Origin of the sequence: Criblamydia sequanensis CRIB-18 (assembly GCF_000750955.1) — a bacterium.
Taxonomy (GTDB): domain Bacteria; phylum Chlamydiota; class Chlamydiia; order Chlamydiales; family Criblamydiaceae; genus Criblamydia; species Criblamydia sequanensis.
The window spans coordinates 1-57,671 of the sequence record NZ_CCEJ010000009.1 but is presented as its reverse complement, the minus strand read 5'-3'; the positions used below and the strand labels follow the sequence as shown (position 1 = coordinate 57,671).

Below are 57,671 nucleotides of genomic sequence, written 5' to 3'. Positions count from 1 at the left end.
AGTCTTTAAGCTGTTTATAGTATTCCAATCCATTCCAGCTGTTTTGTATTTTAGAAGAAGTGCTAAAGGGACTAATGGCAAGGTTTGTTGCATAACGCATGGCCATGGAGTTGAATCTAGATTTTAAAGAAGTCCAATGCTTAGTGAGGGCTTCTTTTATACGAGCCGTGTCCTCAAAATCTGAAGATGCGATCATTTCCCCAAGCAATTTGAAAAAAGCATCCGCTTTTCTGTATAAGCTTTTCCCGCTAAAGGATAGGACAGGGGAGAGATCATTAAAGTCATCTGCTTGAGTATTTAAAGATAGGTTTACAGAAATGCCGCCTGTATTGGCCTGAATTTCTTTTAGGGTCTCCGTATAAGATTTTCCCTTAAACCCAAGTTGAGGAATTAAATAGGCTAAAACTTTCAAGGGAAAAAGTTCCTCTTCAGTCAATTTTGGAAGGGGATAAATCACATCCGCATATACAATATGATTGGTAAAGCAAGAATGGGTGTAAAGAGGCGCTTTAAAACTCTTATCTTCCTGAAGCAAGAAGTCCTGCATCTTTTTAGGGACATCTTTTAAAGTTAATTTGGGCAGGCAATCGACATTTTTGCTCTCTTCTGAATCTTGCAATTTCTTTAATTTGATGCTGTTTTGCAAGATGGCCTTAACCTCTTTAGGTTGAAGCTTAGCTTTGATGAGTTCTAATTTTTTTTCTTCTTCAGTTTTCTCTTTATCGGCAAGTTCCTTGTCAGGAGTCATGCAGATTTCCACATGATGGGGGTTCTTAATTAAGTATTTTTCTAAAAGATCTTCAAAAAATCTCGGGTTTTCATCGTAAGATTTTCTTAGGGCGTCAATCATGCTATGGATTTGAAGGGAGGTTTCAGGGTTTGCTCCATGCTGTTTGACAAGCGAGCAGCGCATGAAAAGAGATAAACCAAAGGGGTATTGATCGCCTGTAATTTCGCTTCTATGAAACTCAAGCTGATGGAAGGCATTTTCAATAAGCTCTTTATCGATGCCTTCTTTACTGATTTTTTTCAGGGTATCAAAAACAAGCTTTCGGATTTTGGTGAGGTTTTTAGCTTCGCAGCCTTGAAGAGTTAACACGATGGGGGCTTCTGAGATATCGCTATCCATGTAAATAGAGGCTTGAGCAATTAAACCCGATTTTAAAAGCGCCATTTTTAAAGGGGAGGCATCATTATCCATTATCATGAGAAGAAGAAGCGCGATGGCAAGTAATTTTTCCTGGTTTTCGATCGATTCTGTGACCCATCCCATGGAAATGTAGGTTTGTTTTTCATCACTTTCTTCTTTTGCTAAAGGAAAGGAAGTTTTCAAATACTTTGGTTTTTTAAAACGAGTTTGTTTCTTAAGCGGGGGTAGAGGCGCTAATCTTTTAGTTTTATCTAAGACCCGCTCTTTTAAAAATTTTAAATGTTCCTCAAGCGGCAAGTTGCCATAAAAGAAAAATAAAGATCGGCTCGGGTGGTAGAATTTTTTATGAAAGGCCACAAGCTCTTTATGGGAAAGAGATGGAATAACTGCTGGATCTCCACCCGAGTTTATGCCATAAGTCAGCTCATCAAAAAGAGCTGCCATCATAGATTCATGAAGCCTTGCTGCAGGCGATGCTAAAACGCCTTTCATTTCATTAAAGACGATCCCTTTATATTCGAGAGGTGAATTGGGGTTTTCCGGCTCTTTAAATTCTAATCGGATGCCTTCTTGCAGAAAACTTAAGTTTTTAATTTCCGGATAAAAAACGGCGTCAAGATAGACATCGAATAGATTATAGAAATCTTTTTTTACTTGCGTGGCAGCCGGGTAACAAGTGAAATCAGACCCTGTGAAGGCGTTCATGAAGGTGTTTAAGCTTCTTCTTGTCATCGAGAAAAACGGGTCTTTGATCGGGTATTTTTTAGAGCCGCATAAGACGGTGTGTTCTAAAATATGAGCCACCCCGTTTGAAGTATCCGGTATCGTTTTAAAAGAGATGCAAAAGAGGTTTTCCGGATCCTCTGTCTTTAGATGAATGATTTCAGCGCCCGTCGGTTCATGGGTCAGTTCAATAAGCTCTAGCTGAAGCTCGTCAATAGGCATTGATTTTGTGACAAGAAAGTCCAAGAAACGATCATTTTTTTTCCAATTTTTTTTTGGCATGCTTTACCTTGACTTAAGTATGAAATTTTCTTAAAGCTTCAAAGTATAGCAAAGGTGTGTTAAATTTTTCTCTTACTTTCTTCTTTAGGGATAAAGTAAAATCTAAACAGGCGCATCTTTTCTTTTTCTTGTTTCTCTTGGGGCTTGTTCTTCTAATGTGTTTTCAACAAATTCCAATTTTTGGAGTTTTCCATTCATATCTCCTAAAAAAATAGAATTCCCGGCGATTTCTATCACAGTGATTTTAGAACCCGTTGACACATCTTTTATCACTCGGACAATTGCCCCGGTTTTTAGATCAAAGATTTTTAAATTGTTGCCTACTGCCATGTAAAGAGAGCGGTTATGGATTTTGAAGACGGGGTTTTTTTGGATATCTTCAGAGTTTTTTTCAAGAACAACAAATTCTTCTCGAGGGCGTAAGGAGTTTTTGAAAGCAGCAAGGTTTAAGCTGCTTAAAGCTGTTTCCTGGTGTAGAACATAAATTTTTCCATTTTCGACATGAAGAAAATTGATAGGAGAGGCGCAAGGAAGCTCGATAAAGTCTTTAATTTTTAAGGCAGTTCTATCCCAAATTTGAAGATTTTGTCTTGTGCGGACATAAATATAATTATTTTTTGATAAAATGCTGCGCACTTCTTCTTTAAAGGCACTGATTCGAATACCCGTGATGGGTCTGCCTGAAGCTTCATTGGAAATCTTAAGGTTTGTGTCATATTTGGTTGTAGTTAATAACTCCCCGTGGTTTACAGCAAGGAATATGTCTTGAACCGGTCTTTGAAAACAGCTTTGCTCTTGGGATACCTTAAAAGATTGAATTTTTTTTAGGTCTTTTTCTTGATAAATCCTTATATAGCCGTTTGAGAATGTCATATATACTTTATCGTTGCAGACAAGAAGAGAAGATAGAGGTTCTGCAAGCTTCGCGCAGCAAACTTTTTCCCTTAGTTGATCCGAGAAAATATAAAGACAACCTTTCGTTGCAAAATAGAGTTTATCAGTTGAAAAAGAAGCTTGAAAAGAGGATCCATTCTCATAAGGCAGTTTGATAAACTGAGAGATGCAAGTAAAGTTGCTAGAGCGAATTTGTTTTTCTAAATCCGTATATGGTTTTTCATTCAAAATCGACTCAAGATCGAAGGAATTCCTTAAAGAGGCAAGATTAAAGCCCCAATTCGGCTCTAGGCCAAAAAGGTCTCCTGTTCCACCGGTTGAAAAAGGGCTCTTGAATTGTTCTAATACATAATTATCCCAAATGCGAGATAACGAGGGGTCTGTTGATAATTCTTGCCATTTCCTGCAAGTTTTTGCAGCGTTTGTCAAAGACTTGCCATCAAGAAAAGAGAGAACGTGGAGAAGGGTTTCAGGTCCAAGAATAGCAATCGGAGTCTCTTTTATAGAGGGAATCTCTCCATGATAGGTAACTCTAGACAAATACTCACGGGACTTAAACTGTGCAAAGGAAGCCATTAATTAACCTTACAATTTTTTTTAAATCAATAAGATTAATTAATGATTGTTTTTATTACAATTAATAATTGGATAAATAATTTTGTTTAATAGTTAGATTAAGGCTAATCCATATGTATATTTTTTTCAATGATACCAACTTGTCTTCTTAGCAGTTCATCTTCGGCAAGTTTTTTTTCAATCGTTTTTCTTGCGTGTAAGAGAGTCGAGTGAGTTTTTCCGAAAGAGACGCCCAGCATTTGCAAGGAATCATTGATAAGTTTACAAGCCAAATACATGGCGACTTGTCGAGGGAGGGCGACTTCTTTTGTTCGAACCGTTCCCTTTAAATCGCTTATTTTAACTTCAAAGACGGCGGCAACAGATTTTAAAATTTGTTCGACAGAAATTCTTTTGTGGGGGTTATGCTGGAACATTTCTTTTAAAGCTTGCTCCACAATTTCTTCTGTCAAACTGAGGTTCAGAAGCCTGCTTGTTGCGCTTAAGCGATTGACGGCCCCTTCTAATTGGCGCACGTTATTGAAGATGTGCTCTGCTATGTAAAAGGCAAGCTTGCTTGGAAGGTCAAGTCCTTTAAGTTTAGCTTTATATTGTAAAATCGCAACTCTTGTCTCAAGTTCCGGAATGCCCATATGAGCGACAAGGCCCCATTCCATCCGGGCAATCATTCTCTCTGATAATTTTAACTGGGCAGGCGGCTTATCGCTTGTGATGACAATTTGCTTTTTCTGATTGATTAAAGCTTCAAAAGTATTACAAAACTCTTCTTCAAAGTTCAGGCGGTTTTGCAAAAATTGAATATCGTCCACAAGCAAAACATCCACATCCTGGCGATAAAAGCGCTTCATGCGGTCTACTGATTTGTTTCTTAAAGAATCGACAAGGTCATTAATAAATTGTTCTGTCGTGATGCATTGAACTTTTAGTTTTTTATGTTTCTCTCTTGCAAAATGCCCTATGCTGTGGAGGATGTGGGTTTTGCCAAGGCCAACGCCGCCATGAATAAAAAGCGGATTATAGGAATGCCCCGGCTGCTTTGCAATCCCCATGGCTGCTGATTTTACAAATTGATTGGTTGGGCCTTCAATAAAATTATCAAAACGATAATTGGGGTTAAGCTCAACTTCAAAAGGGCTCGGTTGGCTTGTAAATAAGCTTTCCTGCAGTTCAACTTTAACATTTTTTTCTTGAGATTTAGAGAGGGGGGCAATTGAGAATCGAATGAGCGGTTCCCCGTCGCTACCGACAGGAACAAAAGAGCAGAGGTCCTTCTTAAAATTAGAGAGCAAGTATTCCTTAACAAACACGTTTGGAACTTCTAAATGCAGCCACTCATCGCTTGTTTCAATGACTTGAATGGGAGCAAGCCAATTTCCAAAAGCGGTAGGTGAAAGACGTTTTTTGACAAATTCCAAGAATTCGATCCAAGCTTGGCGTGTGTCGGTGGCTAACATGTGATATGTCCTTGTCTAGTTATGTGTCATGTGAAGGTCTAAATAGTCTTATAAAAAAAGTTCTTCAAGGCTTGGGTCATTAATTTTAAGTAAGGCTCGATAATTTACGTTTAAGTTACTTAAAGTTAGTGATATAAAAGCAATTTAGTGTTGGGTATTGACTTATAAACAATCTTTCCACAACATGTTTTAGATCTTTTATGACGGAAAATCTATCATGAGCTTTGAAATGGCTGCAAGGTAATTGTCTATAATTTGTTCAGTGATTGTCGATAACTGCCTGAAAGTAAGAAGCAAAAAAGATTCTCTTTCTTTGTTTAACTCTTTCTTTTAACTTTCTTATCTTTAAGAGATTTATTTATAGACTTTTACTTTTAAAAGCACGCTTTTTAGCTTCCTAACACCCCCAAATTAAAGCGCTTAGAATGACGTTTTTTTTTCAAAATTCTTCATTTGATGAACTGTGGAAATTGTTCATATTAAAATTTTAAACAAGTGTGAAGTTTTTTTTGAAAAAAGAAACTTATGAACAAGAGGTATTATTTATTTAAGCTTCTTATGAAAAAAGTTTTAGCTTTGGAAAAGGTCTTATCTATATGTAGCTTGCCTGTGATAAAAATTGCAGCGGTTTAAAAGGATCCGATCCTTGTACAATTTTTACAAAGGAAGGGTTCATAAAAGTTGAGGTAATCGTGCAGCGAAGCGTTAGAGCATCAAGATCAATTTCTAGATTGGGATCGGCAAGCAAGAGGGTTGAATCAAAAGTTTGATCGAAAAGCTCGTTACGAAGTGCCTTGCAAATTTCAAGTCTTGCACCTGCCACTTTTTGATCGAATTCAGTAATAATGCAAAGGGAAGGAAGGACTTCTTCAAATAGGGAAAGACAGCCAAAATAGCCTAAACAATCCTCTCTATACCTTTCTTTGGTTAAATCTTCATGAGAAGTTGTGCCGAAACCAAGCAGTAATAGATCCGTTCCTTTAAGGTAGTCAGCTAGGTGCGGTGTCCATGGCGAGCTTGAAACATAAGAGAGCACTCGAGTTTCATCCCCTAAAGACAGTTCAAATTTGATGCCAAGATTAATGCCTTCATAGGAATTATAAGAAGAGGGTGAGTTTGCGATTTGAAAGTAATGCAGTTTTATGCCCTCATGCAAAGAAATAGTTTCAACGTCCGGTGTGTCTAAATAAAGCTCAAGGCAATGAAGCGTGCTTTTTTCCTGTCGATATTGAGGCTTTAAAATTTGGATCATTTCCTGGAAGGCTGAACGGTTAAAGTAAAAGTGAATAGGATGGGCTCTTCCAAGAACACGATTTAATTGCGTGTTAAGTTCATAGAGGCGTGTTACTGCGGGGTATAAATCTCGTTTTGAATGAGTAATAATGACTGAATCAATGTCAAGGATAGTAAGGTTGCGCTTTTCAAGTAATTCCAAGAAGGAGTGCCCCGGATTTATAGCTATACCTTTACCGTTAAAGCGAAAGAAAAATCCGCATTTGAATTCATCAATATTGGCAAGCTGGCTTGGCAGCGGTAAATCTTTTGAATCATTCGTCCAGACATTGAATGTAAATAATTTTCGGTCAGCAATTTCGCTTCTATTTTCTGCTTTTTTGACATAGTCTTCCAAAAGTTCGCGATATCGATTAGCAAAAGCATCAAGCTTCATTTCAATATCCAAGTTTTGGAAAAAAGGTTTTTCAATGGTATAGGGAACAGGAAAGTCTGTGGCAGGCTTATTAAGTCCTTGGAAGGAGGTTTCTTTAATAAAAGCCAGATTGTTTTTTTCGCAAAGGGGTGCGGCCTTTTCCTCATTATGGTCATTTTGAAAGAGTTCTTCATGCAGACAACCCTGCGAGATGGATAAAAGTTCATTAAAGTCTTCTTCGGTGAGAACGGAGGATCCATACTTGCAAATTTCAGGATTAGGCATGATGCCTTTTTCTAATTTAGCAAGTTTTTCACGAACTTGCAAAGCTTCCTTAGAGCTATCTTCTTTGCTATAAAGAGCATTTAAAATTTTAAGGGTGAAGTAGTCTTCCGGAAGCAAAGTATTGGCTTTATTGGCATAGGTCAAAGCCTTATGCTGTTCTTGAATTTCTTTTGAGAGATAGGCTGAAGCGCGAAAACAAAAGAATTGATAATGAGGAATGTCTTTTGCTTCCAGATATTTTTCAAGAGCTTGTCTATATTTTTTTGAATAAAAGTCATGTTCACCTTGAAAAAAAGCTTTTAGAGACGGCTCCTCTCCAAATTTTTCCATTTCGCGGTCGACTAGTTCAAGTAGAAATTCCGGGTTGGAATTCATCGCTAGTGCCTGCGCTTTTTTCATGTAATCCAATAAAACTTCTGACTTCATAGAGCCTCAAAATGCCTTTTTCTATCTAACAACTTAACGGAAATAAGGGTTTTTCTCACCTTTTTTCCTTCAACTTAAATCTTTTAATTTTTTTTTGTTAGCTTTTCAGGTTTTAGCTATCTATATTCTTTTTTTTATTTTTACCAAATGACAAAATGTCATTTTGTTGAAATGAAAAAAATTAAAAATATGATATGACCATAAGGTTTATTGCATAAACTGTTAATTTTTTTAAGCTAACTCTTAGGTTGAAGATGGACCCTCTTACTTTCCCGTACGCAAAACAATCAATTAATGAAAATGATGCCGAAGCTGTAAGGCAAGCCTTGTTTTCGCCTTATATTACCAGGGGTAAGGACGTTGAAGAGTTTGAAAGATCAGTGGCCGATTATTGCGGAGCGAGATATGCAGTGGCTTTCAATAGCGGAACGACAGCCCTTGCAGCATCAGGATTTGCAATCGATGTGAATCGTCATGATCGTCTCATCACAACCCCGAATACTTTTGTTGGTACGTTAGCTGTCGGCTGGCATGAGGGAGCGGAGCCTATCTTTGTTGATATTGAAAGAGAAACTGCCAATATGGATCTTGCTTTGCTTGAAAAGATGGAACCTTTTCAATCAACAAGGGGCCGATCCATTTATTTACCCGTTCACTTTGGAGGCATACCGATTGACCTTGGAAGGCTTAACCGTATGATCAGCGACCCTGAAGCTCTCATTATCGAAGATGCCGCCCATGCCCTTGGCTCCTACTATCCCGATGGCACAAAAGTCGGTTCTTGCTATGATAGTGCCATGACTTGCTTTAGTTTTCACCCGGCTAAGCAAATTACAAGCGGGGAAGGTGGAATGGTTCTTACAAATGACGAAACTCTTTTTAATAGGTTAAAGCTATATAGGAATAATGGCATCGACAGAAGTTCCCCTAAATCAGAGACTTATCCTTGGTATTATGAGGTGAAAGCGATAACAGGCAATTTTCATATGAACGAGCTTCAAGCAAGCCTTGGCTTAAGTCAGTTTAAAAGGATAGACAGTATTGCAGCTCATAGAAGAGAGCTTATGAAAAGATACTTTGATAAATTAAAAAATGAAAAAGGTATTCGTCTTGTCAAAACTCAAGATCTAGAAAAGATTTCTTTTCACCTAGCCCTTCTGCAAATTGATTTTGAGTTCTTTAAAAAGACAAGAGAAGAGGTGATGAATAAACTTAAAGAAAAAGGCATCGGGACTCAAGTTCACTACATCCCAATTTACAAACACCCCTTTTTCGCTGAAAGAAAAACCGATTTGTCCTCTTATTTCCCCGAAACGGAAACTTACTATAAGCAATGCCTCTCCTTCCCCTTATATACAGATCTCAAACTTGAAGAAGTAGATTTGATAGTTGAAGCTTTGCTAGGAATTTTAAACAACCCCTGAGGCTAGGGGTATTCCAGGATAAGTCACCTTTTTTTAAAATACTTGCCCACAGTTTTTTTCAAGAACCTCCATAAAATCAAAAATAGAAAAAAATCAAAACTTTCCCTCAATACATTGTTGGCTCATTTATATGTAAGAAGCCATTTGTCGCTTACAAGTTATATTTTTTATCAAGGGCTTTGTTTTACAATTCACCACATGAGCCAGTGAGATCAATGAGAAAGTACGAGATAGCGAGGATTAGGTTGCTTTCCTTAAGTTTTGTGGCTTTCGACCCTCCGATTTTGCGTAAAAAAAATTTAGAGCAACACCGCTGCAACACAATCAACGATTATTCTAGGTGGATCTGCAACAGACTGAAAAACGTATTAAAAATGACACACTAACAGAAAAATTATCGGCTCAGCTATTCAGGTGCTTCGAGAGCTTGGTACAGGGTTGTTGGAGTCTGCTTATGAGGTTTGTTTATGTCATGAGCTTTCATTAAGTGGTCTAAAAATCGAACGGAAAAAAATTATTCCTAAGATATACTGGGCTCCGTAATTTAAAGATGAGACTCTTTAGCATATTTTGGTAATTAATCTTGCTCAATTGATAGGGGTGTTTGAATAATGATATGGTTCCAGGTTATTATTGATGACCCTTTATTTTTGACTTATGAGAGTTTTCTCCAAATTATCAAATGTTTAAAGACCGTAGTTAATTTTGAATTTGTAATTGTGGATGGAATAGAAGGCTCCGGCAGAAATTATTCAATACACTCTTTACAAGAATTAAAGATAAACCCTTAAAAATAGATGAATTATTAAAATTTTTTGAAAATATCAAACAAATTGATTGGGGAGATTTTTATTTTTTTCAAAATTACCCTTTAGATTGGAATAATCCAAAAGGAGAGATGTATCCTTACGTAATAAGCCAGTCAAATACGACTTTAAGAGCGGTGGATAACCAATATTTTTACGTATATACCCCTTATAATCAGCTAGTCGATGCCCTTAAGGCTAATTATACGATTGAAGAAATAAGAAAGGGGACTCTCGATCAGCTAGATTATCCTGAGTAAAGCTAAATTACTTTAACTTCCATAACCGCTTGTAAAGAATCAGAAGAAAATTGATGGTAACTTGTGAATTTAGCTAAATATCAATCCTATTTTCATGATAACCGTGCCCCTTTTTTTGTAGCCATCTTAAATAGAGGTTACAGTTATCGAAGTGTTTAAATCGCAATCCATTTATGTCAGCAAAAAATGACAATCATAAACACGATTAAATAGGGATAAATCTTTCAAATTCCTTGGAGATGTAGTGATAGGTTTGCTCAGGCAAAACCGATTCAGAGAATTTAAGCATCAAAGAAAAGATGTTTAAAAATAAGGAAAACTTAGCTTCGAGTCTTCTTAGCGCTTCACGAAAATCTTTGTTTTGCCAAGCACCCGGCTGATAGAATCCTTTAAGAGTCGATAGGGTTACAAGATACTCATTTGAGCGATTCATAAAAATTTCTAATTCCACTTTTAATAATTTTTTCTCTTTAAGCGATAAAGCACTCTCCGACTCTAAAAAATGATTTAAATAAATCTCCGGCCTAGCAGAATAAAAAAATTGTGTGAAGTTATTAGGGTCGGGCAAATCACTCAGCCAGCGGCTAAAAGTAGCTTTCAAAAAAGAAGGCATCATATTATCAGGCTCGATTGCTAAAGTTTCAGGAAGAATGGAAAGAAACAGCTTTGCTTGAAAATGATCGTCGAGCGTTTGAAGAGGGTTTTTTAAAAATTCGATAAAATCTTTTTCATTTTTTTTGTGTTTGAACCAAGGAAATGAAGATAAAAGCAATGCATAGTGAGAAGACAAAATCTTAATCTCACGTTCGCTTAAAAGAGTTGCCGTTTCGTTTGGGATTGAGGGGGTATTTCTTATATCGACTAAAGGGGGTGGTTCGGGTTCGGGCTCTTTTTTCCATTCAAAGACCCTTCCAAAAAGCTGACCCCAAGACCCATAGGGGGTTGAAATTTCTGAAGTTTTCGGCGGAGAGTCATTTCCTAGTGCTTCCATAAAAAGAACCGTAAGGGAAAACTAAATATCAATCACCTTTCATAAGCTAATATCAGAGCTCTTGCAACATTAGATATAGATAGGTCTTTTTCATTTTTTAGAATATGGGCCAGTTTCAAACCCTCGTCCCTTTTTCCAAGCATAAAGAGGGCTTTCGTCAAGTTAAGAAGCGTTGGGCCATGATCGGCTTCTATCTTTAGGGCTTGGTCTAAAGCTCGAATGGCTTCTTTTGCGTGGCCAAGCTGCAGATGGAGAGCGCCGAGGGTTTGTGAATTATAAGGGTTATCCGGTTCTAGGACTACTAATGCCTCAAAAAAAGGAAGGGCAATGTCATACTTCCCTTGTTTAATATAGGCGTAAGCGGCATTTTGAATATCTTCAATTTGCTCTTCATTCCACTTAAGCTTTTCAAGCCAATTAATGCGACTCATCATTATCCTTGAAGAAATTGCCCGATACGACCTGTAATAAACCTTAACATTGAATTAAGCTTATCGACCTCTTTTAAACAAGCTTGAATTGCGTGTTTCTCTCTTTTTTCTTCAGAATTGCTTACAGGAATATTTTCAATAAGCTCTTCTAGTTCTTCCTGTTCATCGAACGTTCCAAGCGAGGGGGCAATACGCCAGAAAGCAAAAGAGGACCTTCTTGCGTTACGGAATTTTTTTGGGGGGAAGAAATAAGCCCAAGGGTTTATGAAAGGAACGACCCCAAGCAACAGATCTATTTCAGTAAGAAGGGGTTGGAAGGTTGGAACTACAGTATGCGTTGTGACTGCTGCCGCTTGGTCTAGTCGATATTGACGATTAATATCCTCGACAAGTTTGGTACGGAGAGCGTAAAGATTGTAAACGTTTAAGTCATAATTATCTATGGTTGTAGCCATGAGTTTTCACCTAGTTCCTATAGTCTAGTTATATTTTAACATCCTTGACAATTTGATGTAAAAATAATGTTATTTTTCTAACTGAAAGAACTTAAATAGTATTTATCTTAATAAAATCTTTATTTTAATAGTATAATCATCTAAACTTCCCTAAAAAAACGTCTTAATCCTTTCAATTGATAAAATTATGAATCCTAGTGAACACATCCCCGTTTTAAAAGAACTTATCTTAAAAGCCTTTGAAGATTTGGAAATTTCTTCTTTTATTGACGCGACTTTAGGGGCCGGGGGACATGCCTCTCTTTTACTTAACCGACATCCTGAAATTAAAAAGTACTATGGGCTGGACCAAGACCCGGAAGCCATCGCTCTCGCATCCGCCCATCTTTCTAAGTGGCAGGATAAAGTTGAAATCCTGAAAGGAAACTTTGAAATTTCACTTTTTGAACTTGAAAAAACTCATAAGGGTCAAATTGACGGTATTTTAATGGATCTTGGCGTGTCTTCTATGCAGCTTGACCGCAGGGAAAAAGGTTTTAGTTTTAGATTTGAAGGCCCGCTAGACATGAGGATGAATCCCGAAGAGTCTTTGACAGCTTTTGAAATTGTAAATACCTATGATGTAAAGGAGCTAACCCGCATCTTTAAGATTTACGGGGAAGAGCCAAAAGCCTTTCAAGCCGCTAAAGCCATTTGTAAAGCAAGAAATGAAAAACCGATTGCCACAACAAAAGACCTTGCCGACTTGATTGAAAAAGCCCTTGGAAAAAATTATAAGAAATTGCATTTGCATCCGGCGACCCTCATTTTCCAAGCTTTAAGGCTTGTCGTAAACCGCGAACTAGAAGTCCTTGAAAAGGCTTTGCCTTTAGCTTTAAGTCTTTTAAAGCCTAAGGGAAGACTCGCCGTCATATCCTTTCATAGCCTAGAAGATAGAATAGTGAAGCAGTTTTTTCAACAAGAAGCTTTAGATAAAGAAAGAACTTCCGGGCTATCCGGTCTTTTTATCGATAAAGATCCAACTATAAAAATTCTTTCAAGAAAACCCCTTATTGCAGATGATGAGGAAATCAAATTGAACCCGAGGAGCCGAAGCGCAAAACTTCGGGTGATAGAGAAAATCTAGCGGGTAGAAAAAATTCGAAGCGGTATGCGGCAAGTTATCCTTTCTTTAAAATTCCTCATATGGGTTACTATAAGCTGCTTTTTTGCTTATAGACTCATTGATCAAAATAATCATGTCACTGCCATCCGAAAAGAAATTCCAAAAAAATTGAGCTACTTAAACAAACTAAAAGAAAGCAATAGCGAGCTGCAATATGTTATTGAGCAGCAAGAAAATCCAATCAGGCTAATGGAACTTTCTCGTGAAAAACAATTTAAACATTTAAAATTTCCAAAAAGAGGAGAAGTTGTTTTCCTGAATAAAAAGAAAACTTCTTAAAAGTCTTAAGTTTGGAAATGGCAAAAAAAAATAATCGCTTAACCGGATCTCTTCGCAAAAGAGTTGTTTTTTTAGCTTCGGCAATCTTTGTTTTGCTCTCCCTTCTCATCTTGCAGTTTTATAGGCTTCAAATCATTCAGGGCGAATTTTGGACAAAAAAAGCCGATCTGCAGCATTATTTTTTCGTAAACGAACCTTTTCGAAGAGGCCGCTTTTTTTCCTGTTTTCACGAGTATAAAAAAGGGATAAAGGATTCTTTGCAGCTTGTTGTGGACATCCAAAAACAGCATCTTTATGCGGATCCGGTATCTATCCCTCAAGATCATAAAAAGGAACTTGCTAAAATCTTAGCAGATAAGCTTAAGCTTAAAAAACAGAAGTTAGAGCAAGAGCTTCATCTAAAGTCCAGAAGCCGTCTTCTGATGATGTGGATGTCTGAAGAAGAAAAGCAAGATTTTCTTGTATGGTGGAGATCTTTTGCCAAGGCTCGAAAAATTCCTCTCAACGCTCTATTTTTTGTTAATGACTATCAAAGATCCTACCCTTATGGAAAGCTTCTTGGACAAGTTCTCCACACTATACAACCAAGAAAGGATGAAAAATCAAAGCAAGCCATACCAACTGGCGGGCTTGAGCTTTATTTTGATGAACTCTTAAGGGGAAAAGCCGGAAAACGAAAAATGATGCGCTCTCCTAAACACTCTTTTGAGATGGGAGAGGTGATTGAAGAGCCTATTCATGGCGCTGATATTTATTTGACCATCGATCCTTGCTTGCAAGCTATCTGTGAAGAAGAAATTGAGGCGGGCGTAAAAAAAGCCGGGGCTAAATCCGGCTGGGCCGTTATGATGAACCCAGAAAACGGGGAAATTTTAGCGATGGCTCAATACCCTTTTTTTGAGCCTAGCAAGATTCAGGATTATTTTTCTGATGCGAGCAAACAAGACATCGCAAAAGTAAAATCTGTTACAGACGCCAATGAACCCGGGTCTGTGATGAAGCCTATCACTTGCGCTATAGCTTTAATGGCAAATGAAGAACTGAGAAGGAGAAAAGAGCCTCCTATATTTGACCCAAAAGAGAAAGTAGCTGTTGAAAATGGAGATTTTCCGGGAAGAGTTAAGCCCATCAAGGATACTAAGCCTATGAAATGGCTGAATATGGAAATGGCTCTTCAAAAGTCTTCAAATATTTACATGGGCAGAATTATTGAAAGAGTTATTCAAAGACTTGGCGATAAGTGGTATCGGAAAGTTCTTCAAGAATGTTTCGGTTTTGGAAAAAAGACCGGTATAGAGCTGCCCGGTGAAAGTCCCGGAAGGTTGCCAAGCATTGGGAAATTGCATCCTAACGGCAAGCTTGAGTGGTCTTTACCAACTCCTTTTTCTTTAGCTATAGGGCATAATGTGCAAGCCAATTCTATTCAGCTGCTACAAGCCCTATCGATGATTGCAAACGGCGGTTATAAAATAGAGCCGACGCTTGTAAGAAAAGCTATTAGAACCGATGCTAGCGGCAGGACTGAAATCCTAATAAACGGAAGAAAAAGCGATAAACCTAAGACAAGGGTGCTTCCTAAATCGTTAACCGAAACTGTGGTCCAAGGTCTAAAATATGTCACGAAACCGGGAGGCGGAGGTTTTAGAGCCGATATCGCAGGTTTTACAGAAGCTGGAAAAACAGCCACAGCTAATAAAATTGTTAATGGGCAGTACTCAAAAGAAAAATTTTGCTCAAGTTTTATTGGATTTACACCCGCTGTTAACCCTGTTTTTTCGCTTTTAATCACAATCGATGAACCCTCTACCGCTTATGTGCCGGGAGTTGGCCATCTCTATTACGGAGGAATTTCTGCCGCCCCTATTTTTAGAGCGATAGGAGAGAGAGCCTTGGAATATCTTGGAATTCAACCGGACGACCCCCATGATCTTCTTAAAAACTCAGAAAATTTTGATAAAGACAAGTTGGATTGGATGAAAGAAGTGAAACGGTTGCAAGAAATAATGCAAAAATGGAATAACTAACGAGAACGAAAATTAAACGCATTAATTAAAATAATAATTTAAAAACTAGGTAGTAAAACGTGAAGCTTAAAAAGCTGATTCAAGACCTTCCGGAAATTACTTTAAAGGGGCCTAAAGAAATTGAAATAACAGGGATCTCCGCAAATTCAAAATTAGTGGCTCCCGGCAATTTATATATTGCCAAAAAAGGTAAAACACATGACGGCGGAGAATTTATCCAAGAAGCCTTGCAAGCCGGAGCTAATGCCATTTTATCCGATTTATATGATCCCGGAATAAAAGATGTCCCTCAGCTTGTTGTTAAAGATATAAACAGCGTAGAAGCAAAACTGTTAAAAACTTTCTACCACCATCCCTCTCATGAACTTTTGATGATCGGGGTAACCGGCACAAGCGGTAAAACGACCGTTTCCTATATGTTAAAACATGTTTTAGAGCATTTCATAGGGCCTGCCGGAATAATCGGCACCATTGAATATCAATTCGGGGATGTTAGGCATACAGCGACCCACTCAACGCCCGATATTGAAAGAAACTATAAAATGCTTAGGGAAATGGCCGATATGAAAATGTCTCTTTGCATTATGGAAGTGACCTCGCACGCCTTATCCCAAGGCAGAGTTGAGGGAATAGATTTTGATGCCGCCCTTTTTACTAACTTAACTCCGGAACATTTAGACTATCACTTGAATATGGAAGCTTATGCAGATTCCAAATGCAAGCTTTTTAAAAGCCTCGATAAAAAAGCCGCTCCTAAAAAAAATGGCAAATCCAAAATTGCCATCATAAATAAAGACAGTCCTTATTTTACAAAAATGTGCGAAGCAAGTTCAGTTCCGATTTTAAGCTACGGATTAAAAGAGGCTGATATCACAGCCGAAAACATTGATTTGGGGTCTTCCAAAACTCATTTTTTTGTAAGGTATAAAGACTTTCTAGAGCCCTGCACGCTTCCTTTTGCAGGTCTTCATAATGTTTACAATGCCCTATCTGTAATAGCGCTTGCCTTAAGTTTTGGATTTCCCTTAAAAGAAATTGTCGAAAGATTAAGAGGAACCCCCCCGGTTCCCGGAAGGCTTGAAAAAGTAAAAAATAAATCCGGCGTTCATGTTTACATCGATTATGCCCATAAACCGGATGCCCTCGAAAATATTTTGCGTTCATTAAAAATGATGCCTCATTCTAAACTCATCACGGTATTTGGATGCGGAGGGGATAGGGATCGTTTAAAAAGATCTGTGATGGGCAGCATAAGTGAAAGCTTTTCAGATTTTACAATTGTTACTTCTGACAATCCAAGAACAGAAAAACCGGAAGACATTATTTCTGAAATTGTGAAAGGTTTTAAAAGCTCTTCTTCTTATCAAATTGTGATGGATAGAAAAGAAGCTATTTTTACTTCTTTAAAGATGGCATCAAAAAATGATATTGTTTTAATAGCCGGCAAAGGGCATGAAGCGTACCAGGTGTTTTCCCATCAGACTGTTCCTTTTGATGATCGACTTGTCGTTAATGAATTTTTTGCTATGCACGAATCTTAAAGATGATTGACGGACAACAATGGTTTCCATGACATTTAGATTTCTTTTATTTTATATTCTCCCATGCTTTATTTTTTCCTGTTCTAAAGCGACTTATGTAGCCAACGAGGAACCTCTTTCCCGTCCATGCGTTCGTCCGACAGAAGAAATCGCTATGGTTACAGCGGTTAAGTCTTTAAGAACAAGACTTGCCTCGCCCCTAATTGTCATTGATGCAGGGCATGGCGGAAAGGATAATGGGACCGAATCAAAAAAAGGGCCTAAATTTTATGAGAAACATCTCACTTTAACGACCGCTGAATTTCTTGAAGCTTATCTTAAAAAAATGGGTTTTAGAACAGCGATGACAAGAAAAGACGACCTGTACCTTGAACTTAAAGAAAGAGCTGAGTTTGCAAATGCAAGAAAGCCGGCTCTTTTTGTAAGCGTCCATTATAATTCAGCCCCTAACAGGCAAGCTGAAGGGGTGGAAGTTTACTACTATAACGACAGTGATGATAAGAAAAGAAGCCAGAGCTCCAAAGACCTTGCAAAAGCCATCTTAGATGCCGTCTTAGTTGAGACCAAGGCGAAATCAAGGGGAATTAAAGAAGGGAATTTTGCTGTCATTCGCGAGACGACAATGCCAGCCATTATTATCGAAGGGGGATTTATGACAAACGAAGGGGAAATGAGCCGAATCCGAGATAAGAATTATATGAGCGGTTTAGCTAAAGGGATTGCTCAAGGAATAAATGAATATCTCTATAAATCAAAATGATTGTCCACGGCGCGACTTGAACGCGCGACCTGTTGCTTAGGAGGCAACCGCTCTATCCACTGAGCTACGTGAACTTAAAGACATTTAAGTTTACTCATTTCTTTTCTTTCGCTCAAGCGGATTTTATTTGATAAAAAGATGTCTAAAAAGTTAGTTCAGTGATTGAAAAGAGAGTAAAAATCTTTTTGTTTGTCTGCCAAATTTTTTTTTATTTTTTTTAAAGACTCTTTGTCGGTTTCTTTTATTTCGATAAACGCGCTATAAAGCGGTTCTAATTCCTTAACGAGAGCGGCTTTAAACGCAGCTAGTTTTTCTCTCTTTTTTTTGATGGTACTTTTAAGCTCAGCTTCTTTGTAAATAAGGGAATCTTTATCTTCAAGCTCATCCGGTAAAAGTTCTGTTTCAAAATCTTTTCTTTCTTTGTTCCATTTGTTGAGAGCGTTATCTTTATTTTGTGTTTGAGCTATCTTCAATTTCCTTTTTTCGATTTTTTGAATCAAACGCAATTTGTAATTTATAGAATTAAGCTCCTCTTGCAAAAAAGAAGCTTCTTTTTGGATCTTTTGATACGTATGAAAAGCTTCTTCAAGCTCCGGGTTTTGTTCAAATTTTTCTTTTAAACCCTTTTCAAAAGCCGATTTCCTCAAGGTTTCTTTTCTTTCAAAATCCGGATCAAACAAGCTTTGTTCATGGATTTCAAATAAGGCCTTATACTTTTCCCGAAGCTCTTTTTTTACTTTTTTTAATGACTGAAAATCCTCACCTTGATCCTTGAGACTGTCTAACTCTTCCCCAAATCGCTTTTCCACATCTCTTTTAATTTCATCAATATTTAATTTATGAGTCTCAATAACCTTTAGCGACTCTTCTAAAAGGCTCAGTTCCTGTTTTGCTTCTTCAATCGAGCTAAGCCTTCTTTGAAAATCATTTAAGGTAACTTTTAGCATTTTGGTCTTTTCAATCAGCTTGATGTTTAAAGGCGTTTTTCTAAGCTTTTCTTCGAGCGTTTCAAGCATTTTTTTTTCGTTGCATAATAGTTTTTTAAGACCCTGCTCTTGAAGGCAAAGAGATTTTAATTCCTCAACTCGTTTTGAATTATTTTTTATTTTTAAAAGCTCTTTCTGAAGGGATTTATAAAGCTCTATTTGAGTGAGAATCTCAGGAAACTCTTTTATTTTTTTAAGCAAGGGCGCTTCCGCTTCTTTTTTAAACGCATCATACTCTGATTCAATAGCATTTGAAATAAGAGTTTCAAGCAATTCCTTTGAAAAATTGCCATTAATGGTTCCAAAATCCTTAACCGCATAAAAGAAATTTCTAGAGAGGATAATAATATGAATGAGAGTATTTTGAAAAAAGGCCGGTAATTTATTTAAAACAAACGTTTTTTCAAATTGACGTTTCAAAACCTTTCGACTTTCACTTGGGGTATTATTCCTTGCAAATTCCGAGACTAGGAGTAATTGATCATAGGAGAGATTTGGGTTTTTTAGGATAAAATCGTGAATCTCTTTTGCAGAGGACATAAGGCTCTTGTCGTGGGTAGTCTCCAAGATATTATTTTTTAGGTCTACAACAAGTCGTTTTTTATTTTCGGAAGTTGAGGATGATTTAGGGTAAGGTTTAAAAAAGGAGGGAGGTTTTTTAAAGGCTTCGAACTCACCGCCGCTCATAAAAGCTTACTCTTTTTTAAGTTAAATCTAATTCATTATAACACAAAAAAATATTTATATAAATTAATTTATTTTTATAAAAAAAACGTTAGTTTTTAATAAAAAAGTTTACTAAATAACAATAAAACTTCTTCTGCAATATCTCTTCATTTTTTGCAAAAAATAAGCTATGCTCAGGTTTAAAAAGAAATAGGGAAAAATATGAGTCAAGAAGATGCGGATATTGGCGTTATTTGCCTTGCCATTATGGGTCAAAACTTAGTCCTCAACATGGATGAAAAAGGCTACAAGGTGGCGGTCTTTAATAGGACTGTCTCTAAAGTGGATGATTTCATAGGAGGTACAGCTCAAGGGACAAAAGTCATTGGCACCCATTCTTTAAAAGAATTTGTTTCAAAATTAAAAAAGCCAAGACGCATTCTCATGATGGTAAAAGCCGGGAAGGCGGTCGATGAGTTGATTGAAGAATTACTCCCCTTTTTGGATAAAGGAGATATCTTAATCGATGGAGGCAATAGCTTATTTACAGATACAGTCAGGAGGACCCAGGAACTTGATAAAAAAGGGATTCTTTATATAGGTACAGGAATATCCGGCGGGGAAGAGGGAGCAAGGCATGGCCCTTCCATTATGCCGGGGGGCAATCCTAAAGCTTGGCCTAGTGTAAAGCCGATATTTCAAGATATTGCGGCAAAAGTTAACGGAAATGAACCTTGTTGCGATTGGGTAGGTGATGAAGGAGCCGGCCACTACGTAAAGATGGTGCATAACGGCATTGAATATGGCGACATCCAGCTTATTTCCGAGGCCTACTCCCTTTTGAAGAAGGGTTTAAATCTCTCTTCTGAAGAGCTCCATGAGATTTTCAGCCGATGGAATAAAGAGGAACTAGACAGCTATCTTATTGAAATCACAAGCCATGTCTTTAAAACTAACGATACGGATGGAAAGCCATTAGTGGATAAAATCCTGGATGTAGCAGGTCAAAAAGGAACCGGAAAATGGACTGTCATTAATGCTCTCGAACTTGGAGTTCCCTTAACTCTTATCGGAGAAGCTGTTTTTGCAAGATTTCTCTCCTCTTTAAAAGAAGAGAGAGTGGAAGCTTCTAAAAAGTTAAATGGACCAAGAGGTAAACCTTACTTAAAAGATAAACAACAGTTTATTGAGGCCATTAAATACGCTCTTTATGCTTCAAAAATCGTAAGTTATGCCCAAGGGTTTTCTTTAATGCGGGAAGCAGCTAACGCGTATCACTGGAAACTTAACTACGGGGCGGTAGCTTTAATGTGGCGAGGCGGCTGCATTATTAGAAGTGTGTTTCTAGGTAACATCAAAGAGGCTTTTACCAAAAATAAAGACTTGCAAAACCTTCTTATGGACGATTTTTTTAGAAAGGAAATGGATAGGTCCCAGGAATCTTTAAGACAAGTAGTTTCAGAAGCCGCTCTCCTTGGAATTCCGATTCCTTGCTTTAGTTCAGCGCTTTCCTACTATGACGGGTATCGAAGCGAAAACCTTCCGGCAAATCTTATTCAAGCCCTGCGTGATTATTTTGGCGGTCACACTTATGAGAGAATCGACAAGCCAAGGGGGGAGTTTTTTCATACAGATTGGGCAGGCACAGGTGGAATAGTAAGTTCTGGATCTTATAACGTTTAAGATTAATCTACGTTAATTTCCAAATAGCCGAAGGGATTTAATATAAGCCTGCCAAGGAATGTCCCTAAAATTCGCTCTTTTAGGGTCTTTCTTTTAGGTTCGTCCATCTTATTGGGGACGGTGAGTTTTTTAATAGCAAGGGCATGCACCTCGTCTTTTTTAGCTTGAAGGACAAGCTTAGTCAAAGCCGTTTTTATCTCCGGTTCTTCAAATAATTCTTTTAAATGATTGTTGATTTTCATATTAAAATAAGATTTTCCCAAGTTAAAAAACAATTATATTTAAAGATATAATTAATATCAAATAAAATTTCTATAAAGTAATTAAAAGGAAAATAGATTATATTTCTTGTTCTTTTTATTTTTTTATTAATACATAGACATAATTTATACATAAGACGAGGTTTTGTATGGTTCATCGCGTGAGTTCTTTAGATTATAATTGGGTCCAAGAAAGCCAAAGAATAGAGAAGGAATCGGGAAAGGAAAGCTTGGTCGTAAGCGTCTTTAATTCCATGATCTCAGAATTTAAAAAAACTGAAAGAGCGATAGCTTTATACCGGGAAAATGCGCTGAACCAAAAAAAAGAATTTAAGTGTTGTCAATTGAATGCTTTTTTTAATTTATGCGTCACCCATCTAAACACTGAAAAAAATGAGGAAAACCTCGAGGATCTTGCAGACTCTCACCATAGAATGATCTTTGCTTTGGGTGAGGCGAAAGAAAACTGGCAAGTCAATAAAATCTTTAACTTTTCAAAAATTGTTTTTTTTGAAGCTTTAAAGGAGTTTGATTTTGAGGATCTTGACGAACTTGAAACTAATTGCGATCCAAGTCTTTACGAGTTTAAGCGTGTGATCCAAGAAGTCAAGGAAGAGAAAATTAGGGAAATAAAAAGACTTGATGGCAGTCATGAAGAAGAGTCTTTACTAGAGAACATCACGCAATGCTTTAAAAGTCTTTTTACCTTTTGTATCTAAACTTAAGTTTCTTTAAGCCTTGTTCTTCTTGAATCCTTAAACTCTTGAATCTTTAAAACGACCTCATCTGAGGTTAAATCGGAGGTGTCTATGACAAAGGCGTCCTCCGCTTGCTTTAAAGGAGAGATTTCGCGCGTTGAGTCATAGTGGTCCCGGCTATTGATTTCCTCAAGAACCTTTTCTAGAGTCAGATCTTTATATTCGCTTGGATATTTGTTTATTATTTCTTCATAGCGTCTTCTTGCGCGTACTTCAGGTCTTCCTGTTAAGAAAACTTTGATATCTGCTTTTGGAAATACAACCGTTCCCATATCCCTTCCCTCAAACACGGCATTAACCCCTTCGGATAACTCATGTTGAAGCGAAACAAGTTTTTCTCTGACGTCTTTATTTGCGGAAACTTGAGAGACGAATTGAGTTACTTTTTCGCCTCTGATTTTATCGGTGATATCTTCATTTTCAAAAAAATACCTTCTTTCCCCATGCTTGATCTTAATGTCTAGGATAAAAGAGTTAAGAAAAGCTTTAAGCGCTTCTTTGTCTGCAAGAGAGACATTATGTTTAAGCAAACCATAAGTCAGGGTTCGATACATAGCTCCGGTATCGAAATATATGTATCCAATAGCCCTAGCAAGTTTTTTAGCAATCGTGCTTTTACCTGTAGCTATGGGTCCATCAATTGTTATAATCATAATGAGTTTCCATTAAATATAAAAAGTTGCATCCAGATATATAGGATGGGTAAAGGAAAAATTAGCGAATCTATGATATCAAGAAACCCTCCAAGGCCTGGTAATTGGCTTGAATCTTTTACGGCGGCATCGCGTTTAAGTAAAGATTCTGAAAGGTCGCTGATTTGGCTGAAAATGCACAAAAGCGCTCCCAAGATAAGGCTTCCGAAAAAGCTAAGCGAAAAAGGAATGTTTAAAAGCTTTATCAAAAATAGAAATAAGACGCTTGATGCAAGCGAGGCACTAAACCCGATGATGGCTCCTTCCCAAGTTTTTTTAGGGCTGATAAGCGGTGACAGCTTGGTTTTGCCAAAATTTTTCCCGCCAAAATAGGCGGCAATGTCTGTCATTTTGACAACCGTCAAAAGATAAAGAAGCCAAGCTCTGCCCTCTTCACCAAATAATTTTGATTGGTAAAGAATTAAAAGGATCAAGCTTAAAGGCAGGGCGATGTAAATAAATCCAAAGACAGTTGCTGAAAGATTTTGTATAGGATCTTTCCCTTCAAAAAAGAAATATAAAAAGCCAAGAATGAATGAAGTCAATAAAACAACCCAGGGAAGAGCTTGCAGGAAAGGGTACCTATAGGCAAGAAATAAAGACATCATAAAACCTAAAGTACAGGCTTTAGCTAGAGCGGATAGCGGTTTCATTCCTTTTTTTTCGGCAAGTTTAAAAAACTCATCTAAAGAGACTATGGCAATGATAGCCATAATCAAGACAAATATCGGTTCAAAATAAGGTTTCGTTGAAAAAAAAAGAGCGGCAAGAGTGATTGGAAGCGCTAGGGCGCTTGTGATAAATCTTTCTTTTAGATTGTTTTTTTCGCTCATAATGAGAACTCTTTATTTGCCAAGCCTTCTAATTCGGCTTTGGTAGCTTTTTATCGCTTGAAGAAGATGATAAGGTGTATAATCGGGCCAATAAACATCTTCAACATAAATTTCAGTATAAGAGAGCTGCCAGATTAAAAAATTACTGATTCTCATTTCACCGCTTGTTCTGATTAATAAATCCGGGTCTTTCCAAGAAGTTGTGTCTAAATAGCGCGAAATTAGGGATTCTGAAATATCTTTTGAGGAGAAAGAGCCCTGATTCATATCTTCTGCCATTTTCTTAAAAGCTCTAACAATCTCATCGCGGCCCCCGTAATTGATGGCCAAAACAAGGTCGATGGATTGGCAAGAGGCGGTCATTTTTTCTGTCTCAGAAATGGTTTGATATACCTCGTCTGTTACTTTTGAAAGATCTCCAATTGTTTTTAGACGTATTTGAGAATCCAGCATCGTCTGTCGTCTATCTATGAGATAGGTCTGTAAAAGCCACATTAAAGCGTCTACTTCTTCCTTAGGCCGGTTCCAATTCTCAGTTGAAAAGACATAAAAAGTGAGTGTTTTAACTCCAAGCTCTTTAGCAGCTTTTACAATCTCAATAACGGTATCCGCGCCGGCATGGTGACCTTTAGAAGGGTTAAATTCTTGAAGATGCGCCCATCTTCTATTGCCATCCGGAATTAAAGCAATGTGCTTAGGTATATGGTTGAGATCAATCCCGTTTAAATCATCACATGAAAAAATGGCTCGATCCTCATTTTTTAATGAGGCTTCCAAACAGTTTGCTTTAAGTAGAGCGGCATTCATTAACCTGGAACCTTATCCTTAATCTGTTTTCAAAACTTCCATGAAGGCATTTTGGGGGATGCTTACTTTGCCAATTTCTTTCATGCGCTTTTTACCTTTCTTTTGCTTTTCCCATAGTTTTCTTTTTCGGGAAATATCTCCACCATAGCATTTAGCAGTCACGTTTTTAGACAAGGCATTGATGGTTTCCCGGCCAATGATCTTGCCGCCGATGGCTGCTTGAATTGGAATTTTAAAAAGCTGTCTTGGAATAACTTCTTTAAGTTTTGCGCAAATGCTTCTTCCCTTGGCTTCAGCTTTGCTTCGATGAACAAGACAAGAAAACGCATCTACCGGCTCATCATTAACTTTGATTTCAAGTTTGATGATGTCGCTTTCACGGTAGTTATCGAATTCATAATCAAAAGACCCGTAGCCGCGAGTCATGGATTTTAATTTGTCATTAAAATCGGTAATAATTTCATTTAGAGGCAACTTGTAGGTCAATAAAAGCCGATCCATGCTGAGGGTATCGGTTTTTTCCAGGCTTCCTCTTTTATCCATGCAAAGATTCATGATTGTTCCAAGGAATTCGCTTGGGATCATGACATGGCAAACCACCCAAGGTTCTTCTATTGACTCAATAGTTGAGGGGTCAGGGTAATGGGCGGGGCTATCAATATCAACTACTTGACCGTCATTAATCAGGCATTTATAGACGACGCTTGGAGCGGTTGAAATGATATCAAGGTCAAATTCCCTTTGCAGCCTCTCAAAGACAATTTCAAGGTGGAGAAGCCCTAAAAATCCGCAGCGGTACCCAAACCCTAAAGCCATGCTGCTTTCTTGCTCAATATGAAGCGCCGAATCATTTAGCTGTAATTTGGCAAGCGCATCTCGAAGGGCTTCAAAATCAGAGGAATCCACCGGATAAATGCCGGCAAAGACAACAGGTGAAATGTGTTTAAAGCCAGGCAGTGGCAAAGGCGCCGGATTTTTTTGAGAGGTGACGGTGTCGCCTATTTTAATATCCTGTGTATTTTTAATATTTGCGATTAAGTAGCCGACCTCACCCGGTTTTAAGCTATCGGTCGGTTTTTCAGAAGGTGTGAAAATTCCGACTTCTTGAACTTCATAATTTTTATTTGTCGCCATCATTTTAATGAGAGAGCCTTTTCTGACCTCGCCGCTCATAACCCTGACATAAACCATGACCCCTTGATAATTGTCATAGTGGGAGTCAAAGATAAGAGCTCTTAAAAGATCATCTTCAGGCTCTTTTGGCGGGGGCATATTAGTTACGATGCGCTCTAAAATATCGGCAATCCCAACGCCTGTTTTTGCAGAGCAAGCAATCGCACCTGATGCGTCTATTCCGACCACTTCTTCGATTTGCTGTCTTACAGACTCAGGGTCTGCTGCCGGAAGGTCGATTTTGTTAAGAACCGGAACGATTTCTAAGTCTCTATCGATAGCAAGATGCACATTTGCAAGCGTCTGCGCTTGCACTCCTTGCGCTGCATCTACAACAAGAAGGGCTCCTTCGCAAGCTGAAAGGGATCTTGAAACCTCATAGGAAAAATCAACGTGCCCCGGGGTATCGATAAAATTGATTTGATAGGTTTGTCCGTCTTTTGCCTCATAAGCCATGGTGACAGGGTGAGCTTTAATGGTGATGCCTCGCTCTCTTTCAAGATCCATATCATCGAGGAGCTGCTCTTGCATATCACGTTCAGCCACCGTTTTAGTAAGTTCGAGAAGCCTATCCGCTATTGTCGACTTGCCGTGATCGATATGGGCAATGATTGAAAAATTTCGAATATGTTTGAGGCTATATTGTTTTGTCATTGTAATTCATTTTTTTAAGGCAGTTATCAAGAAATCTATACAAATTAAGTTTTTAGACAGTTTTTTAAATAAGCATTATGCAAGGTAGGAGTATACTCGGTTTTTTATAATGAAAGCAACCCTGCTCTCGTAATTTTTACCTATTGAGATCTTAAACTTTATCAATAAATTTAAATTTTAATTCACTTCCTTTAAATTTTTCTAATAAGCAAATAAAACAGCCCTCTTCAATCCAAAGAGAGACCTCTTCCCTAAGACATTCATTTGACACGCTAAAAAAGTGTGAATCAAGAATTCTATTTTCAATTTCCCACTTTAAGTTTTTTGTAGTCACCGTAGGTTTTGAAAGAAGTGGTAGAAGCGAAATAAGCTGGCCTTTTTGAACGTTCAGCTGAATGGGGCGGTTGACAGCAAAAACAAATTCATTATCTGTAAGAAAAAAAATTTTTAAAGGGTGCCTTGCCGCTAAAATAAGGTTTGTCAAACCATGCCGGCTCAAGCCTCCAAGGCCGCCATAGATAAAAATTTCTTCAAAGCCTCGTTTTTCAACCTCATTGATCGCAATTTCAAGATCGGTTAAATCCTTATCCCTTGAGAAAAAAAGGGCGCGGCTTTTCTCTAAATCCTGCACTCTTTTCGAGGAATCGAAATCTCCGACAGCAAGGTCGGGGAGGACCCCGATTTCAAAACAGAAGTCAAGACCGCTGTCTGCTGCCACAACAAAAGAATAGTTTTCGATTTCGTGTCTAAGTTCTTCCTTCTCAAAATGGTTAATAGGAGCGCCGGCTAAAATTAAGGCTTTTTTTTTCATAGAAGATCCTTATTTTTAGGAGAATGTTTACCCAATTGGCAAAAAAAATTAAAGGTAAGAACTTTGTTTTTGAAAATAAAAGCTTGAGAAAAAAGTGCGGCCAAGATGACTCGAACATCCACCGGGTTGCCCCGACTAGAACCTGAATCTAGCGCGTCTACCAGTTCCGCCATGGCCGCAAGTGATTGAGAAACTGAAAGAAATATACCTTAAGTTAAGCTTTTGGTAAATAAAATGTTGTCGTGATAGGTAAACTATTTTTGATATACTGATTTTTAAAAAAAAATTATAAATATCACTAAAATAGGTTTTTTATTTTTTTGGAAAGTTAAGCTATTATAGTAGGTAAAAAAATAGTTAGTTTAATTTTTTCTATTCGAAGTAAAATGCCTCTATCCTAATTTCTAGGAATTGAGTATTACTAACCTTTTGGAAACGATATGGTATGATTGAAGATCTGGAAGTTGATTTTAGCACTTTTATTAAGGGCTTTATTCTCGCTATTAATTTAATCTTTCCTATAGGGGTTCAAAACTTATACGTTTTAAGACAGGGCTTGCTTGGAAGACACGTGTTTGCAACAGCTTTAGTCTGTTCGCTATCAGATGTTTTTTTAATTTGGATAGGCGGAACCGGAATTGGGATGGCTTTGGATGGTTATCCTAACGTAAAGCGATGGGTCATGTATCTCGCTTCTTTTTTTCTTGTCTACTATGGATTTCACTGCTTGTATCGAGCTTGGAAAGGAAAAGTTACGGCAGAATCCTTAGAGGGCGAAGAAGGGGTTGCAAGCTTGCAAAGATCGATTTTAACAGCTCTTGGCTTCAGTCTTTTAAATCCGCAAGGAATTTTAGAGACGACTATCGTTATTGGGGGCTATGCTGCGGCGATCCAGGATTACTCCCAAAAGTTTTCATTTCTTATAGGCGCAACAGTAGCATCGATTGTCTGGTTTTTTTCTCTTGGCTATGGAGCTAAATTTTTAAGGCCTCTTTTTAAAAGCCATAAAGCATCTCGCGTTCTTGATATTGTGGTCGCCTGTTTTGTGTTTTATATTGCCTATAAATTGTCTCAGCAAGAAGTGCCTTTCTTTATGTAGTTCAAGAATAAAGCTTTTGATTAAAAATTATGGTTTACGAAAAAACTGCCTTTTTAAATGATCATAAAGAAGAGCTAATGGCTCTTGCTAAAATGAATGCCCCTTTCCTTTTTTTTGATTTTGATGGCACTCTTACACCTATTGTTGCGACACCTGATCTTGCGTTTTTAAGCGAGCATCGGAAAAAGATACTGTCTGACATTAAAATGAAAATGCCAATTGCGATAGTAAGCGGACGAAATTTGATAGACTTGAAAGAGAGGGTCGGGGTTGAAGGCATCTATTATGTTGGGAGCCATGGCCTTGAAATTGAAACTCCTGAAGGTGAGCTTTTTCAAATTCCAATCCCAAGATTGGCTCAAGAAGAGTATATGGAAGTAACTTCAGTACTTCAAAAAAAAATATCCCCGCTTCCCGGAATATTTATCGAGAACAAGCATTTTTGTTTTGCCGTTCACTATAGGCTTGCGGATGTTGAGGTGGAAAAAAAGGCTTTAGAACTAGTTTTTAACTCCCTATCTAAAACAAAATATCTTAGCTTGCAGCATGGAAAACGCGTAGTTGAGGTAAAGCCCAACGTAGATTGGCATAAAGGATCTGCTGTTCTTTGGATTTTGGAAAGAGAAGATTCTAAAAAAAAGATAGAACCGCTTGTTTTTTATTTTGGGGATGATGCAACAGATGAAAATGCTTTTAAAACATTAGATGGAAAAGCGGTTACTGTTTGTGTGATGAACCCTTTACGAAAAACAAATGCGGGCTATTTTTTAAATGATGTAGAAGAGGTCTATAGCTTTATCGCTTCACTAGACTTTCTATAGAAATCGCTTTGAGGGAAAAAATGAGCTTTTTTTGCGTAAATTTTTTGATAATTTTGAAAACATATGAGAGCATATGATTAAAAATTAGCAAAAAAGATGTAAAAAGTGCCATTTTAACAATCAAATGGAATTTCAAAAAAGTCTTTTTTAGCTCATCTAGATAGGAGCTTTTATGCAGGCTTTACCAAAAGAGGGCCTCTTTTCTAATACCGATTTGTATATTGCAAAAGAAGAGAACTTTCAAACGAGTAGTTCTATTTCAATTAGACCGGATAATAGAGCAGCTTCTGGATCTTCAACAAAACCATTGTCTCTAAAGCCTGAGAGCAAAGATGCTATCAATAAAAAGGTTGCACATCAAGCAAACGTCGCTTTAAAACTTGAAAGATGCTGCAAAGCAAGAAGGGATGAGTGCGAGCATGCTCTTAGCTTAATTAAGTCTAGGCTTTTTTCACTTGCTCCCGGTTGGATGAAATCAATAAAGATTTCTATCTCAGATTTTATTTTAATCGAAATTCAAAGTCAGCTTCCAAAAATTTATAAAAACCTTCCTTTGAAAGAAATTAAATTAACCCATGAACTGAAGCAATTAAGGGGTAAAGTTGCCATTATTCATTTTTTTTTAACGGGCATTGATTATAGAATAAGTGGCAATACCCATTCTCTTTTTTTCTTAACTAAGGAAGATTTTTTTATTACCTTAGTTCATATTTTTGATGAAACCATTGTTAAATTAAAAGATGCCTTGATTGAAAAAGACCCTTATGTTGAAAAATTTTTTCTTTCAAACAAGGGGAAAGAGCTAGAAGCACAAGTTTTAAGAATAATGGATCAATTTACCTTCCTTTCGGGGCTCATCAAAAAAAAATCTGATAGTGTGATGAAGATTCTTCTTAGCGCCCCTGCTAATTTGGATGACTCTCTAGAGCCTGAACCTAAAAGAACGGTTACAGATTGGCTTAATTGCGCTAAATCTTTTTTAGTTCATTTAAAGATAGCCATAAAAGAAGTATTTCCGGGAGAAGACGAGGCTATTCTAGGCATTTCCTCGGCAATCAAGTATGTTGATCATTATTTAAAAAAAACAATTCAACCTAAAGATATAAAACTTTTACAAACTTTGATTTATAACAATACCGCACATACTCTTGCCTTGTGCGAAGAAGCGTCGGAAAAAGAAAGAGAAGACCAGCAGAAATCAGAGGTGTTATCCAGCCTGAATAATCTGACACGATTTGAAAAAATGAAGCATCAAATTGAAGTGGCAAAACCTAATATTTATTCATTTACCTTAAGCGGGATTGAATCCATGAATCATGCTCTCGTCATGGCATTAGAGGTTCTAGTAAGAGAGACAAAAGGGTGCGTAGAAGTTAAAGCCAAGGAAAATTTTTTTTTAACAATAAGTCTCATTTTGGAAAAACTAAAGCAGGAAGCCCTAGGAGATGAAAGAGAGGATCTTCATGCGATTGAAATGGCTCTTAGGAGTTATAAAAAATTAAAAAACGAGGATGTCCTCTATCTTTATTTTGGGTCGCTGCATTTGATTGAAGAAATGGAAGTCTTTATTGAAAACATGTCTTTTACAAGAGTTCAAATTTTTAGAAAGATCCTAGAGGAAATTCAAATTCGAGAAGATAAAGGGGCAAGGTTAACGCTAGATATTTTTTTATATCAACTTAAAACGATGGAAGAATTCTTTGAAAGCTTATCGTCGCTTGCGGCTTCAGTAACCTATCTTAGAAGAAAAATGCTCTACTTGATAGAAGAGAAGAGAGCTCAAGAAAAACCCGTTAAAAAGAAAGGTAAATCGAAACCTGCTTTTAAGAAAAAAACACAGCAGAGAAAACAGCAAAAAAATCCGGATTCCAAAGCTAAAAAAATTGAGAAGAAAACGTCTTCTCAAGTTTCCTTAACACAGAATTCCTTGCCGGTTAACGAGCCGATTGATGAAAAAAAGTTGGAAGGGGAGCGTTCTCTTCCTATAGAAAAGCCTTTTTTTGAAGAGGAAGAAAGCGGTGGAGAATCCAAAGAGGCGATAGAAAAGACACTTATTGCAAAAAAAATAGAGTTATTTCAATCGGATTGGCAAGCTAAAGGCGGGATAAAAGAGCCAAGGTCCAAAAAAAGGTCTGAAAACAGAGAAAACTTTAGAAATGTCTCTTCCAAAGAACTTCTCAAAGAGCTAATAAAAGCCGGTTGGGAGCGAAAAAAAAGCATTGGCGGTCATGCGCAATTTGTTTTGCCAGGTAGAAGTGACCTTGGAAGGGTAACAGTGCCTATTAATAATAAAAGAGATGGATTACCCATAAAGACTGTTCAAAATGTGAAAAATAGCATTAAAATGGGGGTATCGAATAATTAAGCTTGGGCGCACTTTTTTGGAGGGATTATGGAACTTTGGCTCGACGGTGTTGAAATTGATCTTATAAAAAAAATTGATCAGATGGGGATTCTAAAAGGAGTGACAACGAATCCCACGCTTTTGGCCTCAGAAAATCCGATGCAAATCATTGATGAGCTTTTGTCCATTCAGAAAGGGCCTGTTGCGATTCAGGTTCTAGGGGACACTAAAGTAGAAATGATTGAGCAAGCTCTTTTTTTAAATAAAATCTCTAGTCGGATTTTACCCAAAATTCCTGTTTTGCCGGAAGGGATAATGGCAATGAAGGAGCTGCAAGAGAAGAACCTTGATTTTTTAGCGACAGCTGTTATCTCATTTAGGCAAGCTTTTCTAGCATTTCAAGCGGGTGTCCCTTGCGTCGCAGCTTATCTCGGCAGGTTCTCGGATGAGGGAAAAGACCCTTCGCAGCTTCTTGAATTCATGGTAAAGATGAAAAAGAATTATGGTTTTAAAACACGCATTATGGCAGCCGGCATTAGATCGCTTGATCATCTTTATAAGGGCACTGAATTTGGTATTGAATCGGCCACTCTTCCAAAGACAGTTTTTCAACAGCTTCTGACTACCCCGGACTCTGTTAGCTTGGCTTTGCAAAAATTTCAATCGGATTGGCAAGAGTCCAAGAACTTCCTCTTTGAGAGGGGAGAAAGCCCTATGCGGGAAGGGCTTGCATCCGCATAATAGTTTTAGCCAGTTTTTTCCAATTTTTCCAATCCGCTTGTAAACCTTTTTTCAAAGACTTTAATTCCCTTTTTAATGAAATAAGGTATTCTCTTGATTCTTTTTCTTTCTTGGCTTTCTTGTAGAGGTTTTTTAGATTCTGCACTTCTCCAAGCTTAGAAAGAACTTTTTCCGATGTTTCAAGTACTGCTTTTTCAAGGTCTTCTCTTTTGACGTACCAACATTTTTTGAGTTGTTCAAGAAGCAGGGATTTTCTTTCATTTACCATTCTTTTTTGGATAGAAGCTTTGTCAATTCGTCTTAAATTATAAGTAAGGCCAACTAAGCTTAGGCCATAAATAAGCCATTTTGTCGGGTCAAAATGATACCATCGAATGCCATTTCTATAGTCATTTGCAAATGTGTGATGATAGTTATGGTACCCTTCCCCAAAGGTCAGCAAAGAAATGACATAGTTATTAACGGCAGATTGCTCTTGAGAAAAAGGTTTGTCTCCCCAAGTGTGGGCAAGGGAGTTAATGAACCAGGTAAAGTGATGAAGACAAAACATTCTTAACCAAAGCGATATCACAAAGGCTCCTAAATAATCTTCAAAAAGCCAGCCGACTGCGAAGAAAGCAATGGCGTTTGTCACGATCATTAAAGGGATCTGGAACTTATGTTGGAACATCACTAAGGGGTTTTGGAGAAGATCGCCTACAACCTTAGGCTCTATTTCTTTAGGTTTTTCAAAAAGCCAAAGAAAATGCGCGTACCAAAATCCTTTTTCAATTGAGTAAGGGTCATTCGGCGTATCCACGTGAGCGTGATGGATCCTATGGTCGAAAGACCATCTTAAAGCGCTTCCTTGAACCGCCATGGATCCGAAGAAAAGAAGAATTATTTCGATAGGGCGGTACGTTTTATAAGCTTTATGGGAAAAATATCTATGATAGCCGGCTGTTATGGCAAGGCCGCTTAGGTAAAGCAAGACCGTCATCGCTAAAACGACACCAATGCCGGGAGGATGATAATACAAATAAAAGGGAAGCGATAGGAGAAGAATCGATTGATAAATGACAATGAAAAGAGCAGGAACCCAGTTTACGCCTCTAGAGATGTCAAGATGTTTAAAACTCATGGGATGCCTTTTTGTAAGGTTAATGCAGGAGGTTTAACAAATATCTTAAAAAACCATCATGCAAAAGATGCCAATCTAAAATCAAGATAATCTTGATCCTTGAAATTAAGTTTAACCCCTTGAATTAAGGGCTACCTAAAAATATTCAACACTGGGTACAAAATATTGCCTTTATTTTTATTAATAATCAAGTCTTTTTTTAACTTTTTCCTTGGATCCTCTTGCGCTTTTAACATTAGTTCTCTAATTTATTAAATTATTTACTTTATGAAAAAATGGCTGCGATTTGCTCTTTTCAACTCTATTTGTCAATTTTAATAGGATTTTTCATCCTCACGGCTTGCCAACCTGTAAAGTATAATCTTGAAAGAGAATTTCCAACCGATATTCCTGATTCTTTTGTTTATGAATCCGATGCAGATCCAAAAGTTCCAATAGAAGGTCCTTGGTGGACTCCTTTTGGAAGAGAAGATCTTGATGAACTTATGAATACGGTTTTAGAAAATAACCTGGATCTCAAATCGGCATGGGCAAGAATTTATGCGGCGCATGCCGAAGTTTTAATGGCAAGGGCAAATAAAAAACCTGAAATAAATTTAGGAGTCGGAATCGAACTGGAATGGAATCCTGTTGGAACAGACGACAGCGGTGTTGGACTTGGGGGATTAATCAATCCGACCTTTGCTTATGAATACGATCTTTATGGCAGGCTTGATTCCCTGGTAAGATCAGCCTTCCATAGTTATCAGTTTTCCTATTATGACCAAGAGAGTACTTCCCTAATTTTAACAGGCACAGCCTTTGATCTTTTTGTTGAAATAATCAAATATAATGAGTTGATGGGCCTATCCTTTGAGCAGGAAAAAATAAGCGGCAGGCTTCTTGATCTTTTAAGGCTTAGGTTTATGATTGGCGAGACGACAGCGCTTGATGTAAACTTGCAGAAACTGCAACTAAAAAGCTTGGATTTAAGAAAAATTGAGCAGGAAAGCTCTCTTGATCAAAGCTATATTGCCTTAAGCGTTCTTCTTGGCAAAAATCCGGATAGGAATTATTTTTTATCGAAATCCCTCCCCTTACTTTTACCTCCTAAGCCTTATCTTGAGAACCCAATCGATCTTTTATTCAATAGACCTGATATTAAAAGCGCCTATGAAGACTTTTTAGCATCCGGTTTTGATCTAAAAGCTGCTATTTTGAACTGCTATCCGAGACTTGTAGTTCCAATATCTCTGGAGATTGCAATTGGCGGTCTTAGCAACGTTATCGATGAAGCGCTTGTTGAAGCCGCAATCACCTTGATCGGCCCCCTTTATGACGGGGGGCGAAGGCGTTCTCAGGTTAGAAAACAAAGGGCCATTATAGAAGATAAGCTTAACAGGTTAGGGGCCCAATTTTTAAAAGCGATTAACGAGGTTGAAAAAGCTCTTGTAGAGGAAAGGGAAGCAACCTTTTTGATCGAGACTATAAAAGAACAAATAGAACAAGCAGGCCGGATTTTAAGTATGGCGGAAGAGAGTTATTCAATTGGAATAGTGGATTATTTGACAGTCATTGATGCTATCCAAAGCTTGCAAGCTTTAGAAAGATTATTAGTCGAAAAACAAGCCGATTTGATGATAGCAAGAGGCAAGCTCTATCGCTCGCTTGGAATGAAATGTTTTTAAAAAGAGAAGAAAATGAAAGCAAGTGTTAAACAAAAAATCTTTTTTTTGATCTTTTTTTTGCAGGCTCACTCCCTATTTACAGAAGAGGTCGAGGTCCTTTTAAAAAAAGAAATGCATGTGCAACCCGATAATATACAGACTATTTACCCGAGTATTAGCGGCCAGATTTGTTTCATTGCGGACAATGCCCCTTGCAAAGAAATTCAAGAGGGTGAACTGATCTTTAAATTTTGCGATATGAATTTAAAAATTGCTTTTAATGATGCTTACGCAAACCTAAAAAAAGCGGCTTTAGAACTTAAGCAGGAAGAAGGTAAAAAATTAATTGCTGAAAAAGAATGGGAGCATATCGATCCTAAATATAAAACGTCTGACTTCGGAGAAAGTTTAGCTTTAAGGTCTCTTCAAATTGAAGAGAAAAAAGCGAGTTTGCTTTTAGCGGAGAGCCGATTTCAAAAAGCAAAGCTTGATCTTGAAAGAACAGAGATTTATGCAACTGAGGGCATTTTCATCCTAAAGGTATTTGTTCAAAAAGGACAAACAGTTTCAAATCAAGATAAATTGGCTGAGATCACAACGCTTGATTTCCTAAAACTCGACTTTGATCTACCACTGGAGGCTGCGAAAGAACTTTTTAAAAGGGAATCTATAGAGCTTAGCTTGTCCCAGGACTTTTCGGAGTCCCCCTTTAAAGATAAGGTTCGCTTAACCTTAAATAAATCCAACTTTAAACCTAAAGGGCTTGGCAAAAACAAAATAACCTTTTCAATTGTATTTGAAAATCCTTATAAACTTTGCAGCGAACACTCTTTAAGCTATCTTTTGAACTTGCCTTTTTTAGTTGAAATAACTCCATAACCTATTTAAAGACGACAGTTTTTCTCCCGTCTAAAAATACCCTGTCTTCAACATGGTATTTTACAGCTCTTGCTAAGACAACACTTTCAATGTCTCTTCCTGAGGCTACAAGTTCTTCCGGCGTCTCATTATGATCGACCCTTAAGACTTCTTGCTCAATAATAGGACCCTCATCCAAATCATCCGAAACATAGTGAGCCGTAGCCCCTATAAGCTTTACCCCTCTCTCGTAGGCCTGATGATAGGGTTTAGCCCCTTTAAAGCTTGGAAGGAACGAGTGATGAATATTGATGGCCTTGCCTTGCAGCTTTTGAGTAAGTTCAGGGGATAGGATTTGCATATAACGAGCCAAAACGAGAAGATCCGCATCATAGGATTGAAAGAGTTCAAAAATTTTACTCTCTTGCAGTGGTTTGGTAGCCTGGGTAATTGGCAAATAGTGAAAGGGAATTTTATAAAACTTGCACATGTCTTCAAGATCTAGATGGTTTGAGCCAACGGCTGCCACATCCACATTTAATGTGCCTGTGGCGTATTGATTGAGAAGGGTATTTAGACAGTGGCTTGCTTTAGAAACTAAAATTAAGATCTTTGTCTTTTCAAGATTGGACTTTAGTTTCCAATCCATCTCAAAAAGCCCGGCCGTTTCCTTAAAAGCTTCTTTCCATGCTTTAAGATCAAGGGGATGATCGTCTTTTGTTGTAAAAACAGTACGCATAAAAAAGCGGCTCGTCGAGGGATCGCCGTATTGAGCAGACTCAACAATAAAGCCATCTCGCTCTGCTAAAAAATTGGCCACTTTAGCTACAATTCCGACTCTATCTGCACAAGAAAGGGATAGGGTGTATCGCATTGGATTATCCTTGAAGTCTTTTTAAATTTTAATTGAAAAACCAGTCATTTTAATTAAAAATTATATGCTAAGCAATTCAAAATCACTAATTTTTAAGATATGACAGAAAACTGCTAACAAACTAATAAAATTAAAAAGCTATTGATGCTTTCTGGCAGCCATTAGCTAAAGTGTTCATTATTAATTATTTAGTGATTTTTTTTTTTGAAAAAAAGGAGATAAGTGTTTGAGCCTGAGAAGGTATCGAGTCAAAAAAATAATGCCCTAAAGTAAGAAGGGCATTATTTTTAAATTTTCACACCTTTTTCATTAATCCGATAAAAGGAAGAAGGAAAAGTTTTTCGGGTCGGTCGTGAGGAACCCCTTGAGTATGAGTGGCCTCTTTGATCCAATCCACAAATCGATGACCGATATCGATCAACCAGTTTGCGAGTTTGGAGACCCATTCAGACAAGGTCTGGAATGCATCCGGGAAGAAATACCAGATAAAATAAAAAAGAAGCGCATAAAGGATAGCATTGAATAAAATACGGAGAAGACCCATAGAAACCTCACTTTAAAGAACGCTTATTTAGGTTAGCATCCTAGCTTGAAATCAACATTAAATTTTTTTTCTGTCATCTAGAGGCATTATAGCAAAATTTGAATTTTGTTAAATGCAATAGAGCTGTTAATTAAAATTTATACAACCTTTAAGGAATAACATGTGTCGATTTATGGTTTATAAGGGACTTCCTGCTTTGATGGCAGATCTTGTTACAAGACCCTCTCATTCTCTTATTAAGCAGAGTATCAAATCGTTAGAGCGAGAGGAGCCCTTAAATGGCGATGGTTTTGGGATCGGGTGGTATATTCCGCAAATATCTTCAAAACCGGGATTATACACAAGCTTAACTCCGGCCTGGGCCAATCGAAATTTGGAAAGGATTGCAGAAACCATTGAAACTCCTTGTCTTTTTGCTCATGTTAGAGCTGCAAGTGTCGGAGGTTTAATCGAAACGAATTGCCACCCCTTTCAGTATGGAAACTTGCTTTTTATGCACAACGGGACGATTGCGGAATTTGAAAAAATTAAACGAAAGCTTAGAGAAAGCCTTAAAGATGAATACTATAATATCATCCTTGGAACGACAGATTCTGAGCATGCTTTCGCTTTATTTTTAAACTCCTTAAAAACCGCGCCTGATGAGGCATCTCTAAAAGAAATCGTTGAAGCTTTATCCGTTTGCTTAAAAAAAATAAGAGATTGGTCTTTCGAGGAGGAAATTGATAAAATATCCACCTGCAATTTTGCCGTCACAAATGGCAAGGAAATTGTTGTGACGCGCTATGTTTCAGATCCAGGTTACAAAGCGGAGTCGCTTTATTACACAACAGGGAAGCGTTTTGAGTGCCTTGAAGGCGAGTGCCGCATGATCGATTTGAAAAAAGAATCAAATGCGATCATCATCTCGTCCGAACCTCTAACCGAATATCGAGAGGATTGGACAAGCCTACCTGAGAATCATTTTTTAACTGTAAATAGTGATAATAAAATGGACCTATTCCCAATTATTTTTTAACTTAGGGTTTGGGGGTTAAGGATTATTGATAAAGGGTGTGTCAGGCCCGCTATACGTTCTGAACATTTTGTAAAAAAGTTCAGGTTCGAAAAAATAAAGGTAAACAAGAGCTAATAAAAATAGGCTCCAGAATATAAAAAGAAATTTTTTAAAAGAAGGTCTCACCTGGCTTTCCTATAATAGTTATTTGCAACTATTTCTTAACATTTTTTCAAAAGCTTCAGCAAGTTTTTTCATCTTTTCCAAGATAACCCCTATTAAGAAAGAACTTAAATCTTTAGAATATATGGAGAAGCTTCTAAAGGAAAAAAGTCATGCCAGTTAAAAATTCAACGCCGAAAGAAACTTATCTTAAAGACTATAAACCGGCCCCTTATACCGTTGATTCCATTTTTCTAACCTTTGATCTGGATCCGGAAAACACAACCGCTACCTCTCAGCTATCTTTAAGGCGTTCCCAAAAAGAACAAGACGGCCATCCTCTTTTTTTAAACGGTGAAGATATCGAGCTTTTTTCCATTAAAAATAATGGAACCGTACTTCCAAAGGGCACTTATAAAATTGAAAAAGAGGGACTTACAATCTTTGAGCCGCCGGAAGTCCTTAATTTGGAGATTAAAACGGGTCTAAAGCCTAGCAAGAATACACGTTTATCCGGACTCTATGAAACCGGCGGCATTCTATGCACACAAAATGAAGCGGAAGGTTTTAGAAGAATCACTTTCTTTCCCGATCGCCCGGATGTCATGACAAAATTTACGACAAAAATCATTGCCTCAAAGGATAAATACCCCATTTTGTTATCCAACGGCAATTTGATTGAGGAATCTGACTTGCCAAACGGCAAGCATTATGCGGTTTGGGAAGATCCCTTTTTAAAACCTTGCTATCTATATGCTTTAGTAGCAGGCAATTTAGGGCTGATCAAAAGTACTTTTAAGACCCAATCGAACCGCACCATTGAGCTTAGAATTTATTGTGATAAAGGTTCCGAAGATAAATGCCAGCATGCGATGAATTCCCTAAAGAAGGCCATGCGTTGGGATGAGGAGAAGTTTGGCCGGGAATATGATCTCGATCTATTTATGATTGTGGCAGTTTCAGCTTTTAATTTCGGAGCTATGGAAAATAAAGGACTCAATATTTTCAATTCCAATGCCATATTGGTTGATCCCGAGACGGCAACCGATGATAATTTTATGAGGGTTGAAAAAGTTGTAGCTCACGAATATTTCCACAATTGGACAGGAAATAGAATTACCCTTAGGGATTGGTTTCAGCTTACTCTTAAAGAGGGGCTCACCGTATATCGAGATCAGGAATTTACAGCTGATATGCATTATAGAGGCATTGCAAGAATTGAAGATGTTTTTTATTTAAGAAAGAATCAGTTCCCTGAAGATGCAGGTCCAACTTCACATCCTATTAAACCTGCATCCTACATCCAAATCGATAATTTTTACACCACAACCATTTATTATAAAGGGGCTGAAGTTGTAAGAATGATAGAGAGTCTTCTTGGTAAGGAAGACTTTAAAAAAGGGATGGAGAAGTATTTTTTAGATTATGACGGGAAGGCTATCACTACAGAGGATTTCGTTAAATCCTTCGATAAAATCGGGGCTGCCGATCTAAAGGCTTTTTCAAAATGGTATACCCAAGCAGGGACGCCCGAAATTAGTTTGCGTTTTGATTATGATGACAACGAGGAAGAATTTATTCTTGAAATCGATCAAATAGCAAGCTCTTCGTCAAAAGAGAAAGAACCTTTTCTTTTTCCCTTAGCGGTAGGCTTTATCGACATATCGGGAAAACCTTTAAGAGCTAAAATTGCAAATGCAAGAGAGGTCGGAACAACCTACATTTTGACAGTTTCTAAAAAAAGAGAAAGATTTGCTTTTAAAAACATTCCAAAAACGGCTGTCCCTTCATTAAACAGAGGTTTTTCTGCGCCGATTAAGATCACAGCCCCTTACGAAAAAGAAGACTTGCTTCATATCATGGAGTACGATGAGGATTCTTTTACAAGATGGGATGCAAGTCAAGAGCTTTATAAAAGAATCTTATTTGAAATGGTCAAGGATTTAAAAGATGGCAGAAAACCTCTTCCGGATCTTGAATTATATGAAGCCTTTAACTCTATTTTAACTGAAGAGAACCTTGAATCGGGCTATAAAGCATGCTTACTGACGCTTCCAACAGAATCAGAAATGGCAGATGCTCAGGAAATCATTGATTTTGAAGCGAATCATATCGCAAGGGAGCTTCTAAAAGAGAGCCTTGGCTTGTGGTTTTTTGAACCGATGCTTAAAATGTATAAAGCGTTAGCTCGAAAAAAAGAGTATGTCATCGATACAGAATCCATGGGCTTAAGAAAATTAAAGAGCACTCTTTTAGGCTATCTCATGGCTTCAAGAAAACCTGATGCCATCAGACTTTGCTATGAGCAATTTAGGACAGCTAATAACATGACCGATCAATTCTCGGCTTTAACGCTGCTCCAAAATAGTTTTTGCCCTGAAAGAAAAGAAGTCTTAGATTCTTTTTACAATCAATGGAAAGGCAACGGGCTTGTTCTTTGCAAATGGTTTATGGCCCAAAGCCAATCCACACTAAAAGATACGCAAGGGCTTGTGGAATCTTTGCTTAATCATCCGGCCTACGATGACAAAATCCCTAATAATGTTAGAGCGCTTTTAGGCACTTTTATTCAAAATTTGCCTCAATTCCATCATAAAAGCGGTTCTGGCTACCGTTTAATTGCCGATCAGATTTTGAAAATTGATAAATTTAACCCACACGTCTCTTCAGGGCTTGTTCAAGGGTTTAAACTTTACTCGAAAGTAGACCCTTTAAGAAAAGCGATGATGCAAAAAGAAATGGAAAGGATTATATCCGATGATAACCTTTCGCCTAATGTGTATGAGCTTGTTTCAAAATGCTTGAATTCAGCCCCAAAAAGCTAATCGTCGTTTGGATTGAGATCTTTTCTTAGGGCTTCGAAATAGCGAAGCCTTTTACTCATTTCCCGCTCAAAGCCAAGTTCGTTAGGCCGATAAAATTTTAGCCTTTCCAAGTCATCGGGAAAGTAGTTTTGTCCGGAAAATTTTTTCGGAGTATCGTGATCGTATTGATAGCCTTTCCCATAGCCTTCTTTTTTCATCAATTTAGTCGGCGCATTTAAAATAATTTTGGGCGGAGGAAAATGATTGGTTTCTCTTGCTATAGCTCTTGCTTCATTATAAGCTGTATAAATAGCATTGCTTTTTGGAGCGAGGGCCAAATAAAGCACGCATTCAGCAAGAGCGAGTTCTCCCTCCGGCGTGCCGAGCATCTCATAGGCGTCTTTTGCAGCCATCGCTATTTTAAGAGCGTCAGGATCGGCAAGCCCAATATCTTCAGAAGCCATCCGAATCATTCGTCTCGCTATAAAAAGGGGCTGTTCACCCCCTTCTAGCATACGGCAAAACCAGTAAAGTGAGGCGTCAGGGTCGGAGCCTCTAACAGATTTATGAAGAGCTGAGATTAAATCATAGTGGCCGTCTCCTGCCCGATCAAAAAGGGGAGCTCTTCGAGAAAGGAGTTTTTCCAACTCCTCAATGGAAAAAAGCTCTTTTTGATTTACGTCTTGAACCGCTTCAATCATGTTGTAAAGATAGCGTCCATCACCATTCGCATTCTGAATAAGGAAGTCGCGCCCTTCATCAGTAAGAGGAAGCGTCCCGATTTCCTTTTCATATCTCCCTAACAGTTTTTTTAAGTCGGCTTCTGAAAGAAAATTCAACTTTAAAACTCGAAGCCTTGATAGAAGCGCATCATTTAAAGAGAAAGAAGGGTTTTCAGTGGTAGCTCCGATAAGTAAAAAAGTACCCTTTTCTATATAGGGCAAAAGTAAATCTTGCTGGGACTTATTCCACCTATGAATCTCGTCTAAAAAAATAAAAGTCATCCTGTGAAGCAGGGGACTTCCTTCTATTTCACTGATGATCTTTTTTAAATCGGCAACCCCGCTTGTGACAGCGCTTATAGAAATTAATTTGGCGTCAAAATAGGATGCATAAAGCTTGGCAAGGGTTGTTTTTCCGGACCCAGGCGGCCCCCAAAGAAGAAGTGAAAAAGGGCGTTTTTTCTCCATGGAACTTTTAATGATGCCGCCCTCTTCTAATAAATGTTCTTGCCCGACGACCTCTGCAAGTTTTTTTGGACGCATCCGTTCTGCTAATGGAATGTACATAAAAAATTTCCCTAAAATCGCTTTATTTTTTGTTATTATAGAGCGATTTTAGATAATATTATAAAAAATATTAATTAATTTATAAAGCATGAGTCATAGAGAAAAAGTCTTAAAGCTTGAAAAAATAATTTCCAGCCAAAAATCCGAAGCCTACCCTATGCATTCCAGGGCGCACCCTCTAAATAGGCAGCCTTTTGATGGGGCTTCCCTTTTTGTTAAAAGAGAGGATGAGCTTGGGGTTTTCTCTATGGGTTCAAAAATCAGAAAATATAGAACTTTAATTGAAGATCTAAAGGAAAGAAAAGTTTCAAAAGTTGTTTTAATCGGGGGTGAAAACTCAAATCATATCGCTTTTTTTTCTCTTATTCTGAAGGAAAATAGGATTGAACCTTTTGTATTCTTAAGAAAAACATATGAGAAAGAATTACGAGGAACACGTTTACTCACCCACCTTTTGAATACGAACATTTTTTTAATCGAAAGAAAGGACTGGGGAAAGGTTGAAGATATTGCGAAAGCCAAACAATTAGAGATTGAAAGCCAAGGTTTTAAAGCTGAATTCTTAAGAGAAGGGGGGTTTTCAAAAGCGGGTCTTATAGGCGCTTTAACATTAGTTTGGGACCTTCTTAAAAATGAAAACGAAATAGGGTCTGCGTTTCAACATATCTTTCTAGACTCAGGAACAGGCTTTCAAGCGGCCGCATTTCTTCTTGGCTTAAATTTTATTGATCATAAAGCTAAATGCCATGTTCTTTTATTAGGAGGGGATACTTTAGAATTTGAAAGAAATTTAACCTTCTTAAAGACCGTTTTTGAAAGTCTTCTCCAAGATAAATTAAGTTTTAACGATAGAAATTTTGAGCTCTATCAGCCAAGCGTTGGTAAATCATTCGGATCGACCCCAAAAATTATTTTAAAACAAGCTCTTCAAACTCTTCTTGAAGAAGGCTTAGTTCTCGATCCTTTCTATAGCGCTAAATTATTTTTTGAAGCAAACAAGATCATTCCGGAAAAAAATTTAAAGGGAAATATTCTTTACATCCATTCAGGCGGATCTTTAAGCTTATTAAATTATGGAAAAGAACTTATGGAATTAAAGTCCCAAAATAGCGGTCCCCGAAATCACCAAGACCCGGAACTATAAAGCATTTTTCATTTAATTTATGGTCAACGGTGCCGAGAACCAATTTAACGTTGGGGTATAATTTTTTTACGGCTTCAATGCCTTCCGGCGCTGCAATAACAGAGGCAATGATAATATTTTCCTCTGACGCTTTTTTCTCAATTAAAAGTCTTAAAGCTTCAAGCAAAGTTCCCCCTGTTGCCAGCATGGGGTCTAGAAGAATAATTTTATCCTCCTGATTAAAGACGGGAATATTTTGATAGTAGTGTTTGGGAAGAAAAGTTTTTTCATCTCTTTCAAAACCAAAAAAACCAACTCTCGCTTCTTCAAAAAATTCTAAAAAAGGGTCTAGCATCGCTATTCCGGATCTTAGAATCGGGATTAAAACGGCAGCTTTTTTTCTTTTTAAACCTGTCGTTTTTTCAACCGGAGTACGAATCGAAAAATTTTCCATCGAAAAATGGTTAAAAGCTTCTCCGGCAAGAAGGCTGCAAAAAGCCTTGGACGCCTTCCTAAATTCAGAGGAGGAGGTTTCTTCCATCCTTAAAAGAGTTAATAATTCAGACTTTAAGTTTTGCATAGGATCCATAAGACATGCTAAATAAGATTAAAAAGCCTTTTATACTTTTTTCAAAAAACCATTTGATTGTTAAAATGGTTCTTTTTGACACTTTTTTTGCTAAATTTTTCAATCATAGGCTCTCATATGTTTTCAAATTTATCAAAAAATTTGCACAAAGATAGCTCTTTTCCCTTATCAAAGCGAATTTCGAAAGAAGTGTATTGTTTTCAAAGAGAATTTCAAGGCAATCTATTAGATGAGCTCAATTTTGTCAATTAAAGCATGCTATGGATTTAACTGAAGGGAATATACCACATCATTTAAAAACGATTGCCATTCCTGCAAGCATTGCTTTTTTATTTAATACATTATTTAACGTGGTGGATACTTTTTTTGCAGGCTGGGTATCGACAAATGCCCAAGCCGCCCTAACTTTAAGCTTTCCCGTTTTTTTTATAGTGGTTGCAATCATTCAAGGGGTATCCACCTCAACTGCTGCGCTTATTGGAAATGCTCTTGGTGAACAGGATAATAGGAAAATATCTCTTTTTAAAGCCCAAGCTTTATTATTTGGATTTATTCTTTCGATCTTCATTTCAATTGTAGGTTTTTATTCAGCGAAAAGCCTTTTTCTATTGATGCGAGCCCATGGAGAGCCTCTTCATTTAGCCACCAACTATATGCAGGCAATCTTCCTAGCTTCTTTTTTTCCGGTCACAAGCTACGCCTTCCATGGTATTTTTATTGCCTATGGTGAAGCGAGACCCTTAAGGAATTGGTTAATCGCAGCTTCCATTATAAACGCTTTTTTAAACCCCTTGCTTATTTTCGGCGGTTTCGGCCTTCCGGCTTTGGGTTTTCAGGGCATTGCCTTTGCAACCATTATCAGCTTTATTTTGGGAACGTTTTACATGGGCTATAAATTGGTTAAAGAAAGGTATATCGGGGATGTAAAATTTACAGATTTTTATCCGAATTTCGGAATTTTAAAGGAATTAGCCTCCCAGATCATCCCTTCGTCTTTAAACATGATGGCCATTGCTATCGGGGTTTTTGTTGTCACAGGCTTTGTTCAAATTTTTGGCGATAAAGCGGTGGCAAGCTATGGCATAGGCACACGAATTCAACAACTTTTCTTACTTCCCATCATCGGGCTATCGACTGCCGCTATCGCAATTATAGGACAAAACAATGGCGCTAAAAAATTTAATCGTATCGACGAGGTGGTTCGTCTCGCTCTTTTGTGGAGTGCACCCTTACTTCTCTTAGGTTTTTTTATCATGCTGTTTTCGCCTGAGGCTTTGATGAAAATTTTTACAAAAGACCACGAGGTAATTGAATATGGCAGTCTCTTTCTTAGGATTGGCGCGTTTACATCCTGGGCTTATTCCGGTTTAATCATTTTTACCTCCGCACTGCAAGGTCTTAAAAGAGCGCCTCTTTCACTAATTATCGGAATCATAAGACAAGTCATCTTTCCTATTTTGCTCATTCCTTTCACCCTTAAAATAGCGGGAGGAGGCTTAAATACCATTTGGCTTACAACCCTTGGGATCAATACCTTCGTGCTGCTGCTTGCTTGGCTGATTTTTAAAAATGTCATGAACCTTGAGAGGAAGGAACTCGAAGAGGAAAAAGCAAGGCATCATGCTAAAGAAGAAGGCTTTTAACTCGCCATTCTTCTTTATTTAAGATAAAATACTTCGAAAAATAATTGGAAGATGCTGGTTTTTTGAAATGTTTCTCGAAGAACAAATTTATGGTATTAAACAGATACATCTCATTAGAACGCCCTTTTTAGACACCTTTTTTAAAAGCGTGGCTTTATTTGATGAAGAACCCCTTATTTTGTATGCTGCCATTGGGATTATCTACGGGATAAATCGGGCTTTCGGGGTGCGTTTTCTCCTTCTTTTATTGATCAATAGCTTGGTTAATGACACTCTAAAAAACTTTTTTCAATCTCCAAGGCCTACCTTTTATGATCCTACATTAAGTGTTTTTTCAAGCCTCGGCGGATATGGCTTTCCAAGCGGAGGTGCTCAAAAAGCGATTCTTACTCTTGGCATGTTAGTAGGGTTTCAAAATCGAAGATTCACTTGGGTTTCAGGAGGGTTATTCTTCTTACTGCTATCTTTTTCAAGAATTTATTTAGGGGCCCATTTTTTTACAGATGTTTTTGCCGGGTGGATAGTTGGCCTATTTCTTGTTTTAGCGGCAACGCAAGCTTCAAAGATAGAGTTTTGGCTTTCTCAATTCAAGCCAAACCTTATGCTTGCCGGCTTAAGTTTACTTCCCATTATGACCCTTTTTTTTGAAACGAGGGTCCATACTCAAATCCTTGGCTTTATGGCATCCGGAATCGGCATCGGGCTTATTTTATCAAAAAATTCGTATGCCCCCAGCTTAAAAAAAGGGATTGCAGCCATTATTTTAAGCGGGACTTTTGACTTTATTATCTTTTACAACACGGAAGGGAATTTGTTTCTTTTTCTTATATTTGCCTATGGACTTTTTGTGACTTTTGGCCTAGAAAGACTTTTTAGAGTAAAGAGCCTCTTTGTAACAAATGAAATAAAAGTTTAAGGTTTTTTATGAATTTTGAATCTATCCATATAGAAGAGCTTGTCTTAATAAAGAAATTACAGATTATAAGAACTCCTTTTCTTGACTATTTGCTAAAAGGTGTCACCCTGTTTGATGAGCAACCTCTTCTTTTATTTATGGGGATTGGGTTTATTTATGGGGTTGATAGAACATTGGGCCTCCGTTTTTTAGCCCTTCTTCTTTTAAGCGGTATAGTTAATGCTCTTTTAAAGAGTTTTTTCGAAGAGCCAAGGCCTTGTTGGCTTGATCCTTCACTCCAAGTTTTTTCTTGTCCGAAAAATAACGGTTTTCCAAGCGGGGCCGCCCAAAGTGCCGTTATTGTCCCCGGGCTAATTATTATGTATCGTAATTGTTTATCCAGCTGGATTTTGGGAGTGCTCTTTGCCGTTTTATTGTCTTTTTCGAGGATTTATCTTGGGGTTCATTTTTTTACGGACTTAATAGGGGGATGGTTAATTGGTTTTGGACTTCTTTTCGCGGCATCGCAGTTTTCAAAAATCGAATCCTTTTTAAAAAAACTATCAAAAGAAACACAACTTCTAATTGCTTTTTTGATGGCCTTCTTGCCTTTGTTGTTTGTAAGCAATCAAAACACTCTCAATTGGACTTTTCTAGCTTCAGGTTTAGCTTTTGGACTTGTTTTTAATAAAAGACATATAGAAACAAGTTGGAAGCTTGGAATGCTATCAATTTTTATCAGTATGGCTTTAGGGTTTTTTTTGATTGAATTCTTCAAGCAAAAAAGCATCCTCACCCAAAGCGTACACTTCATGTTCGGCTTTTTTATCCTTATGGGTTTGCCGAATCTTTTGCTTTTATTCAAATCCCTTCAAGCAAAATTAAAAGAAGATTATATCGAGATATCAGATAAGAGATAGCTTGCGGTAAGATCCTCTTTGGTAAATTCCTTAAGAGTTTCTTGCCAATTTTTTTTAGCTCCTAAAACAAAAAGCTTTTTCAATTGATTCCCAAGAGTTGCATTCATTAAAGAAGCCCCGTTTTTTAAGACATAATGTTGTATTTGACTTGCTATGGCTTCGCCGATTAAATAATTCTGATAATAAACAGGCGCGCATGCAAGATGCAGTTTGGCTGCCCAATCAGGGGAATCTCGGTCTTTATTAATGGTTATATTTTGAAATTTTTCTACCAGAGTCCACCAGGTTTTATTCAAACTTTTTTCGTTTTCCTCATATAACGCTTTTTCAAAATAGATCATCACCATAGCCCATCTTGAAAAGACAAGAAGATTTTCGTTAATCCTTGAAACTGTGTTTGAGGATATGCCGGAGTCTACAAAAGTTGAGATCCAATCCTGATTTTTGCTTAAACGCCCAAACAACATAGCAATGGCCTCTGTCATATTGGTATGAGCAAAAGTCCTTAATAGGTAGGGGAGGCCTGGATCAATATATTTATCATAGACGGCATGTCCAAGTTCATGAAGTTCTGTGCACATCCAATACTCATTATCTTTTAAATTGCATAGAATCCTAATATCTTGCTTTCGATCGATGCAATTACAAAAAGCATGCTGATTTTTATTTTCTCTTTCGTAGAGATCAGACCTCTTAAGGATATCTTCGACAGGCAAATCTATCGCCCTATAGTAGGTTTCGCTTATGCCGGCAACATCCTTATCTTTATAATAGCTATCCAAATTAGAAGCGGTGTCCGGCGCTTCTTGAAAAAAAGGGTCGAAATAGTGCCATGGCCTTAATTCAGAAACGGAAATCCCGTATCGTTGGCTTAGTTTTTCATCCAAACCGGCTTTATAAGATGAAAAAGGGCCTCTCATTTTTTCATCGAGATGGTCAAGCCATTCAAAAAGCCATTTTTCATCAATCTCTTGCAAATGAAGACGCATGGAGTAGTAATTATCGTATCCAAGAGCCTTTGCAGAGCGGTTTCGAAGCTTGATAAGCTTAAGGACCTTATCTTCAACTTTTTGACCGATTTCTTTTGAAGCCTCCCAAACTTTTTTTCTCTCTTCCGTATTAAGACTATTTACTAAAATGGATTTGAGTTCGTTATTCGAAAGGGATTTGCCTTCGACAGTTGGCCTGAAGTTCACATAGATAGATTCAATTTCTGTTTCTAAAGCGACGATCTGATCGATTAACTCTTTGGGAATTTGATTTTCAGCATATCTTAAATAAAGAAGTTTGCGCTGCCTTTCAAGGAGAGGGTCTTTGAGCGATCCTTCTTTTTCTTTTAAAAAAAGAAAATCTTCTTGGTTCGAATAAATAAGTTTTATTTCTTTTTCGAGTTCTTTGAGCTCTTCTTCAAAAACTTCTTTTCCGGTAGTAGCAAGATTCCACCAGGCTAAATTTCTTTTCTGTTCAAGGGGTTCAATTTTTTCTACATGTTTCTTGATAAAAGATTCCATAAAGCGGTTACCCCTCGAAATAACTGGTGAAAAAATTCTACAAAGAAGCCTATTAAATTTGCAAATAGAGTCTAGATTCTATGGTTGAATAGCAGGTGAATTTCATCAATAATTTTCCCTGTCTCATAAATTCCGAATCTTTGATTAGGGTAGCAGTAAAGGTCCCACAAAAGATAGCCTAAATGTTTTTGCGTTTCCCTTTTGAAATCGAGGTTCATGCTAGCAAAGTCAAGGCCGTCTTTATGATAAAGCACTTGAAGGGTTGCAAATAAGCTTGTGACAGGGCAATTATTCAAAGGGCCTTGCTCTCCTAAATCTAACGTTCCTTTTTCCGGGAAAAATTTTGTAACAAGTTGACTGAAAGATGATTTTGGCTCTGAATAGCGAAGATCAAGCATCTTGTAGCTTAAATTTTTTACATCTGAAGAAGATAGAGTTTTCTTTGTTTGGGCATGGTCTATACCTCGCTCGATAAGTTCTGCTGAATACCTTCCATTTTTACCTTTCTCTATTAAAAGAAAAAGGATGTGGGAGTTTGCGCTTGGAAGACTTGAGAAGCTGTCCTCATTATTTTTTGAAATTGGCAGCACTAGCTTTTCATTTTCTTCCATGGAATCAATTTGTTTATTTAAAAAAAGAGTTTGAAATGAGAGCAGACTCTTAACTAGTAGTTTTTTTGAAGCGGCGAAATCAAGCCCTCCTGTTGGAGAAATAAATGAATAGAGAAAGCCAATGGGGGTTTGAATGATATGATAGAGGATTTTAGCCAATTGATATAAATGAAAATCAGGCGAGAGGGTGGATTCAAAATAAATAGGGGATTTGCCCCCGACTAATTGAATCGCTCCGATGGATAAGCAGAGTAATTCAGTAAATAGGAAGAAAACAAGGTCTAAAGCTGCAAATAAGGGAAGGGTTAATAAAACAATTCTTGTGCTAATAAATTTTAGGGGATCGGGTAGTTGAGATGAATGGATAGTATCAACCGCCGAGCCTACAATTTTCTTTGTCAAATTCAGATTTAAAAAATCTATAGACTGAATTTTTTCAAGAGCCGCCTCCCAAGCTAAAACAGGCTTTAAAACGGTCTCGGTGTAGTAGGGCATATAATATTTTGAAGCGAGCAAGGATCCGATTTCAATAATTTCTTTATAAGTAGTTAGAGGGGAGCATATGACGCTTAAGTTTTTCTTAGTGCCGCTTAAAAGAATGCCGTAACCTATAAATTTTTCCTTGGATTCTGAAACCATGGCCCCAAGATGAGGGTGGAGAACTCCAAATAGAGATCCGAAAAGAAGGGGAAAAATCGCCTGTCTCACTCTTTCTAAATGCTCTAAAGGAAGCGAAAAATCGGCTTTACATCGGATGATGCTTTTTCCTATAGCGTATATAAGAGTAAGGGGGGTGAAAAGCGAGTGATAAACAATGTCAATTGCCGCCGAAGCAGAAATAAAAAGAGCTGCTATCCGACTGAAGAGTTCTGTCTTTACGAAAGTTTCAACGCCGCATTCAGAATCCTTATTTTCACTTAAATAAAGAGATGCGCCTACATTTTGATTAATAAAAGAAAAGCGACTACTCAAAACAAGCATCCTTACATTAACTAAAAACCTATCAATACTCATTAATTAATATTAATTATCGATAAAGAAAATTGCATAAAATTATTTTTTTTGATTTAATTTACATCTAAAAAAAAATTTATAAGGATGTCCTATGCTTGATCTGGCCCCTCTTGGAAAAAAAACAGTTTATATTGAAACTTATTCTCCTGAATTATTATTTCCCGTTTCAAGAAACCTAGCTAGAGATAAACTGAAGCTTGATTCTATCCCCTTTAAAGGTTGGGATAAGTGGAACGGCTATGAAATTTCTTTTTTAAACAGGAAAGGAAAACCCTTGATTGCCCTCGCGGAATTCACTTTTCCTTGCACAACGGAAAATATTGTCGAGTCTAAATCATTAAAACTTTATTTGAATTCTTTCAATGCGTCTGCTTTCGATTCGTTAGAAGAAGTTCAAGAAATTATGGAAAAAGATATTTCTTCAGCCATCAAAGGAGAGGTGTCTGTAAAGCTGTTCCCTCTTACTTCCTTAAAAGAAAAAGAGCTTAGGGAGCTTCCAGGTACTTGCATTGACGATTTGGATATTGAAGTAAATGAATATAGCGTCAACCCTAAACTTTTAAAAACAAGCTCTGCCGAAGTGGAAGAAACCCTCTATAGCAATTTATTAAAATCGAATTGCCTAGCCACAGGTCAGCCCGACTGGGGATCTTTATGGATTCACTATGCAGGACCCAGAATAGACCATGAATCACTCCTTAAATACATTATTTCTTTTAGAAATCATTCGGGATTTGCCGAGCATTGTGTAGAAAGCATTTTTATGGATCTCTTTAAAGAATGCCGCCCTAAAAATCTTTCTGTCTATGCAAGATACACAAGAAGAGGGGGGCTAGATATTAACCCTTTCAGATCAAACTTTGAAGATCTTTTCATTAACGAAAGAAACATCAGACAATAGTCATTCATTTGAAGAGAAAGGCATTAGCCTTTCTCATTTTAAACCCTAAGAAGCCTTTTTAATTTTAAAGCATCCTTCACTGCCTGGGCTTTTTCATCATTATCAAAATAGCAAAACACTCCTTCGTTTCTTTTTTCGAGAGCGAACATTTTTTCTGCCCAAACAGCGAGTCCCTTAAGTCCAAAAGAGCCTGTATAGGTCTAATATGAGCCCCTTGTTTTTCCTTTAGGGGCTTGATGCGCTCGAAAAGAAAAAAATCCAAGCTTTTTCGTCTTTTAAACCCTTTCTATGAGTGATGCTGCCGATTGCTTTAACGAAATAAAAAGCCCTAGGGACCTTTTTTAGCCCAGTCCTCGATTGCTTTTTTGGTCGGAATGCGATAGAAAGTATTATTAATTTCATCCGGATAAAAAATTTTATTCCAATGATTATAATACCAGCCGGAAGTCCTATATTAATTTTTTTGCCATGGATAGAAAGGATGCCTATTAACTGGAAACTTAATACAAGCAATAAGGGGAAATTTGAAGAATTTCAAATTTTATTTAATAAACATGGAATTAATCTAAACTATTCACATACTGATTTAAAAGAAATCGATGCAGACCCAATTACTGTCATTGCGCATAAGGCCAGTCAAGTCGAACCCTTTACCCTTGTTGATGATACGTCTTTAGACATAACAGGCGAGAAAGTTGGCATCCATGTCCGTTGGCTTCTTGAACATTTGAAGGATTGCTTAAATAGAGAGGCTGTTTGGACTGTTTTATTAGCCTACCGAGAGGATAAAAATATTTTCATTTATAAAGGCGCAGTCTTTGGAAAAATCGTTCCAAAATCGGGCGATCGAGGTTTTGGCTTTGATCCATTTTTTATGCCAAAAGGCTCTCTTAAAACACTTGCCGAATTTAAACCCGACAAATTCAATGCTAGAGCTCAAGCAGTTAATGCCTTTATCCGGAATAAAATTTATAAAGTTGTTCCTGAAATCAATAATTGGGAAGGCCCTTGGCAATAGACTTCATTCGAATTTTTATAAAAAAATTGGCTGAAAACCAGCCTTTATTCTAGAAAAGGATTTTCGAGTGGAAGTCTTGTGAATGCATACGAGAAATTGGGTTTAAACTTGACAGGCTAAAAACTTTTAACTAATAAAATGTAAATAAATATTGTGAATTTCGGGATAGGCCAATGCATAGAAACTTTAAAGCCTTTTTATTCTTAAGCTTATTTGTATCCAAGGCAATAGCCGATGACCCTTTTCCCTATACCCCGCCGCCGAACTTCAACTTAGAATACGATTACATCAAAGTCCATCATCCGGTAACCACAAATAACCTTGCGGCACAGGCTTTATTTGATCAAGGGCTTACCTTTATTTATGCCTTTAATCATGACGCCGCGTATTGGTCTTTTTTAAGAGCTTCGCAAGCAGATCCTGAAATGCCGATGGCTTATTGGGGGATGGCTTTAGCTCTTGGAAAAAATATCAATATGGATGCTCCGCTTCCAAGAGAACATGAGGCTTATCAGCTTATTCAGAAAGCGCTTTCTATTCAGAGAAAAATTACGCCAAGCGAACAGGATTACCTTTCAGCATTGGCTTCAAGATACTCTAATGATCCAAAACCTGATTTGGAAGAGCTTTCAAAAAACTACAGTGTCGCTATGAGAGGCCTTGCAGACAAATACCCTGATGATCCGGACGCTTCTGTTTTATTCGCTGAAAGCTTGCTTGACGTCAGACCCTGGAACCAATGGTCGAATGATGGAAAACCTCTTGATGGAACTTTGGAAGCGGTGAACGCATTGGAGTCGGTATTAAAAGAGTACCCGGATCATTTAGGGGCAAATCACTACTACATCCATGTGATTGAAGCATCACCTCATCCCGAATGGGCTTTAATGTCTGCTGAAAGATTAAAAACACTACTACCTTCATCAGGCCATATTTTACATATGCCGTCGCACATCTATTTGCTTCTTGGAGACTATAGAAAGGCTGTTTTAGCAAACCAGCAAGCAATTGCGGCAGATAAAGCCTACATTTACAGGTACGGTTTAGATGGAATCTATCCTGTTCATTATTTAAGCCATAACCTTTACTTTTTATCGCGCGCATACGCCATGGAAGGCAATTACTTGGGGGCGAAGCAAGCAGCAATCGATCTTAGAAACTTTTATTCGCCTCATTTTAAACATATGCCGGAACTTGAATATTATGAGCCGACGCCTCTTTTTATTTTCCTCCGCTTTAACAAATACAAAGAAATTTTAAATCTTCCTAAGCCTAGAAAAGAAATGCAAATGACAGAAAGTTTATGGCATTTTGGCAGAGCCGTTGCTTTCTCAGGACTTGGTCAAAAAGAAGAGGCTTTAAATGAAAGGGATTTATTTTTAGAAACAGCCGGCGAGGCACCTGAAAATGCCATGTACGGGCTTAATAAATTTAAAACGATTATCGCGATAGCAGAAAATTATTTAGATGCCAAATTAAGCCTTGAGGACGGAGATAGAAAAAGCGCCATCGAACATTTAACCAAAGCCGTTGGGATACAAGATACTCTTAGGTATAACGAACCGCCAGACTGGTTTTTTCCCTTAAGGGAAAGTTTAGGAGGGCTTCACCTTCAAGAAGGGCAGTTTTCAGAAGCTGAAAAAGTTTTTAGAGAGGATTTATCCCATCATCCTAAGAATGGAAGATCCCTCTTCGGTTTAAGAGAAGCCTTAAGAGGCCAATCCAAATTTGATGATCTTTATTGGGTTGAGCAAGAATTTGCCAAAGCTTGGCGCTATAGTGATACTAAACTTACCATAAAACAACTCTAAATCCAAAGACCAAAGGGCTTGAGCTCATTGGTCTTTCACCTAACAGACGAAAATTTCTCTTCGGAATGAAAAGCATTCCCTTCAAAGAAAATGCCCTTTGGATCCCTTATAGACACTTCTTAGAATATGTATGCTATTGATTTTAAGTTGTCTATCTTATTAAAATTTAGATTACTTATTATTAATTAATAATAATAGTGGTAAAATCTACTAATTAAAATACTAACAGTGGGTTTTAAAATTATTATTATGAAAACTATATTTTTTCTATTACTACTTCACACTTCAGTATTATTATCTAATAATATTTTTAATCCTGAGTTCAATTTACCTCGGTCCTTTTTACAAAAGGCCTTTCCTCAAGACTTTCACCAAATTACAATATCAAATTTGGAAGGAGGGTATTCTGAAGCTATGAATTACCTCGTTCAAAAAAATGGAAAAGCCTACGTGCTTAAGATGCATCAAAGCGATGAATCCCCAAGTAAGCTTTTGAAAGAACAATATGCTATGCAAGAAGCCGCAAAGCTTGGCATTTCACCAAGGGTTTTTTATATAGATTCAAGCCGTAAGTCTATTCTAATGGATTTTGTAAAAGGGGCAAGATGCACGCAAACTTTCGCAAAATCGCCGCATTTTTTTTCTAAAATAAGTGAAGCGCTTAGAAAAATCCATACAATCAAACAAAACCCTTATGAAGATGAAACCTTTAAAATGAAAGCCGAAGGCATTTATGCCGCGCTTTCTTCCCGAAGATTTTTTAAAAATGAAGGAAAAGAGGCGATTGATTTAATTAGAAAAATCGATTGGGAACTATCTTCTAAGAATTATCCAAAGACAAATATCCATGGAGATTTAAATCCCGGCAACATTTTAATTGATGGTCAAAAAATACATTTGATTGACTGGTATGAAACTTTGGTTGATGACCCTTTTCATGACTTGGCTTTTCTATCTATTTCACATTCTTATAATAGCCAAGAAGAATACTCTTTACTGATGAATTATCTTGGGAGCGTTCCAAGAGAGGCCGATATTTATCATTTTAATCAGATCAAAAAAATAAACCTTGCCGTGCTTAGTTTAACTTACTTTTGGGTTACAAATGAACTGATGGAAAATTCCCCCGGAATCAACTCTAAAAATGGCATTAAGGATTGGTCTTTTTATTCCCATCTTTTGTCTTTAAAAGGACAAAACCTATCAGCTCAATTTTTTTATGAAGCGGCGACTCGCGCCCTTATGGATGCAAAAGCGGTTATTTAGTTTTGTTTAATTTTTGACTCAACAATATTTTTGCAAATTGGCTTCGATGACAAGCTTCTCTTAAACTCAAATTATTTTTATGTATTCGCCTTCTCATTAGAACTTCAGGGAGCATAACTATCTTTACCCCTTGTTCTTTTGCTTTCAGATACCATGAGAGGAATTCGCCAATTTGAACATTTGTAGGAAATAACCCGATTTTTAGAAAAAGATCTCTTTTAAGGAGTAAAGTTCCTGCATGGATGCCGGCTTGTTTGTTTGGCGTTTTAATGGATGAGGGTTCGCATTCGGGTGAAAGAAATTGACTTACGTGGCCGAAAATAAGGGATTCAGGAGATTCTTTTAGAGCTTTTGATTGGATTTCTAATTTTGTTTTTTCAAAAAGATCGTCGGCATCTAAAAAACAGAGAGCTTCACTTTTGGAATTCAAAGCTCCCAAATTTCTTGCAGATCCAGGCCCTTTGTTACTTTGATGATAAAAAATAACACTTGGGTACGACGATTTTGCTTTTTTAATGCTATCGTCTGTAGACCCGTCATCGATGACAATGATTTCTTTTGGCAAAAAAGTCTGGCGAGAAACACTCTCAAGGGCTTCCAAGAGATAGTTTCCCGCATTGAAGCATGGGATGACAACACTGATATCCAATAATTTTATCCCGATCAAGATTTAGTTAAAGGGTTAAAATACCTTAAAAAGATTAAGATTAAAACCTGAAAGAATCTGTTTTCCTGTACTTAAGGCCTTTTCAGTCATAGTTTCAGGGACATATTTTACATCTAAATCATAGCAAAAGTGAGCATAATTTGTTTTTATAAAAAGTCGCGAATTTAAGCACTGAATGGTCTCTACCTTTTCACCTTTAAGGAATTCGAAGGAAAAAGTCTTAAAATTCCTTAAATTGATAAAAAGAAGGGTGTTATTTCTAATGGCAGCCGCAAAATCTTCTGAGGAAGAAAGAAATTTAATATGATCGTCGCACCATGTAAAAGAAATGCAGTCAGGTTTTTCAAAGCTCTTTAAATCATTAAAATAAATAGCTCCCCAGTTCGTTCCCCATAAATAGCCATTCTTCGCAAAGCAAAGAGCAGAGATCTTGTGGTTTGTGATAGGAGTTTCTACCGAACTATTAAAGGATGCTTCCTCGATTTTTTCTAAAGAGAGGTCTATATGATAGATCTCTTGACCGTTAGAAAAAATCAAGTTTTGGTCTTTGCAATCCAAGAGATAATCCAAATCCGGCAACGGTTTGCTATAGAGCAGCTTTTTTGTAGCTAGAGAAAAAATCTGAATTTGATTATTGGCTTGTCTAATAATTTTATCATAAGAAACATTAAGATAATTGGTCTCGCCGTTTATCCCATCCAAGATAGTTATTGGAGTTTTGCATTTACTTTTCGGGTTTATTTTCCAAACAGCCAAAGAGGTGTCGCCAAGTTTGCAGGAAAGATAGGGACCGGTTTCCTCAAAGGTCTTAGGGCGGATTGGGTTGTTACCGGAAGTTTTTTTTGAATCCGTCCCCTTATTTTTCTTACTTCGGATTAAACGGGTAACTCGCCCTGTTTTAAAGTTAAGTGCGTAGCAACCTGTCTTTTCTTTATCGTGACCTTTTTTCCCGACAAAAACAGCCCAATTTTTAAGTATGCAAAATTCAGCCGGCGCTATAACCGGAAAAGGAATCTCTTGAACAATTTTATTTTCTGTGTTTTTGAAAATAAATTTATGATCACCTAGAAAAATAGCCAGATTTCTTTCTTCATCCATCCTTAAAAACTCAAGCTCCACAACGCAGTTCTCGTGACTTACAGTAGCAAGCGGGAGGCCTACGTTACATAAATTTTTGGCTTGTTTTATTTGGGAAAGCGAATTTATTAAATTTTCATTACAACGGTTTAAAAAACGTGGATTTAAGTTTAATTTAAAAAGCCCTAATTCTGATTTAATAACAAAGTTTTTAAGAAAATAAGGGTCATTCGGTCTAAAAGGGGGTAAACTTTTGGTCTTATCAAGGAATAATTTCCAAAGACAATCGTCATTTGCGATTTCTTTCCATTCCTTACAGACCTTAGAGGCGGCTATAAGGTTTTTCACGTCAAGAAACGTGAAGATTTGAAAGGTTAATTCATTAGGTAAGGGGAAACTTCTTTCTATATTCATTTTTTTTACTTATAA

49 protein-coding genes, 2 tRNA genes and 1 pseudogene (1 of these 52 running past the window's edge) are annotated in these 57,671 nt (G+C 37.4%); 26 read left to right on the top strand and 26 right to left on the bottom strand.

The window, feature by feature from the left end:
- The 4 genes from CSEC_RS09510 to CSEC_RS09495 all read right to left on the bottom strand — a co-directional run.
- Positions 1-2,155 carry the 5' portion of an insulinase family protein gene (locus CSEC_RS09510; protein ID WP_041018235.1) on the bottom strand. The gene continues 806 nt to the left of window position 1, outside the view, so the window shows 2,155 of its 2,961 coding nt (coding positions 1-2,155); its start codon is at positions 2,153-2,155; its stop codon lies off the left edge, out of view.
- Positions 2,156-2,257: 102 nt separating this feature from the next.
- Positions 2,258-3,625 (bottom strand): F-box protein, encoded by a 1,368-nt coding sequence (locus CSEC_RS09505; protein WP_041018234.1) that lies wholly within the window; start codon positions 3,623-3,625, stop codon positions 2,258-2,260.
- Between the two features lie 104 nt (positions 3,626-3,729).
- Positions 3,730-5,079, bottom strand: a complete 1,350-nt coding sequence (gene dnaA / locus CSEC_RS09500; protein WP_041018233.1) for a chromosomal replication initiator protein DnaA — start codon at positions 5,077-5,079, stop codon at positions 3,730-3,732.
- Positions 5,080-5,671: 592 nt separating this feature from the next.
- Positions 5,672-7,438: a tetratricopeptide repeat protein gene (locus tag CSEC_RS09495; RefSeq protein ID WP_041018232.1), complete on the bottom strand. Its 1,767-nt coding sequence runs from the start codon at positions 7,436-7,438 to the stop codon at positions 5,672-5,674.
- Positions 7,439-7,692: 254 nt separating this feature from the next.
- Between CSEC_RS09495 and CSEC_RS09490 the strand changes: the two genes are divergently transcribed.
- The 3 genes from CSEC_RS09490 to CSEC_RS13165 all read left to right on the top strand — a co-directional run bounded on the left by CSEC_RS09490 (position 7,693) and on the right by CSEC_RS13165 (position 9,928).
- Complete coding sequence (locus CSEC_RS09490) at positions 7,693-8,862, top strand: DegT/DnrJ/EryC1/StrS family aminotransferase (protein WP_041018231.1); 1,170 nt, start codon at positions 7,693-7,695, stop codon at positions 8,860-8,862.
- A gap of 393 nt (positions 8,863-9,255) precedes the next feature.
- Positions 9,256-9,405 carry a GxxExxY protein gene (locus CSEC_RS13550; protein WP_079978035.1) on the top strand — a complete coding sequence of 50 codons (150 nt, stop codon included), beginning with the start codon at positions 9,256-9,258 and terminating at the stop codon, positions 9,403-9,405.
- A 355-nt stretch (positions 9,406-9,760) separates the two neighbouring features.
- A complete protein-coding gene (locus tag CSEC_RS13165; protein WP_154017679.1) occupies positions 9,761-9,928 on the top strand; it encodes a hypothetical protein in 168 nt (55 codons plus the stop codon).
- Positions 9,929-10,133: 205 nt separating this feature from the next.
- Here the strand turns inward: CSEC_RS13165 and CSEC_RS09480 are convergent, their stop codons facing one another.
- Genes CSEC_RS09480 through CSEC_RS09470 form a run of 3 tightly spaced genes read right to left on the bottom strand, consistent with a single transcriptional unit; the run spans position 10,134 to position 11,805 of the window.
- Positions 10,134-10,919, bottom strand: coding sequence for a hypothetical protein (locus CSEC_RS09480; protein ID WP_041018229.1), 786 nt, complete (start codon positions 10,917-10,919; stop codon positions 10,134-10,136).
- A 32-nt stretch (positions 10,920-10,951) separates the two neighbouring features.
- Entirely contained in the window at positions 10,952-11,350 is a 399-nt protein-coding gene (locus CSEC_RS09475) for a tetratricopeptide repeat protein (RefSeq protein ID WP_041018228.1), read from the bottom strand.
- A 2-nt stretch (positions 11,351-11,352) separates the two neighbouring features.
- Entirely contained in the window at positions 11,353-11,805 is a 453-nt protein-coding gene (locus CSEC_RS09470) for a DUF5399 family protein (protein ID WP_041018227.1), read from the bottom strand.
- 187 nt (positions 11,806-11,992) lie between these two features.
- On the opposite strand from CSEC_RS09470, the gene rsmH reads away from it, so the two are divergent.
- Genes rsmH through CSEC_RS09445 form a run of 5 tightly spaced genes read left to right on the top strand, consistent with a single transcriptional unit; the run spans position 11,993 to position 17,574 of the window.
- Entirely contained in the window at positions 11,993-12,931 is a 939-nt protein-coding gene (rsmH, locus tag CSEC_RS09465; RefSeq protein WP_041018226.1) for a 16S rRNA (cytosine(1402)-N(4))-methyltransferase RsmH, read from the top strand.
- A 24-nt stretch (positions 12,932-12,955) separates the two neighbouring features.
- Positions 12,956-13,249 (top strand): hypothetical protein, encoded by a 294-nt coding sequence (locus CSEC_RS09460; RefSeq protein ID WP_041018225.1) that lies wholly within the window; start codon positions 12,956-12,958, stop codon positions 13,247-13,249.
- Positions 13,250-13,266: 17 nt separating this feature from the next.
- The gene (locus tag CSEC_RS09455; RefSeq protein WP_041018224.1) at positions 13,267-15,273 is read left to right on the top strand and encodes a peptidoglycan D,D-transpeptidase FtsI family protein; all 2,007 of its coding nucleotides are present in this window, start codon (positions 13,267-13,269) and stop codon (positions 15,271-15,273) included.
- A 59-nt stretch (positions 15,274-15,332) separates the two neighbouring features.
- Positions 15,333-16,814: a UDP-N-acetylmuramoyl-L-alanyl-D-glutamate--2,6-diaminopimelate ligase gene (locus tag CSEC_RS09450; RefSeq protein WP_041018223.1), complete on the top strand. Its 1,482-nt coding sequence runs from the start codon at positions 15,333-15,335 to the stop codon at positions 16,812-16,814.
- A 28-nt stretch (positions 16,815-16,842) separates the two neighbouring features.
- The gene (locus tag CSEC_RS09445) at positions 16,843-17,574 is read left to right on the top strand and encodes an N-acetylmuramoyl-L-alanine amidase family protein (RefSeq protein WP_237559235.1); all 732 of its coding nucleotides are present in this window, start codon (positions 16,843-16,845) and stop codon (positions 17,572-17,574) included.
- 1 nt (position 17,575) lies between these two features.
- Here CSEC_RS09445 and CSEC_RS09440 read toward each other — a convergent pair.
- Together CSEC_RS09440 and CSEC_RS09435 are read right to left on the bottom strand one after the other, a co-directional pair.
- A tRNA-Arg gene (locus CSEC_RS09440) sits at positions 17,576-17,648 on the bottom strand.
- 81 nt (positions 17,649-17,729) lie between these two features.
- Positions 17,730-19,247 (bottom strand): hypothetical protein, encoded by a 1,518-nt coding sequence (locus CSEC_RS09435; RefSeq protein ID WP_041018221.1) that lies wholly within the window; start codon positions 19,245-19,247, stop codon positions 17,730-17,732.
- 201 nt (positions 19,248-19,448) lie between these two features.
- Here CSEC_RS09435 and gnd point away from each other — a divergent pair, with 201 nt between their 5' ends.
- Positions 19,449-20,909 carry a decarboxylating NADP(+)-dependent phosphogluconate dehydrogenase gene (gene gnd / locus CSEC_RS09430; RefSeq protein WP_041018220.1) on the top strand — a complete coding sequence of 487 codons (1,461 nt, stop codon included), beginning with the start codon at positions 19,449-19,451 and terminating at the stop codon, positions 20,907-20,909.
- Between the two features lie 2 nt (positions 20,910-20,911).
- Here the strand turns inward: gnd and CSEC_RS09425 are convergent, their stop codons facing one another.
- Complete coding sequence (locus CSEC_RS09425) at positions 20,912-21,151, bottom strand: hypothetical protein (protein WP_041018219.1); 240 nt, start codon at positions 21,149-21,151, stop codon at positions 20,912-20,914.
- A gap of 167 nt (positions 21,152-21,318) precedes the next feature.
- Here CSEC_RS09425 and CSEC_RS09415 point away from each other — a divergent pair, with 167 nt between their 5' ends.
- Positions 21,319-21,888 carry a hypothetical protein gene (locus tag CSEC_RS09415; RefSeq protein WP_041018217.1) on the top strand — a complete coding sequence of 190 codons (570 nt, stop codon included), beginning with the start codon at positions 21,319-21,321 and terminating at the stop codon, positions 21,886-21,888.
- A 2-nt stretch (positions 21,889-21,890) separates the two neighbouring features.
- Here CSEC_RS09415 and cmk read toward each other — a convergent pair whose 3' ends face one another.
- The 6 genes from cmk to CSEC_RS09385 all read right to left on the bottom strand — a co-directional run bounded on the left by cmk (position 21,891) and on the right by CSEC_RS09385 (position 27,076).
- On the bottom strand, positions 21,891-22,580 hold the full coding sequence (cmk, locus tag CSEC_RS09410) for a (d)CMP kinase (RefSeq protein ID WP_041018216.1): 690 nt from the start codon (positions 22,578-22,580) through the stop codon (positions 21,891-21,893).
- Positions 22,577-23,452 (bottom strand): phosphatidate cytidylyltransferase, encoded by an 876-nt coding sequence (locus CSEC_RS09405; protein WP_041018215.1) that lies wholly within the window; start codon positions 23,450-23,452, stop codon positions 22,577-22,579. The genes cmk and CSEC_RS09405 overlap by 4 nt, the downstream gene beginning before the upstream one ends.
- A 12-nt stretch (positions 23,453-23,464) precedes the next feature.
- The gene (uppS, locus tag CSEC_RS09400) at positions 23,465-24,259 is read right to left on the bottom strand and encodes a polyprenyl diphosphate synthase (RefSeq protein ID WP_041018214.1); all 795 of its coding nucleotides are present in this window, start codon (positions 24,257-24,259) and stop codon (positions 23,465-23,467) included.
- An 18-nt stretch (positions 24,260-24,277) separates the two neighbouring features.
- Complete coding sequence (gene lepA / locus CSEC_RS09395; RefSeq protein WP_041018213.1) at positions 24,278-26,086, bottom strand: translation elongation factor 4; 1,809 nt, start codon at positions 26,084-26,086, stop codon at positions 24,278-24,280.
- Positions 26,087-26,237: 151 nt separating this feature from the next.
- The gene (locus CSEC_RS12810; RefSeq protein WP_053331975.1) at positions 26,238-26,897 is read right to left on the bottom strand and encodes a thiamine diphosphokinase; all 660 of its coding nucleotides are present in this window, start codon (positions 26,895-26,897) and stop codon (positions 26,238-26,240) included.
- 95 nt (positions 26,898-26,992) lie between these two features.
- Positions 26,993-27,076: transfer RNA gene (locus CSEC_RS09385), tRNA-Leu, on the bottom strand.
- A gap of 266 nt (positions 27,077-27,342) precedes the next feature.
- On the opposite strand from CSEC_RS09385, the gene CSEC_RS09380 reads away from it, so the two are divergent.
- The 4 genes from CSEC_RS09380 to CSEC_RS09365 all read left to right on the top strand — a co-directional run bounded on the left by CSEC_RS09380 (position 27,343) and on the right by CSEC_RS09365 (position 31,902).
- Positions 27,343-27,996, top strand: coding sequence for a LysE/ArgO family amino acid transporter (locus tag CSEC_RS09380; protein ID WP_053331974.1), 654 nt, complete (start codon positions 27,343-27,345; stop codon positions 27,994-27,996).
- A gap of 29 nt (positions 27,997-28,025) precedes the next feature.
- The gene (gene otsB, locus CSEC_RS09375) at positions 28,026-28,817 is read left to right on the top strand and encodes a trehalose-phosphatase (protein WP_053331973.1); all 792 of its coding nucleotides are present in this window, start codon (positions 28,026-28,028) and stop codon (positions 28,815-28,817) included.
- A 172-nt stretch (positions 28,818-28,989) separates the two neighbouring features.
- On the top strand, positions 28,990-31,182 hold the full coding sequence (locus CSEC_RS09370) for a type II toxin-antitoxin system HicA family toxin (protein ID WP_041018212.1): 2,193 nt from the start codon (positions 28,990-28,992) through the stop codon (positions 31,180-31,182).
- Between the two features lie 27 nt (positions 31,183-31,209).
- Entirely contained in the window at positions 31,210-31,902 is a 693-nt protein-coding gene (locus tag CSEC_RS09365; protein ID WP_041018211.1) for a transaldolase family protein, read from the top strand.
- Here CSEC_RS09365 and CSEC_RS09360 read toward each other — a convergent pair.
- Complete coding sequence (locus CSEC_RS09360; RefSeq protein ID WP_053331972.1) at positions 31,874-33,022, bottom strand: fatty acid desaturase; 1,149 nt, start codon at positions 33,020-33,022, stop codon at positions 31,874-31,876. The two genes, CSEC_RS09365 and CSEC_RS09360, sit on opposite strands and share 29 nt — an antisense overlap.
- A 275-nt stretch (positions 33,023-33,297) precedes the next feature.
- Between CSEC_RS09360 and CSEC_RS09355 the strand changes: the two genes are divergently transcribed.
- Both CSEC_RS09355 and CSEC_RS09350 read left to right on the top strand, forming a co-directional pair.
- Entirely contained in the window at positions 33,298-34,689 is a 1,392-nt protein-coding gene (locus tag CSEC_RS09355; RefSeq protein WP_041018210.1) for a TolC family protein, read from the top strand.
- Positions 34,690-34,701: 12 nt separating this feature from the next.
- Positions 34,702-35,547 (top strand): efflux RND transporter periplasmic adaptor subunit, encoded by an 846-nt coding sequence (locus CSEC_RS09350; RefSeq protein WP_041018209.1) that lies wholly within the window; start codon positions 34,702-34,704, stop codon positions 35,545-35,547.
- Position 35,548: 1 nt separating this feature from the next.
- Here the strand turns inward: CSEC_RS09350 and purU are convergent, their stop codons facing one another.
- Entirely contained in the window at positions 35,549-36,400 is an 852-nt protein-coding gene (gene purU, locus CSEC_RS09345; protein ID WP_041018208.1) for a formyltetrahydrofolate deformylase, read from the bottom strand.
- A gap of 295 nt (positions 36,401-36,695) precedes the next feature.
- The gene (locus tag CSEC_RS09340; protein WP_041018207.1) at positions 36,696-36,944 is read right to left on the bottom strand and encodes a hypothetical protein; all 249 of its coding nucleotides are present in this window, start codon (positions 36,942-36,944) and stop codon (positions 36,696-36,698) included.
- A 160-nt stretch (positions 36,945-37,104) separates the two neighbouring features.
- On the opposite strand from CSEC_RS09340, the gene CSEC_RS09335 reads away from it, so the two are divergent.
- Both CSEC_RS09335 and pepN read left to right on the top strand, forming a co-directional pair.
- Entirely contained in the window at positions 37,105-37,962 is an 858-nt protein-coding gene (locus CSEC_RS09335; RefSeq protein WP_041018206.1) for a class II glutamine amidotransferase, read from the top strand.
- Positions 37,963-38,276: 314 nt separating this feature from the next.
- Positions 38,277-40,928 carry an aminopeptidase N gene (gene pepN, locus CSEC_RS09330; RefSeq protein WP_041018205.1) on the top strand — a complete coding sequence of 884 codons (2,652 nt, stop codon included), beginning with the start codon at positions 38,277-38,279 and terminating at the stop codon, positions 40,926-40,928.
- Here the strand turns inward: pepN and CSEC_RS09325 are convergent.
- Positions 40,925-42,196, bottom strand: coding sequence for a replication-associated recombination protein A (locus CSEC_RS09325; RefSeq protein ID WP_041018204.1), 1,272 nt, complete (start codon positions 42,194-42,196; stop codon positions 40,925-40,927). The two genes, pepN and CSEC_RS09325, sit on opposite strands and share 4 nt — an antisense overlap.
- An 88-nt stretch (positions 42,197-42,284) precedes the next feature.
- On the opposite strand from CSEC_RS09325, the gene CSEC_RS09320 reads away from it, so the two are divergent.
- The gene (locus tag CSEC_RS09320; protein ID WP_041018203.1) at positions 42,285-43,340 is read left to right on the top strand and encodes a pyridoxal-phosphate dependent enzyme; all 1,056 of its coding nucleotides are present in this window, start codon (positions 42,285-42,287) and stop codon (positions 43,338-43,340) included.
- On the opposite strand, the gene upp is transcribed toward CSEC_RS09320, so the two are convergent.
- Entirely contained in the window at positions 43,282-43,908 is a 627-nt protein-coding gene (gene upp, locus CSEC_RS09315; RefSeq protein WP_041018202.1) for a uracil phosphoribosyltransferase, read from the bottom strand. The two genes, CSEC_RS09320 and upp, sit on opposite strands and share 59 nt — an antisense overlap.
- Before the next feature lie 260 nt (positions 43,909-44,168).
- On the opposite strand from upp, the gene CSEC_RS09310 reads away from it, so the two are divergent.
- The 3 genes from CSEC_RS09310 to CSEC_RS09300 all read left to right on the top strand — a co-directional run bounded on the left by CSEC_RS09310 (position 44,169) and on the right by CSEC_RS09300 (position 47,366).
- Positions 44,169-45,551: an MATE family efflux transporter gene (locus tag CSEC_RS09310; RefSeq protein WP_053331969.1), complete on the top strand. Its 1,383-nt coding sequence runs from the start codon at positions 44,169-44,171 to the stop codon at positions 45,549-45,551.
- 67 nt (positions 45,552-45,618) lie between these two features.
- Positions 45,619-46,467 carry a phosphatase PAP2 family protein gene (locus tag CSEC_RS12805; RefSeq protein ID WP_053331968.1) on the top strand — a complete coding sequence of 283 codons (849 nt, stop codon included), beginning with the start codon at positions 45,619-45,621 and terminating at the stop codon, positions 46,465-46,467.
- A gap of 8 nt (positions 46,468-46,475) precedes the next feature.
- A complete protein-coding gene (locus CSEC_RS09300) occupies positions 46,476-47,366 on the top strand; it encodes a phosphatase PAP2 family protein (protein ID WP_041018201.1) in 891 nt (296 codons plus the stop codon).
- Here CSEC_RS09300 and CSEC_RS09295 read toward each other — a convergent pair.
- Together CSEC_RS09295 and CSEC_RS09290 are read right to left on the bottom strand one after the other, a co-directional pair.
- The gene (locus CSEC_RS09295) at positions 47,339-48,877 is read right to left on the bottom strand and encodes a M2 family metallopeptidase (protein WP_053331967.1); all 1,539 of its coding nucleotides are present in this window, start codon (positions 48,875-48,877) and stop codon (positions 47,339-47,341) included. The two genes, CSEC_RS09300 and CSEC_RS09295, sit on opposite strands and share 28 nt — an antisense overlap.
- Positions 48,878-48,948: 71 nt before the next feature.
- Positions 48,949-50,460, bottom strand: a complete 1,512-nt coding sequence (locus tag CSEC_RS09290) for a hypothetical protein (RefSeq protein WP_154017678.1) — start codon at positions 50,458-50,460, stop codon at positions 48,949-48,951.
- 133 nt (positions 50,461-50,593) lie between these two features.
- Here CSEC_RS09290 and queF point away from each other — a divergent pair, with 133 nt between their 5' ends.
- Positions 50,594-51,403, top strand: coding sequence for an NADPH-dependent 7-cyano-7-deazaguanine reductase QueF (gene queF / locus CSEC_RS09285; protein ID WP_041018199.1), 810 nt, complete (start codon positions 50,594-50,596; stop codon positions 51,401-51,403).
- Between the two features lie 38 nt (positions 51,404-51,441).
- Here queF and CSEC_RS13545 read toward each other — a convergent pair.
- Positions 51,442-51,588: pseudogene (locus CSEC_RS13545) on the bottom strand (DUF72 domain-containing protein); the annotation flags it as partial.
- A gap of 296 nt (positions 51,589-51,884) precedes the next feature.
- Between CSEC_RS13545 and CSEC_RS12800 the strand changes: the two are divergent.
- The 3 genes from CSEC_RS12800 (at position 51,885) to CSEC_RS09270 (ending at position 55,498) form a co-directional block, all read left to right on the top strand.
- The gene (locus CSEC_RS12800) at positions 51,885-52,421 is read left to right on the top strand and encodes a non-canonical purine NTP pyrophosphatase (RefSeq protein WP_053331966.1); all 537 of its coding nucleotides are present in this window, start codon (positions 51,885-51,887) and stop codon (positions 52,419-52,421) included.
- Between the two features lie 173 nt (positions 52,422-52,594).
- Entirely contained in the window at positions 52,595-54,232 is a 1,638-nt protein-coding gene (locus CSEC_RS09275) for a tetratricopeptide repeat protein (RefSeq protein WP_053331965.1), read from the top strand.
- A gap of 249 nt (positions 54,233-54,481) precedes the next feature.
- Positions 54,482-55,498: a phosphotransferase gene (locus CSEC_RS09270; RefSeq protein WP_041018198.1), complete on the top strand. Its 1,017-nt coding sequence runs from the start codon at positions 54,482-54,484 to the stop codon at positions 55,496-55,498.
- Here CSEC_RS09270 and CSEC_RS09265 read toward each other — a convergent pair.
- Both CSEC_RS09265 and CSEC_RS09260 read right to left on the bottom strand, forming a co-directional pair.
- Positions 55,491-56,147, bottom strand: coding sequence for a glycosyltransferase family 2 protein (locus CSEC_RS09265; RefSeq protein ID WP_161780983.1), 657 nt, complete (start codon positions 56,145-56,147; stop codon positions 55,491-55,493). The two genes, CSEC_RS09270 and CSEC_RS09265, sit on opposite strands and share 8 nt — an antisense overlap.
- Before the next feature lie 33 nt (positions 56,148-56,180).
- Complete coding sequence (locus CSEC_RS09260) at positions 56,181-57,656, bottom strand: F-box protein (protein ID WP_041018196.1); 1,476 nt, start codon at positions 57,654-57,656, stop codon at positions 56,181-56,183.
- Positions 57,657-57,671: the final 15 nt, after the last annotated feature.

Excerpts from the sequence above, each read along its gene's own strand:
- CSEC_RS09505 (WP_041018234.1), bottom strand. The coding sequence starts at position 3,625 with ATGGCTTCCTTTGCACAGTTTAAGTCCCGTGAGTATTTGTCTAGAGTT.
- dnaA (WP_041018233.1), bottom strand. The coding sequence starts at position 5,079 with ATGTTAGCCACCGACACACGCCAAGCTTGGATCGAATTCTTGGAATTT.
- CSEC_RS09495 (WP_041018232.1), bottom strand. The coding sequence starts at position 7,438 with ATGAAGTCAGAAGTTTTATTGGATTACATGAAAAAAGCGCAGGCACTA.
- CSEC_RS09490 (WP_041018231.1), top strand. The coding sequence starts at position 7,693 with ATGGACCCTCTTACTTTCCCGTACGCAAAACAATCAATTAATGAAAAT.
- CSEC_RS13165 (WP_154017679.1), top strand. The coding sequence starts at position 9,761 with ATGTATCCTTACGTAATAAGCCAGTCAAATACGACTTTAAGAGCGGTG.
- CSEC_RS09480 (WP_041018229.1), bottom strand. The coding sequence starts at position 10,919 with ATGGAAGCACTAGGAAATGACTCTCCGCCGAAAACTTCAGAAATTTCA.
- CSEC_RS09475 (WP_041018228.1), bottom strand. The coding sequence starts at position 11,350 with ATGAGTCGCATTAATTGGCTTGAAAAGCTTAAGTGGAATGAAGAGCAA.
- CSEC_RS09470 (WP_041018227.1), bottom strand. The coding sequence starts at position 11,805 with ATGGCTACAACCATAGATAATTATGACTTAAACGTTTACAATCTTTAC.
- rsmH (WP_041018226.1), top strand. The coding sequence starts at position 11,993 with ATGAATCCTAGTGAACACATCCCCGTTTTAAAAGAACTTATCTTAAAA.
- CSEC_RS09460 (WP_041018225.1), top strand. The coding sequence starts at position 12,956 with ATGCGGCAAGTTATCCTTTCTTTAAAATTCCTCATATGGGTTACTATA.
- CSEC_RS09455 (WP_041018224.1), top strand. The coding sequence starts at position 13,267 with ATGGCAAAAAAAAATAATCGCTTAACCGGATCTCTTCGCAAAAGAGTT.
- CSEC_RS09445 (WP_237559235.1), top strand. The coding sequence starts at position 16,843 with ATGACATTTAGATTTCTTTTATTTTATATTCTCCCATGCTTTATTTTT.
- CSEC_RS09435 (WP_041018221.1), bottom strand. The coding sequence starts at position 19,247 with ATGAGCGGCGGTGAGTTCGAAGCCTTTAAAAAACCTCCCTCCTTTTTT.
- gnd (WP_041018220.1), top strand. The coding sequence starts at position 19,449 with ATGAGTCAAGAAGATGCGGATATTGGCGTTATTTGCCTTGCCATTATG.
- CSEC_RS09425 (WP_041018219.1), bottom strand. The coding sequence starts at position 21,151 with ATGAAAATCAACAATCATTTAAAAGAATTATTTGAAGAACCGGAGATA.
- CSEC_RS09415 (WP_041018217.1), top strand. The coding sequence starts at position 21,319 with ATGGTTCATCGCGTGAGTTCTTTAGATTATAATTGGGTCCAAGAAAGC.
- cmk (WP_041018216.1), bottom strand. The coding sequence starts at position 22,580 with ATGATTATAACAATTGATGGACCCATAGCTACAGGTAAAAGCACGATT.
- CSEC_RS09405 (WP_041018215.1), bottom strand. The coding sequence starts at position 23,452 with ATGAGCGAAAAAAACAATCTAAAAGAAAGATTTATCACAAGCGCCCTA.
- uppS (WP_041018214.1), bottom strand. The coding sequence starts at position 24,259 with ATGAATGCCGCTCTACTTAAAGCAAACTGTTTGGAAGCCTCATTAAAA.
- lepA (WP_041018213.1), bottom strand. The coding sequence starts at position 26,086 with ATGACAAAACAATATAGCCTCAAACATATTCGAAATTTTTCAATCATT.
- CSEC_RS12810 (WP_053331975.1), bottom strand. The coding sequence starts at position 26,897 with ATGAAAAAAAAAGCCTTAATTTTAGCCGGCGCTCCTATTAACCATTTT.
- CSEC_RS09380 (WP_053331974.1), top strand. The coding sequence starts at position 27,343 with ATGATTGAAGATCTGGAAGTTGATTTTAGCACTTTTATTAAGGGCTTT.
- otsB (WP_053331973.1), top strand. The coding sequence starts at position 28,026 with ATGGTTTACGAAAAAACTGCCTTTTTAAATGATCATAAAGAAGAGCTA.
- CSEC_RS09370 (WP_041018212.1), top strand. The coding sequence starts at position 28,990 with ATGCAGGCTTTACCAAAAGAGGGCCTCTTTTCTAATACCGATTTGTAT.
- CSEC_RS09365 (WP_041018211.1), top strand. The coding sequence starts at position 31,210 with ATGGAACTTTGGCTCGACGGTGTTGAAATTGATCTTATAAAAAAAATT.
- CSEC_RS09360 (WP_053331972.1), bottom strand. The coding sequence starts at position 33,022 with ATGAGTTTTAAACATCTTGACATCTCTAGAGGCGTAAACTGGGTTCCT.
- CSEC_RS09355 (WP_041018210.1), top strand. The coding sequence starts at position 33,298 with ATGGCTGCGATTTGCTCTTTTCAACTCTATTTGTCAATTTTAATAGGA.
- CSEC_RS09350 (WP_041018209.1), top strand. The coding sequence starts at position 34,702 with ATGAAAGCAAGTGTTAAACAAAAAATCTTTTTTTTGATCTTTTTTTTG.
- purU (WP_041018208.1), bottom strand. The coding sequence starts at position 36,400 with ATGCGATACACCCTATCCCTTTCTTGTGCAGATAGAGTCGGAATTGTA.
- CSEC_RS09340 (WP_041018207.1), bottom strand. The coding sequence starts at position 36,944 with ATGGGTCTTCTCCGTATTTTATTCAATGCTATCCTTTATGCGCTTCTT.
- CSEC_RS09335 (WP_041018206.1), top strand. The coding sequence starts at position 37,105 with ATGTGTCGATTTATGGTTTATAAGGGACTTCCTGCTTTGATGGCAGAT.
- pepN (WP_041018205.1), top strand. The coding sequence starts at position 38,277 with ATGCCAGTTAAAAATTCAACGCCGAAAGAAACTTATCTTAAAGACTAT.
- CSEC_RS09325 (WP_041018204.1), bottom strand. The coding sequence starts at position 42,196 with ATGTACATTCCATTAGCAGAACGGATGCGTCCAAAAAAACTTGCAGAG.
- CSEC_RS09320 (WP_041018203.1), top strand. The coding sequence starts at position 42,285 with ATGAGTCATAGAGAAAAAGTCTTAAAGCTTGAAAAAATAATTTCCAGC.
- upp (WP_041018202.1), bottom strand. The coding sequence starts at position 43,908 with ATGGATCCTATGCAAAACTTAAAGTCTGAATTATTAACTCTTTTAAGG.
- CSEC_RS09310 (WP_053331969.1), top strand. The coding sequence starts at position 44,169 with ATGGATTTAACTGAAGGGAATATACCACATCATTTAAAAACGATTGCC.
- CSEC_RS12805 (WP_053331968.1), top strand. The coding sequence starts at position 45,619 with ATGTTTCTCGAAGAACAAATTTATGGTATTAAACAGATACATCTCATT.
- CSEC_RS09300 (WP_041018201.1), top strand. The coding sequence starts at position 46,476 with ATGAATTTTGAATCTATCCATATAGAAGAGCTTGTCTTAATAAAGAAA.
- CSEC_RS09295 (WP_053331967.1), bottom strand. The coding sequence starts at position 48,877 with ATGGAATCTTTTATCAAGAAACATGTAGAAAAAATTGAACCCCTTGAA.
- queF (WP_041018199.1), top strand. The coding sequence starts at position 50,594 with ATGCTTGATCTGGCCCCTCTTGGAAAAAAAACAGTTTATATTGAAACT.
- CSEC_RS12800 (WP_053331966.1), top strand. The coding sequence starts at position 51,885 with ATGCCTATTAACTGGAAACTTAATACAAGCAATAAGGGGAAATTTGAA.
- CSEC_RS09275 (WP_053331965.1), top strand. The coding sequence starts at position 52,595 with ATGCATAGAAACTTTAAAGCCTTTTTATTCTTAAGCTTATTTGTATCC.
- CSEC_RS09270 (WP_041018198.1), top strand. The coding sequence starts at position 54,482 with ATGAAAACTATATTTTTTCTATTACTACTTCACACTTCAGTATTATTA.
- CSEC_RS09260 (WP_041018196.1), bottom strand. The coding sequence starts at position 57,656 with ATGAATATAGAAAGAAGTTTCCCCTTACCTAATGAATTAACCTTTCAA.